Genomic DNA, 57,671 nt, shown 5'->3' on the forward strand with positions numbered 1-57,671 from the left:
CTTGAGGCGTACCCAGCCCATAGGTAACAATGGTATTTCGTCTGGTTTTGGATATGCCAGCACAAACACCGTAACACGCTTGAACATTAAAAGACGATCCTGTGATAATACCATCTAATTGTTTGGCTGAATAATTCCCATCAATCACTTTGCCGAAATTGATCGAAGTTTCTGCACCTGAAACGATGGATGTTGAGGCAGAAACTTCAAATTTATCAGTGGCAAAAACCTTACCATTTTTAGCATTGACAACAACTGTGTACCCATAAATTGAACCAGAAACATTAACAATAATCATATCGCCAAATTGAGCAACCACAGAACCTTCACCAAAGATTTCTTGCTTGGTATTTCTAAATTGCTGCGGATGCTTTCCTGTAGCATTCCATTTTGCTGCCTCAGAAGCCATATTTGCTGCGGTGTTGATGTCTTTATCAAAGATAAAGGCAGCAAAGCTTGCAGCTAGGCGAGATTCGTTGATGATTTGTTGTCTTTGTTTGTCGGTTAATGTGTTTGGATTATCTATTTTTCTATCCGCCCACATCTCACCTATCATAGCACCTAGGGCAGCTGATTCACAGTCATTTTTGGCAATTTCAGCAGAAATACAGCCTGTAAGAGCAGCAGCAAGTTTGTGTTTGGTGTTATTAATAAATCCTATGTCGTTTTCGTCTAAGGGTTTTACAAGTCTACCAAAGATCTCTTGGTTAAAAATACCTGCTAAGCCTGATCTTAGATTTTTTGTTAGGTTTTTATCAAGGTCAGTGTTATAAATGGCAGTTTCTAATAAACTATTACTTGTGCTTTGGGCAAGCATTTTTAGCATTTGGTCGCTAAATTTTAACTTGTCTTGACCTGCTTGTACAGCAAAGTTTTTTTCGATCTTTTGGGTGATGCCAGCACTGATGATACAGTTGTGGCATATATCAAAAAATCAAATAAATAGATAAAAATATCTTAATTTTGTATATTTTAATCCATTGTTATCATAAGGTCCAATACGAAAATCAATATATTCAAGATTTCCTTTATATTGGACAGGTAGGGTAAAATTTTCTATGACAATTTTTTGATTATTGTCATCATTTTTGATATATATGTATGTTTCGGGTGGGTATTCAGCATACGAATAAAAGACATTGGCGTTTTTACTGAAAACAATTCCTTGATAGACTCGCAAAAAAGTATTTGTACCTTTTGTATGTTGAATAATTGTAATGCAGCTATTGTTGCAGTAATAATACGCCTTTTCTTTTGATATAAAAAGATAAAAAATTAATAATACAGAAATGAGAAATAATATCAATTTAAGATAAAATTTTAAAATGTGAGATAAGATTTTCATGTATTATCTACTGTAATATTGCTTATTTATAAATGCAGTTAATATTATTATTGCCGCTGATGTTGCACTCAATTCTTTGTAAGCCGAGTTGGTATCCATACTTACTCCTTAGATATTGATAGTCAATTTCACCATATCTTGGATAAGTTCCATAGCTATATCCAGTTGTTCGATATTTTAATAAACCTTTGATGCCATCCGCATGCAAAGCTCCACTAGTCTTCTGAAATTCATCAAAAGATATCCCCAGGGTTGCAGCGTTCATTCCTGCTAAAATATTTCCCCCTTCTCTTAGGGTGATATATTTGCCTTTAAATAAAAAACCGTGGTAAGAATTTCCTTCATGACCCGGGAATGTTGATTTAATATCATATTTCTTGCCAGGAAGGCTATTATAAGCAAACCATTCTTTACTGAATGCTCCTTCATTCCATGCTTGATTATTCAGTTTATAAATGTAATTATCTATACTTTCTCCAATGTATACTTTACCCACAGCATTTCCAGTATCAGGACTTATAAATGCATCTTCAAACATTGTTTCCCCAATTTTTACAGGGTTATCAATGCATTTATTGTTTTGAAAGTTACATTTATAAACTCCTTTATCTCCATTTAAAATAACTTTCTTAACTTCATTGTTCTTATCAATATAAGTTGCATTCCACCTAACCGCCTCAGAAGCCATATTTGATGCGGTGTTGATGTCTTTATCAAAGATAAAGGCAAATAAGCTTGCAGCTAGGCGAGATTCATTGATGATTTGTTGTCTTTGTTTGTCGGTTAATATGTTTGGATTATCTATTTTTCTATCCGCCCACATCTCACCTATCATAGCACCTAGGGCAGCTGATTCACAAGATTTATCACGGACTTTACTAGATAGGCAGCCTGTAAGCCCTGCAGCAATCTTATGGGCAATATTAGCACTTGGTGTGTCGCTGTCAGTTTCATATTAAAATATTACCATATAATAATTCAATTTATAATATGGAGTACCACAACATTCATATCCAGATAAAACAAATTTTATATTATTCATATCCCCTATTGCAATTTTTGGCTTAAAATCACTGTGTACAACAAAACCACCATCATCATATTCTTCAAAATAAGGAATATATTCTGGATAAAACTCCATATAAGAGCTATTTTTCATCTGTAATCTACTATAAATTCTTTTATCATAAACCTTAACAACCAAATCCCTTCCTTTTATTGTTTCAACAAATGTCAAACAATTTTTATCATTGCAATAATAATAACTTTCATAAGAAAGTAGCATTATGATTATATAGGCAATAATAGCAAGGCTACATAATACAAATAACTTTATTATAAAGTATATATTTTTCATTATCTTATTTACTCAAGTTGTTAAAATTAATGCTATTTCTTATAAGTTGAGCTTCTTGATTCATTTTTATTGCATTAATTTTAAAATCATAACCATATTTACTTCTTAGATATTGATAATCTATTTCACCATATCTGGGATATGTGCCATAGGTATAACCAGTTGTATTGTGTTTTATAAGACCTGTTATACCACCAGCATGTAAAGCACCACTGGCTTTTTGAAATTCATCATAAGGTATACCCAATGTTGCCGCATTCATGCCAGCTAATATATTTCCACCTTCTCTTAGTGTGATATATTTACCATGAAATAGATATCCATGATATGTTTTAATCTCACCATTACCATACGATTTTTTGATATCGTAATTACCCATTCCGGGTATGTATTTCTGGTATGGAATGCTTTTCCAAGCCACTGTTATCTTTGTATCATTTTCCGCTTCTGCATTCAATTTGTAGATGTATGCGTCCACGCTTTCCCCGATAAATACCTTTCCAACAGCAAGACCTGTATCTGGACTAATAAAAGCATCTTCAAACATTGATTCTCCAATTTTTATTGGGTTGTCAATACATTTATTATTTTGAAAATTACACTTATATATTCCTTTATCACCATTTAAAATAACTTTTTTAACTTCATTGTTCTTATCAATATAAGTTGCATTCCACCTAACCGCCTCTTCAGCACTTGCTGATGCTGTATTTACATCAAACTCGTATAATAAGGCAGCTGATGCTGACAGGAGTTTGGCGGTGTTGATGATTTTTTGTTTGTCTTGATCTGATAAGATGTAGACAGTTTTACCATCAATCATGACTGCTGGATAACGATTTGTCATCCAATCACCAACCATCTCACCTATCATAGCACCCAAAGCACCTGCCTTACAAGCCTCGCCTTTGGCTTTGGCTGCCACACAGCCTGTTAAGCCAGCAGAGATTTTATGTATGCTGTTATTGATGATACCAGTATCATTGGCGTCTAGTGGCTTGATGATGTCGCTATAAATACCACTGGCAGCAGCATCAATAAGCTGATTGGTCAGTTGTCTTTTTAGATTGTCTTCTAAACTTGTACCGTATAATAAACTGTCTGCCAAAGCACCGCCTGTACCTTGGATAAACCCTCTGGCAAATCTGTCAGACCAATCAGCAGTATCGGTAATGTTAATACTTGTGTATTTGCCAATTAAGCCATCTAAGCCTTTGGTAATACCAGCGGTAACGGCTGCTCTTGCCATGTCTTTGACGGTGGCAGATTTACCCAAATCTTTAAAGGTTTTGTTAATATCGCCTTTGTTGTTGATTAGGCTGATATAAGCTTTAGATGCCAATGAGCTAAAGGCAGCATTCGCCATGGCTGAGCTGACCGCACCTGTGGTACCAAGAAGGGTTGCTCCTGCTCCATTGGTAGCAATGGTTACAGCAATCGCAATCACCCCAGCAGCTTCAGGCGTTAAGCCTTCTTGTTTGTAGTTCCATTGCTCTTGGGCTAGGCGTAGAGCGGTAAAGTCAATGTCATCACGAGTGATGATGTCATTTAGGTATTCAAATCCTGGTTTTTGGCTTAGGTTTTGTAAGGTGGCGACCAGATGCTCTTGGCTTGCTGGATCGTCTTTGTTGATTGGTACTTGGACTAGTAAGCCGCCTGTAGCATTCAGATTTGGCGATACGCCAGTAAATGAGGGCAGATCGGCAGTTTGGGTGATTGACCCTTTGTCCTCAATGGATTGCCAGACTTTATTATTATACTCTTTAACCTGTCTTTGGCTTATCGTGGTGCTTGCGGTATCTAAGATAATTTTGGCATCTTTATTGGCGTTTTCGCCCACCCCTGCATAAATATCAGCACCAGACAGATTGCCAAATACAGTGCCTTGCAGATAAGTGTCATCACCTGATTGGCTTTGGGTATAATCCGCCACCAAAAAAGTAGGCAACTCGGTTAGGATTTGTTGATAGCTCTGAAGGCGTGATTTTCGATATTTAACGCCTAAGAATTTAGAAGTCGTTTGCGAATCGATGTTTTTTTCATCAACCTGCTGTACAGCAAACAGCCTTAGAGCATCACCTGCACCAAGCTCAATATTGCCAGCTGGTGCATTGAACCGACTGGCATAAGCAAACAAACTGTCTGCGGTCTGTATCCGAATGTTATTTGCATTTAGTGCGACACTTTCGGCATCTGACATTTGCTCGGTTGTGGTGGTTACGGTGGTTTTTTTCTTGATTTTGCCGCGTTTGCTGACACTGGTGTGCCTGTCATAGACAAGGTCCTGACCTGCCTGCAGTATGGTGCTGCCTGTGCTGGTTATATTGATGTCTTTGGCTTGATAATTGCCCCCAATCAATAAGACGGCTGATTTGGTCTTGGTATCATCGCCATCAGACTGGCTGACGGCATTGATTGAGATTGTGTCTTTGGCTGTGATGCGGCTTGGTTGATAGTTTTTGCTGACGGCATAGCTGTCATCATCAAAGTTGCCCCTTTGATAAATATCATAAACACCCTCAATGCTGATTGCAATCGGCAGCTGGGTAATTGGTGCAGCTGCATTCAGCAACTGTTTGAAATCATTGATTTTTTTATCATTGCCATCTTTGGCATCAAGATAGGCTTGTTTTAGGGCATTTTTATGCTCATTGATTTTTTGAGCGTCTGCCAAATCATCAGCATCGAAGGTTAAGCCGTCAATCAGCTGATTGGCTCGGCTGACATTGTCATCAGCACCGATGGCATCTGGGCGTAACAAAGCAAGCAATTTGGCTTTGGTATTTTCATCAACAAACTGCCTTGCTTGGTTTTGGTTGCCGATGGCGGTTAAGTTTACACTGCCTGTTCGGCTTTGTAAATCTGCCATTTGTACACTGATACCGCCAGCACTGATAAGGTTGATATCACCAGCTGTGTCAATGCTTGTACCTGTGTTTTGGCTCCCCACGAACTCCATGTTGGCGATTTTTAATGACTGCTTAAGCGTACCGAGCTGTCTGGTCAGCTCATCTGCATCGTCATCAATGCCAAGCTCTTGCCGTCTGAAAATGGCTCGTTGTTGGCTGCTGGCTTGTTTTTGTTGTAGGGCTTGTTTTTGCTTATCATAATCACCAATGGGGCTTTGTGCATGTTCTTTTTGTAGCTTGATTAACTCATCATTGGCTTGTTTGTGGTCGCTTAGAGCCGTTTGGTACAGCGTGTCATTGTTTAGGGTGGTTATTTGTTGATTAATATCGGCAATCTGTGCATTTAGCTCGTCAATACGAACCGCATCTTTGATACCAGAAATGGGGCTACTGATGACAGATAGATTAAGATTGCCCTGTGTGGCGATGACAGTGGTGTTTTTTGCGGCAGTAACTTGTGTGCCTTGCAGCTCAACGCCAGAGCCTTGTAGGTACACATTGCCACCAGCGTTGATATTGACTTGTTGCTGACTGCCACGACCCTGTTCCCCTGCCTGCCCTTGTAGTGTAAGCATACCATTGCTGGCCAGCTCAAGATCGCCTGCTGTGGTGATATTTTTGCCAGCACGCACCGTCATATCATCATGACTTTTGATAATCATGGCACCATTAGCAGCTTGCAAAGCAGGATTGTTTGCCAAGATATCATGCTTTTTGGTGCTAAGGGTGGCATCTTGCCAATCTACCGCCGCCTTTTGACTGATAATCGACAGACTGCCTGCGTTAATTGTACTTTGGTTTAATAACACATTGCCATCAGCACGCACAGATATCAGACCATTGGCAGTGATGTTACCGTCATCAAGTGAAAGTTCTCCATCTTGGCTACCGATGGCAAGATGGTCGCTGGCATCAAGAGTGGTTTGGTTGATTTGAGCGTTGTTTTTGCTGTGCAGGCTTAAGTTTCTACCAGACAATGTGCTGTTTTTGATGGTGAGATTATCACCAGCTTGCACGGCGATGCTGTCTTTGGCATTGGCAGACAGCTGGTCAAATTGAACAGTGTCAGCAGTTGAGACAATCGCAAGTTTGTTGCTTGTAATGGCATCCTGATTCAGGTCTAATGCACTGTCTGCTATTAAGGCAGTATCACCTTTGGTATCTAGGCGGTTATTGCTGCTTTGTATACCATCACCGCCAATGAGCAGACTGTCTGCTTGGATTGTATTGTTACTTAGGCGGATATCTTTGCCAGTCAGATTGATATTGTCATCAGCATCGAGCCGACTGTTTGTTATGCTAAGGTTGCCTGCACTTAGATTGATGGCATGGGTTTGGCTTGTGATTTGTGCATTATCAGCCGTGAAATCACCCAAGGCAGCGATTGCCACTTTGCCTGTTGTATTGATATTGATGGGTTTTTGGCTTTTGACATCACCCCCTGCATTGATGGTCAGGTCGGCACTGCCTTGGTAATCAAGTGCGTCAAAGCGAACGCCAGCCTTGGCATCAAAGTCAATTTTTGCTTTGGCATCAACAGAGCCTGTGTTATCAATAGCGTCATTTTGGCTATGTAGATAAATAGCTGATTCGGCATCTGTCCCTGCTATCTGTCCTGCTTGGGTGATTTTGCCATCGGCAGATAGGCTGATGTGCCGATTTGCTTTTAGCGTACCTGCTTGATTTACCCCTGCCCCCTTGTCAGTGCTGACAAGATAAATGCCATGAGCATAAATTTGCCCCAATGCCCCAATGTCGATGGCGACAGGCTTGGCTTGGTCTATGGCAGATGGATTGTTATTCAGATTGCTAACTTGTCCAATCAAGCCCAAGGCGTTCAAATCCGCTTGATTATCCCCTGCAATCAGTTGCAGATATTGTGTACCGTTATTGCTGATACTGGCTTGTGCGGTGATGGTTTTGGCAAATAATTGAGCAAAATAAGGGTTGTTTTGGTTGCTATATTGATAAGCCAATCCTTGATTATTTATGTCAATTGTGCCAGAGCCTGCCTGTATGGATTTGGGCAAGCCTTGGTTATATTGGATACTGCCTGCTGCCAAGACGCTATGATTGGCATTGATAAGACTGCCGCCATTGATACTAAGACCATTGGGATTGGCGATGATGACATTGGCAGCCCTGCCAGCAACTTCAATTTTGCCGTTAAGCCTAGTTGGATTGTTGCTTAAAACTTCATTAACAATGGTGGTCGCCTCACCATTTAATAGCCAGAAATTGCCCTCAATATCTCCTGCCAATTGACTGCTGGTGCCAAAACGGGCATTGTTGAGTACCACGCCAGCCTCGCCAATGTCAAACTGCGTAAACTGATTGCGTGAAACGCCGTACTCATTAATACTGCGAATGTTTACAATAGGCGTGCCGTTATTGCCAAGCAGCACAGTTGGGCGGTAATTGGGATTTGTTGTAGGGACAATGCCAGTTGGGCTTTGAGCCAAAAGCAAAGTAGGTGCCAAGGCTGACCATATTGCAACAGCAAGCATGATAAATCGCACCGCCAACGAACGGTGCAAACCAGCCAAATTCAACACTTGTGATGAAACAGAAGACACGGCAGTAGAAGATGATGAACGAAAAACACGCATAAACGCCACCGCCGCCACAAATGCAGCACAAACTTTGACAGCGATAAGTTTATGGTATTGTTGATTCATGACCGCCTGCCTGACTAATAACCAAATGCAATCTGAAAGCCCACATTGGCATTTTTGGACAAACCATTGGCACGCATGGGCTTGCCAATAAATCCATCAAAACTTAACCGCTTGGTCATGAAGCGATAGCCCAATACCGCACCTGTTGCTTGCTTTGATGCACTGCCCAAGCCATCAGCACTCACCCAGCCTTGATCGATGGCGGTATAAAACTGATGGGGGTTTTTGACAGGTAGTTGATAGTAAATCTCTTGTCCGACAACCAAGCCATTATTGCCAGCAGCCAAGCGTTTGCCATCAAAGCCACGCACAGCATACTGATCGCCGATGATAAATTGCTCGGCAGTTGGCAGATTATCACGGCTATATTGCCCAAAAAATCGTGTGTTTAGACCAAAGCGATGATTTGCTGTGGCAAGGGGCAAGCGATAATTGCCAGTAAACTGCCAAATCAGCGGTCGGCTGTCCACATCACGGTAATATCGCTCAGGCGATGGCAGAGCGTCAAACGCACCAATGCCATGGCTAAAACCACCCTCCAAGGCGAGCTTGCTTTGGTTATAAAATGTCTTTTCAAAATCCAGTGCCAAGCGATAGTTTGAGCTTTTGCGGCGTTGTACCAAGATTGGCAAATCATCAATATAATATTTGCTGTCTTTGTGGCTAATTTCGCCAATGCCTGTCAGCTTGCTGTCGCCACTTTGATAAAGCAGATAACTTAGCTGTGCTTGTTTACGCACTGTTTTGCCTTTGTAGATGGGATTGTGGTTCAGCCCAGCCAAGGCTTGGGTGTAGCGGTTGTAATTGTAGCTTAATTTTAATTGCCAGTTTTTGAATGGATAGCGATAATTAAGATATAAATTTTGATTATTTGCCTGAAGTTTGGTGCTGTTTATGCCGTCTAATGTACTCAGATACTGTACATACAAATTATCATTACTCCACAAAGGTTCAGCAATATTTAGCCCAATGCCAGACTGATGAACGCCTGTGCTTTGGTTGCCAAAGTTATTGACAAAAAGTTGCGTGCCGATTTTATTTCCCTTATTTCTTTGGACAATCAAATCACTAAAACCAGCATTTTCATTGGTTTTGTCGCTTGGCTTGATATGAATCATCGCTTGGGTGTCATAAGGCAAGCGTAGGTTTTGTGAGCTTTGTTCAAGTTTACGCAGGTTTAGCACATCGTAAGTTTTGATGCTCATGGCGTTATGTAAGCTGATGTTGGTATCATCAAGCGTACGATAGATGTTTGCCACACGACCAGCGATAACGCTTAGCACCAACTGACCTGAAGCTAAGTCTTGCGGTTTTAGCAATACTTGGCTTGTGATATAGCCTTGATTTAAGATTTGATAATAAGCAAAATCAATAATTTTTTGTAATCCTTGCTCACCAACACAGCTGCCAATCAATCCTGTGGATTTTTTATTGAGTTTTTTAGCAAGAAATTGAAAATCAGCCTTGGCATCATCGGCAACATCCAACAAGACTTGCTGGATATTAAAACAAACAGACTCATTGGGTAAATCAAGTGATTGACTGGAGCTAACACCGACCGATGCAGGCAAGATGGCTCTGGTTTCAGCTGCCATTTGTGCTTGAGTAAACAAACGCTGTTCGGCAAGCGATTGGTTTTGGATTAAGTTTAGGTTGGTGCTTTGACTGGTGTTTGCAAATGCCGATGTGGATAGTGGCAACAACACAGCCAAAAGCATAGCCTTGTGCGTCCGTGCTGCTGCGTGTTTTGTTGCCACCATGTGATAATCCAAATCAACAATAAAATTACCCAAAATTCTAACACAAAAATTAATAAAGACAAACAAAATGATGGCACAGCCGACAATTTGGGCAAAATTTGACCATCTGCAAGTTTTGAAACTCGGGGAGTTTTCTTATCTTTAATATTTACAAAAGCACTTTAGGCTCATTTACAAACCGTATAAATACAAACTTTACACCCACAAAAGTACCGTGCAAGCATCAGCCACCATCAAGATTGGCAAAGATAATTATCTTTAATAATTAATAAAATAATCAAGTATTACTATATTATCTCCTGACGATAATACCACTCAATATTCGTCCCAAAACCGATATTTAATAAATTGGCAATCATTCGCCCCGTCAGCCCCCATACCGTCTCGCCATCAACATACCATGCAGGTGTGCTGATGGTCGCCACTTGGTGTGCGTGCGTATAATCAAACTGGTATATGCCTGTTGGCGTATCAGAAAAATATGCCAATTCTACCCAAAAAATTCTGGCAATTTCTGCCTCTTGCCCAACCAGCTCCATCGCCATCTCTGGCTCAATCAACGCCACCACAGGACGCACCCACAGCCCTGACTTGGATTGCTGCATCGGCAGATAGCCGATAACAGATACGCCATCTGCAATCAGCCCAACTTCCTCAAAACCCTCTCGCAGTGCCGTGTCTGCTGTGCTGGTGTCCATATCATCACGATGACCGCCAACAAAAGCAATCTCGCCTGCATGGCTTGTAAGGCGGCTACTGCGTTTGGTGAGGAGCAGTCGTGGCGTTGGCTCATTGGTAATCACGATGAGTACGGACGCGTGCGGCTTGGGCTGATGATACACGCGATCTGGCATACCACCCAGTCTGGGCAATTCGTCCACCCCTTGATAAGCTCGCAAATTCGCTGCCAAGCGTGCCAAAAGTGGCGTGCGATATGTGCGTGGCGGATTTAGGAATATTTTGTCTTGATAGCTCATGTTTTGGTTGCGATTGTATGGTATTTGGCTTATTATTTTATGCCAAAGCCAAGCACAATGCCAGCTTGTCTGGCGACAGATTTCAGGAGATGCCATGCCTTTTTGTTTGCAATGCGGTCATGCTGCAAATTTTGCCATACCTGTGGGCGACAGTCGTCCAAGGTTGGTTTGCCCAGCCTGCCAATTTATCCATTACGAAAACCCAAAAATCATCTGTGGCACGCTGTGTTATCATCAAGACAAAATCCTGCTGTGCAAACGAGCCATCGAACCTCGTTATGGCTATTGGACCTTGCCAGCAGGGTTTATGGAAAATGGCGAAACCATGCTGGCAGGAGCGGTGCGTGAGACTTTTGAAGAAGCCCAAGCAACCGCCTGCAATGCTCGCTTGTACTGCTTATTTGATATTGCACATCTCGGTCAGGTACACGCAATATATCTGGCAAAGCTAAGCGATGATGGTTATTTTGCTGCAGGTGCCGAGAGTCTAGAATGTGCGTTGGTTGATGATGACAATATCAACTGGGATACGCTTGCTTTTGAGACAATAAGACAAACCATCAAGCATTATTTGGCAGACAAACAAGCACTTATCCGCCAAGGCATTGATGCAAATGACCCAAGCAACTACCCCCTGCACCAAATCACCCTAGGGGACGACACCACGCCTAGTCAGATGGCCACTAAACTGTCAAAAGAAAGTTAATCGGCCCATCATTGTGTGCAACCACCTGCATATCCGCCCCAAACTGCCCTGTTGCAACAGGATTATGGCAAGATTTGGCATAAGCAACAAGCCGCTCAAACAGCACCGCCGCCTGTGCAGGTGGCATACATGGTGCAAAATCTGGACGGCGACCCTTGTCAGTATGTGCCATTAGGGTGAATTGCGACACCAGCAGCAGCCCACCACCAACCTCCACCAGACTTTTGTCCATTTTGCCAAGTTTGTCAGCGTCGGTGGTATTTTCAAAAATGCGATAAGTCAGTATCTTATCCATCAAGCGGTGCATCTGTGCCTCGCCATCATCTTTGCCAATGCCAATATATGCCAAAATCCCCTCATTGATACTGCCGATAATACGACCATCAACGGCAACATGGGCGGATTTGACGCGTTGTATCAGAGCTTTCATAAGCATATCCTTTATTCATTTGGTAAATTGTGCCGACATTTAATTACAGACAAAAACCCCACCCCATCGCTTGACAAACATCAATCCACGCAGCTCATGACAGGCAAGGAATTTCCCACCACTTAGCAGCAGGGTGATGGCGTGCCAGCTGTGCTTGTAACAACTGCTTGGTGTCCGCAGCAATCAACCCATCATCACCATCGTCCACCTGATTATAAGCGACAGCATACACACTAATGCCATAACAGCGTAATGCGTGCAGGCTAAGCAAGGTGTGGTTGATACTGCCAAGTCTGCCTGAAGTTACCAAAATAACAGGATACTGCTGTTTGGCGATATAATCAATAATCAGCACGCCATCATGCGAGCCATTGTCAATCAGTGGCACCATCAGACCGCCCGCCCCTTCGAGCAAAACCACCTCATAAGCCGCCAACAGTCTGTCGGTGCAATCAGTGATATACTGCATATCAACTGTGCGATTCTCAAGACGGCAAGCCAAATGTGGCGATGCTGGATAAGACAAAATCATCGGCATGCTAAGGCGTGCCTTATCCTCAGCAAATAATGGCACGCCCATGATTTTGCGGTGCGTCAAAATATCCTCGCTACAGTCTTGGTTGCCTGTTTGGATTAATTTTTGGGTGATGACACGCCGCCCTGCCAACATGAGCTGCTTGGCAATAAATCCTGTGGCGATGGTTTTGCCGATATTGGTATCGATGCCGCTGACAAAATAGCAGCCTTGCATGGTTGTTTCGATCATTTTTGTGCTTTTATAAATTTAACCTGCCAATCGAGTAATCCTATGGTGTCTTATTGGTTTTTTTGTGAGCGATAATGATAATCGGTCGATAAGTCAGTGGCACGCCTTTGGCATCTGCCAGTTGCCAATAACGCTGGCAAAATTCATCAAGTCGCTGCTTATTCCACCGAAATGAGCCACTGGTTGCCGTAACGCCTGTTGCTTGTAAATGTCGCAGCACCGCCATCGGTGAATCAAAATAAACCACCTCATCAGACACCTCAACCTTATCAATCACAAAGCCTGCCATCGTCAGTCGTGCCAGTAGTTGCTTAGGAGTATCATACGCCAGCCCCTGCCCTGTCAGCTGATAAATCTGCTCCAAATTGCCCTGCACAAAGCTACTCATCGCAAAATAACCGCCTGTCGCCATGGCGTGATACAGCTTGACCAATAGCCCATCAAGCGGATAAACCCACTGTAGCATGGCTGATGATACCACAAGATTCAGCCCTTGTGGCACATCAATATGACAAATATCGCCAAGCAAATACTGGCACTGGCGGGGCTGATTTGCCAGCGGATTTTCCATAATATGCTCATACAAATCATTCAAATACAACTGCTGTACCTGATATCGCTCAAGCAGTGCGTCCGTCAAAAGACCGCTGCCCACGCCGATTTCTAGCACCTGTGGCAACACACCAGCTGGCAGGTATGCCAACAAACCTGCCATCAGCCGCTGTACCATCAATCGCTGCACCACCGCATGACTGCGATAGCTGTGATGTGCTTTGGCAAATCGCTTGGCAATCTTGTTGTCAGTTGGCATTGTCATGGCATGATCTGCGTGCGTATCATGGGGCTGCATTTATCACTCCAGCAACCACTTGCAACACATCGTCCAGCTCTTGCTGCTCTAGGTCAGCAGATAGGCATAATCGCAGGCGAGACTGATTCTGTGGCACGGTTGGTGGTCTGACAGCCATCGCATAAAATCCCGCCTGCCGCAACATGGCAGCTGCATCAAGGGTGCGTTGATTATCACCCAAAATCACAGGGATAATTTGGCTTGCCGATGGGCATGGTAGCCCTGCACGGCGAATTGTTGCCGCCACCTGCTGGCTTAGCGTCATGAGTTTTTGGCGTTCATGATTCATGTGGATAAGTTTTGAGAATACAAACTGCGTCCAAGCAACGCACACAGGGGGCAACGCTGTGCTAAAAATCAACGGTCGCATGGTGTTGATTAAAAATTCTCGCATAATTTTATGACAAATAACATAACCGCCCATTGACGCTACCGCCTTGCCAAAAGCTCCGACAATAAAATCAATCTCATCAATGACGGCAAATTCTTCGGCACAGCCCAATCCACGCTCGCCACGCACGCCAACAGCATGAGCCTCATCAACATAGAGCATGACTTTGTCATGGCACCGCTTAAGCCGAACCAATGCCGCCAAATCCGTTACATCACCATCCATGCTAAATATACTCTCGGTGGCGACAATGATGCGATCAATGCCGTCATCCTGCTGATATTTATCAAGCAATTTTGCCAATTGTGGCAGGTTTTGGTGCTGATAACGCACGGTTTTTGTGCCATTTTGTGCCGCCAGACGCATACCGTCAATCATGCTGGCATGAACCAGCTTATCGGCGATAATCACCGTACGCCCATCGCACAACGCTGGCAAAATCCCCACATTGGCATGATAGCCACTATTAAATAATAAACACGCTCGCCCAAACAGTTGCTGCAACTGCCACTCAAACTCATCAAAAATCTCAAAATTACCCGTCAATAGCCGTGATGACGAGGAGGCAAATGGCAGTTTGTCATGCTCCACAGTCTGCATAAACTCATCGTGCAGTGATTCATCGCGTGCCATGCCCATGTAGTCATTGCTTGCCAAATTAAGCAGCCCCTCCCCACCATCGATGCTGATATACCGCTTGCGATGATTGATATTGGCAAAACTGCGATAATTGTGCTTGCTCTTTAAAGTGGCAAGTTTGTCATCATAATACGCCAACAATCGCTCGTTCATACAGACCTCTTGTGTGGCGGCATATCAGCCAAGCTCTCAATCAACGCCACCAGCTGTGTCAGCAATTTATCCAGCTCATCATCATTGATAACAAATGGTGGCATGATATACACCAGCCGCCCAAACGGACGAATCCAAATACCTCTGGCAAGACACTGCTTTTGTATGCTTGGCATATCCACCGCCTGATGCAGCTCCACCACCGCAATCGCCCCAAATACCCGCACATCAGCAACATGGTCAAAAGCGGCAAGATGGCTTAATTTTGCCAAGCACGCCTTGCTGATGCGTGCAACATTTGCCTGCCAATCGCTCTCAAGCAACAATTTGGTGCTGGCAAGTGCAGCAGCACACGCCAAAGGATTTGCCATAAAAGTCGGGCCGTGCATGAATACACCTGCCTGACCTGCACTGATGGTATGTGCCACTTTTGTTGTGGTGATGGTTGCCGACAGTGTCATATAGCCACCCGTCAATGCCTTGCCTAGGCACAAAATATCAGGCACAATCTGTGCATGCTCACAGGCGAATAATTTGCCCGTACGCCCAAACCCAGTGGCAATCTCATCGGCAATCAGCAGCACCCCATACTCATCGCACAGCTTGCGTATCTGCTTAAGGTAGTTTGGGTGATAAAACCGCATACCGCCCGCCCCTTGCACCACAGGCTCAATGATAAACGCCGCCAGCTGCTCATGGTGCTGCTCAAAGGCTTGACGCACAGGAATCATTTGCTCATCAGACCAAGCATCATCAATACCAATCGTCGGTGCTGGCACAAAAATACGGCTGGGCAATGCCTCACCAAAAATCTGATGCATGCCCGTTACAGGGTCGCATACGCTCATGGCATTCCAAGTATCGCCATGATAACCAGAATAAGTGGTGATGATGTTATTTTTTTGCATTTTGCCTTGTGCGTGCTGATATTGCACCGCCATCTTCAGAGCAACTTCGACCGCCACCGAACCCGAATCTGCATAAAAAATATGCTGCAACGGCTGATAATCGGCAGCAGTAGGCATGATTTGTAATAACAACTTACCAAGCGAAATCGCAGGCTCATGGGTCAGTCCGCCAAACATAATATGCGACATTTGCGTAAGCTGATTTGTGATTGCTTGATTTATCACAGGGTGATTATAGCCATGAATGGCACACCACCACGATGCCATGCCGTCTATCAGCACCGTGCCATCTGCCAGATGAATCTGACAGCTTGTCGCGTGCGATACCTTCAAGGCTGGCAAAGGATTAATCATCGAGGTATAAGGGTGCCACAAGTGCTTGCGGTCAAATTCATCAATCATAAGCTGCTTTTCACAAAAATAATCGCTTATCATAGCGAATTTGGACAAAAAATAAAACCCATCACAAACGATTGAAATCAGCAAAAATCACCATCATCAGCCGTGGCAACTTGGCAAAGCAAACTTAAGATGGCTTTATTTGACAATGTCATCAAAACACAAACCGACAAGCCAAGCTCCCATTTAGGCATCAGGCAAGCGAGCAAGCCACACACCCACCGCCAAAGACATCGCCGCCAGTGGCCACACCAACCACCGCCACGCATCTGGCAGCTGCACATACAGCACAATCACCGACAGCGTCATCATCAGCCATGCCAGATATTTGGCAAATCTTGGGACAGCACGGCGTGTTTGCCAATTGACAATCATCGGTCCAAACAATCGATGATTAAGCAGCCACGCATAAAATCTGCGTGAGCTTTTTGCCCAGCAATATCCTGCAAGCAGCACAAAGACAGTCGTTGGCAATCCCGGTACGACAATGCCAATGATACCAAGCGACAAAAATAACACACCCAAGCCAAAAAACACCGTACGCAGTACAATGTTTTGATAAGGCGAGTTAGAATCAGGGCTTTTTTGCATAATTGTTGGATTAAAATACGAGACCAAAACCATCGCTGGCAATTCTTACGACCAGCTACTGGCATTGTATCACAATTTACAACAATCGTTCATTAAAATATAAATCATTATCATTAGCAAAATCAACAAAGCTGTGTCAACACCCTACCAAGATTGCTTGTTGGTATGATTTGGGCAGATGACACAAACTGTCCGTCAGACACTTGCTCCGACCTGCCGTGCCAACGCAATGCCTTCTTCGACCGACAGATAGGTTTTTTTGCTCGGTGCATCACGAAAAGCAACCTCGCCATCTTGAAATACAACACATTCATCAACCGCCAGTTGCTGCCATTTTTCATTATCCGTCAAAGGAATAGTAACCAAAATGGTAACTTTGTCATGCTTGGTGGTAATATCGCTAAAATTCACCGTCATCTCGCCATCAGACAGCTTCGCCTCGCCAAACGGTGCTTTGCGAGTGAGATAAAACAACAAACTGCCTGCATACGCCAGCTGCCAGCTGCCATTAGAAATCAAGCAATTAAACAGCCCATTGGCGGATAAATAGCGGCACTGTGCGGTCAAAAAAGCAAACAACGCCTCATCTGTAGGGCGGGTTTTAAAGGTGCTTTTTAGGCGGTTTAAGAGATAACAAAAGGCAAGTTCACTGTCGGTCGTTCCCACAGGGGCATAATGCTCGGCATTGCCATTATCCATCAATCGCTGGGTGCGACGCATAAAACTGTCAGTCATCTGACCATTGTGTGCAAATGCCCACTGCTCGCCCCACACTTCACGCACAAAAGGGTGAATATTGGCAAGCCCATGTCCGCCTGTGGTTGCTTTTCTGATATGTGCAATGACATTCATCGCACGGATTGGGTAATTATTCACCAAGTCCGCCACAGGAGACAGATGGCTGGGCTTGTCATCATGAAATTGCCGCAGCCCAATATGACCCGATTCGGTTCGCTCAAAAAAAGCGATACCAAAACCGTCCTCATGATGGTCAGTCAAGCCCCCACGCTGACGAAAACCTGCAAAGCTAAAGCCAATATCAGTTGGCGTATTACAATTCATTCCAAGTAGTTGGCACATAATTTTACCCAGTTTTATGAATTAAAAATATCCAAAGGTTTGATTTTAAATTGCCAAAGAGACACCATGCAGCAACCCAAAAAAAATCCGAAGCACTGTATTGACACCCGCATCTCCACTTTTATCAACATAAATCAAAAACATCAGACAACACGCCCCCAATGAAACGCCGCCAAGCGTTTCATCAAATCAGGATTTTTTACCATAATGTCATCGCCTGTGCGTCCTTGTTCGCGGTTATAATGAATGACATTTAACCGCAGCAACCAAAAGATGGTCGCAGAATAGGCAAGCATCACAGGCAAGGATTGTTTTTCGTCTGCTGTCAAAACTCGCACGCTTTCATAGCCTGTGATAAAGGCATTCATCTTGGCGGTGTCAAAATTCACACTCTCGCCATCGGTAGCATCGCCCCAAGTGGTACAAAAATCATTGATGGTAATCGCAATATCCATCAAATAATGCTCCACCGACACTTCAGTAAAATCAAGCAAACCTGTCAAGCGTGGCGTCTTGCCGCTAAAATCCCACAGCGTGTTGTCCGTAAACATATCCAAGTGGCACAGCCCCTTTGGCAAATCTTTGGGCAATTTGGCATAAGCAGTCCAAATATCATTCATCAAACACGCCTCATCGGTGGGCATAAACGCCGTTTCACGCTCTTTGACCCTCGCCCAATCATACAGTGGCACGCCATAATCCTCAGCAGGTTGCAAAGTTGTCAGGGTGTCATGTAGCACCGCCAGCACCTGCCCCATCTGATGACACATCGACTCGCTGGTCTGGCTTGGGTGGCTGCCTGATAATTTTGGCACAACCAAAATTGCTTTGTTCTCATACCGCATGACACAATCTTCGCCGATATGCTTGCCTTTGGCGGTTTTTTTAATCAATGGGGCAGCGATGGGCAATTTATCCTTGAGCGTGTGCATCACCGTTGCCATCTTGATAATATCAGCAGGTACTCGCTCTTCGTACAGCGTGAACACATAGCTAAAATCATCATCTGTGTCATTATCCGTCTGAATGAACCAATTGGAATTTTTAATCCCTTGCACGATGGCGGTGGCTTGGCGAAATGGCACACCGTACAAACCACAGAACGCAAAAAACTCATCATCAGACAGGTGGGTATAAACAGACATAATGTTTCCATAAGAATAAATTTTGCTTATTTTAAATGATTTTTGTCAGCAATGTACAACTTTTATTCGCTCTGCATGATTTATTCGCTGATAATGCCCAAACTTATCGCCAAAATGGCAAATCTTGGGCTTTTGACAAAATACCTGAAAATTTGGGGCAATTTATGCTAAAATAAGGCATATTTTTCTAACCAATTTCACAATCATAAAGGATAGCCCATGACAACTTTTAGCCAAGAAAAAGCCGCCATCACGCACATTGAGGGGGCATTGCATGACAATCACTCTGTTCGTATCGGCATTGCTGTTGGCAGATTTAATGGTTTTTTGGTCGAAAGTTTGGTTGAAGGGGCGATTGATGCCTTAGTGCGTCATGGTGTGCTGGGCAAAAATATCCATGTGGTGCGTGTGCCAGGTGCTTTTGAGCTGCCTTTGACCGCCAAAAAAATGGCAGAATCAAACAACTATGATGCCATCGTGGTGCTGGGGGCGATTATTCGTGGTGCTACGCCGCACTTTGATATCGTTGCCAGCGAATCTGCAAAAGGCTTAAGCCAAGTGGCACTACAGCACGGCATCGCTGTCATCAACGGCATTCTCACCACCGAAAATATCGAACAAACCATTGAGCGTGCTGGTACCAAAGCAGGCAACAAAGGGTACGAAGCGGCAATGACTGCACTTGAGATGATTTCTGTATTTAACAAAATCTAATCTTAAATGCGGTGATGGCATTGCCAATTTGCAAGCCATCGCAGGCAACCGAACCTGTAGCAGTACGGCAAATTTTTTTGAATGAATCAATAAAATTTTGCCAAATTATCATCGCTCATTGATAAGTTTAGCAAAGAGATTGTCATGACCCAACAAACAGACACCCCAAACCTTGCCGAAACTGGCTACAAGACCAGCCATACCGCTGTACGCAAAGCTCGCCGTTTTGCCCTGCAAGGACTGTATGAATGGCTTAGCACCGATTACCGCCTAAATAAGCACGCCAGCCATTTGGCAGGTGGTAACGAACCTCATACCATCGCCGCTCGCACCCGTGCAACAAATGCCATGCACACAGTTCATTTGGGCTACTATCATGAACTCATGCGACAAATCCCTGCCAAGACAGGCGAGCTGATTGTGGATATCAGCAATCATTTGGATCGCAATTTTGAGGCTCTGGACACGGTAGAGCAGGCGATTTTGCTCATCGGTGCCTATGAACTCAAATACAGCTTGCACATTCCTTATAAAGTCGTACTTGACGAAGCCATGCAGCTGAACACTCATTTTGGGGCAACCGATGCACACAAGCTCATCAATGCCGTGCTGGACAAACTTGCCAAGCGGCTGCGTAGCCTTGAAAGTGCTGCCGATAAGCCATCTTGACAAACAATCAGCTGCCTTGCCAAACTCCTTGACAACACAGCATCCATCAGCAACCGCCCATTATCTGTGCCATGTCTGAATTCTCGCTCATTGCTCGCTATTTTCAAGGTGCAACCAGTACACACCACAGCACTCGTCTTGGTATTGGCGATGACTGTGCCATCAGCCAGCTTGCTGATGATTGTCAGCTGGTCAGTTGCACCGATACTCTGGTAAGCGGTAGGCATTTTCTTCCTGATACTTGTCCGCACGCCATCGCTTACAAATCTGTGGCGGTGAATTTGTCAGATTTGGCGGCGATGGGGGCGACACCTTTTGCCATTTTGCTTGCTCTTAGCCTACCAAAATCAGCTGCTTGTGATGAATTTTTGGGCAGATTTGCCAAAGGACTTGCTGATATTTGCCAGCAGTTTGGCGTTGAGCTTATCGGTGGCGATACCACAGGCAATGACACGCTGACGATTACCATCACAGCACTTGGCACCGTGCCTGCCAACTCGGCATTGTACCGCCATACCGCCAAAGTTCATGACATCATCTGCGTCAGTGGTGAGATTGGCTCGGCAAATTATGCCCTAAGCCAACGACTGGCTGGCAACTCACCCCCAGCACAGTTACAGCAAGCACTGGATTATCCAATGCCGCAAGTGGCACTGGGGCGACAACTGCTTGGGGTGGCAAACAGCATGATTGATATCTCTGATGGGCTTGGGCAGGATTTGGGTCATATTTTGGCTGCAAGCGGTGTTGGTGCAAGGCTTGATTTGCACAAAATCCCTACCAATGCTTTGCTTGGCAAATTAGACCATGAACAGCTTTGGCAACATCAGCTAAATGGCGGTGATGATTATCAGCTGCTTTTTACCCTAAGCCCTGAAAAATTTACTGAATTTAATCAGCACAGCCAGCCCATTTATGCCATCGGTGAGATTGTGCCAACGCAGGGCTTACAATTATTTTGGCACGACACTCCTGTTGATTTTCCTATCAAAGGCTGGCAGCATTTTTAACATTTAGCAATATGAGCAACTATCATGAGCAACCAAAAACCCGATATCTACCAAGCCAATCTCTGCCCACCCTGCCCACCTGATGCCAGCAGTTATGACAAAATCATCTACCAACTCGGCATCGGTCTTGGCTCTGGCAAACCAAAAAAAGCCGCTGGCACTTGGGGTACGGTTGGCGGATTACTGGTGGCGATTGCCTTGATTTGGCTGGGGTTTTGGGTATTTGTCATCGCAACCATACTTGGGCTGCTTGCTGGCAGCCATATCTGTGGTCGCACCAGCACCCTGATGGGCATCGCTGACGATCCGCACATTGTCTGGGACGAATGGATTGGTATGTGGCTGGCGTTATTGCCCACTGTGTTTGTGCTGAACCACTTTGGGCTATTAAATGACTTTGTGCCAAGCAAACTTATATTTTGGAGCAGCATTACGCTATCGTTTGGGCTATTTCGCCTGTTTGATGTCCTAAAACCTGCTCCCATCAGCTGGGCAGATCGCCATGTATCGGGAGGCTTTGGGATTATGCTTGATGATATCTTGGCAGGAATTATCGCAGGAATGCTCACAGTGATTGCGATATTTAGCTTTGCTTCGCTGGGTCTTGTACTCTAAGCTGCCTGCTGCCAAATCGGTATCATCAAGACAGCACAACCGCCAAGATTTTGCTTTGCTCTGATGGGTGTTTTTCAAGCTATTAATTGGGAAATTATCACAATGCCAAAACACCAAACCTACCTGCTGCTTTGGCACATAACGGTAAATTGTCAAAACTGCTCTGCACAAAATTAGCAGTGATTAAATTTGGACTGTCTGCCAAAGTTTTGGTAAAAAAATTAGCACATTTGCAAGTGAAGCAAAAAATTAAAAACCACCCATTATACAATCGGTGGTTTTGGTAAAAAACAACGCATCATTCATCGGCGAACAATCGCTCAACCGCAGCTTCATCAAAGCGATACTGCTGACCGCAAAAGCCACAATCAAGCACCAGCACGCCATCATGAGCTGCCACCACCTGCTTGGCTTCATCAAGCCCCAGCTGTATGATTGCCCCTTCGCTTTTTTGCACCGAGCAAGTACAAGCAAAATGCAGCGGTGTCGCCTCTGGCAGCACCACTTGCTCCTCATGATACAAACGATACAGGATTTCTGCCGCTGGCAAATCGGTAATTTCTTCAGGTTTTAAGGTGTCAGTCAGTGCCGTCAAGCGATTCCACAAATCAGGGTCGGCTTCTTTGTCGGCTTGCGTCTGTGGCAATAATTGCACCAAAACGCCAGCAGCCGTTGTGTCCGAGGTGGCAAGTTTAATCAAAGTTGGAATCTGTGCTGACTGCTTTTGATAATGTGCCAAGCACTCCGCCAAACTGTCGCTGATTCGCTCAACAATCCCTTGATAGGCCTCGCCCTTGTCAGGGTGAATGCTGATAAATAACACGCCTGCCCCCAGTTGAGCAAACGCCTCATCACTGCCATCAAGCGACTGCCACAAAGACGCATTATCGCCTGTGTCATCAAATCCTGCCAATGCACGCACCGCCCCCGTATGATCGCACTCTGCCATCGCCCAAGTGAGCCGTGCCTTTTCATCGGTGCTTTGTAATTGTACAGAAAGTTTGCCATCAATCTTTAAGGTGCTGATTAATAGACTTGCAGATACCAGCATCTCGCCTAGCAGTGCCTTGAGTGCTGCTGGGTAGTTTTTTTGGGCGATGACGGTTTGGTAAGCCTTGTCAAGCTGTACAATGTCGCCACGCACGGCTGAATTTTCAATAAAAAACCGCTGACGATAATCGCTGCTTGCTTGATAATCTTGGGTAGTGGTTGTCATGATTTTTCTCTATTACAAATTTCTTTGCTATATGGGGACAAAAAGAAATTTTACAAATACCGATTCGCCATCGTCTGTCCAGATTGCTTGTGGTATAATAAATTGCCCTTGCCCAACGATTCGGGGCAAAGTTGGCATTTAACAGCAGATTGCTGCTGGCAGATTGATAATTTTGATACTAAGGAACAAGACTATGTGCGGTATCGTTGGTGCTATTCGTAGCCATCATAATGTGGTGGATTTTTTGACAGATGGATTAAAACGCTTAGAATATCGTGGCTATGATTCGTCTGGCATCGCAGTACAGACCGAAACAGGCATTCGCCGTGTACGCCGTGTGGGACGCGTTGCACTGATGGAAGAAGCCGCCAAAAATAAAGAAATCTATGGGCTGACAGGCATCGGTCATACTCGCTGGGCAACTCACGGTGGCGTTACCGAACCCAATGCCCACCCACACATTTCTGCTGGGCTGATTTCGGTGGTGCATAACGGCATCATTGAAAATTTTGAAGCAGAAAAGGCTCGCCTAGAAGCACTGGGCTATGAATTTGAATCACAAACAGATACTGAGGTCATCGCCCACAGTGTGCATTATGAATACACGCACAACGGTGGCGACTTGTACCGTGCGGTGCAGACTGCTTGCTCTCGCTTTCAGGGTGCGTATGCCATCGCAGTCATTGCCAATGACAAGCCCAACCAAATGGTGGTTGCTCGCATGGGCTGCCCACTGCTGATTGCCTTTGGCGAAGATGAGGTATTCATCGCTTCTGATGTCTCTGCTGTGATTGCCTTTACTCGCCGTGTTACCTATTTAGAAGATGGCGACATTGCCTTACTGCACGCTGATGGTATCCAAAAATTACTCGACAAAGACGGCAATGATGCCAACCGCAGCATCAGAACCTCCGAGTTGTCATTGGCATCGCTGGAGCTTGGGCCCTACAGTCATTTTATGCAAAAAGAAATCAACGAGCAGCCCCGTGCTGTCTCTGACACTGCCGAGATTTTTTTGGACGGTGGTTTTATTGCCGAGAATTTTGGCGAGCAAGCAGCACAGATTTTTGCCGAAATCAACAGCATTAAAATTTTGGCCTGTGGCACTTCATACTATGCTGCCTTGACGGGCAAATATTGGCTAGAAAGCATTGCCAAAATCCGCTGCGATGTTGAGATTGCCAGCGAATATCGCTACCGTGAAGTCATCGCCGACCCAAAAGAGCTCATCATCACCATCAGCCAGTCAGGCGAGACACTTGATACGATGGAAGCCCTAAAATACGCCATGACACAGGGGCATCAATACAGCCTATCCATCTGCAATGTCATGGAATCCGCCCTGCCACGCAACAGCACGCTGGCGATTTTTACCCGTGCAGGTGCCGAGATTGGTGTCGCCTCAACCAAGGCATTCACCACGCAACTGGTGGTGCTGTTTGGGCTGGCGGTAACGCTTGGCATTGTGCGTGGTCAGGTTGATGATGAGCGTACCGATGGCTATGCCGAAGACTTGCGTCTGCTACCCGGCAGCATTCAGCACGCACTGAATCTTGAGCCGCAACTGGCAACTTGGGCACAAAGTTTTGCCAACAAGCCCAGTGCGTTATTTTTGGGTCGTGGCATTCACTACCCCATCGCCCTAGAAGGTGCGTTAAAACTCAAAGAGCTGACCTATATCCATGCCGAAGCCTACCCAGCAGGTGAACTAAAGCATGGGCCACTGGCTTTGGTTGATGAAAATATGCCCGTGGTTGTCATTTCACCAAATGACGGACTGCTAGACAAGGTCAAAGCAAATATGCAAGAGGTGAGTGCTCGTGGCGGTGAGCTGTTCGTCCTGTCTGATTTGGACAGTGATTTTACCGCAAGCGATGGCATTCATGTGATTCGCACCCCGCGGCATATTGGGATTTTATCGCCAATCGTGCATACCATCGCCGTGCAGCTATTGTCATACCATGTGGCACTGGTGCGTGGCACAGATGTTGATAAACCACGCAATCTGGCAAAAAGCGTAACCGTAGAATAACCACCCAAAAACAGCAAGTAGTCTTAGATTGCTTGCTGTTATATTAAATTACGCCATAGACTTCGCATAGCCATGATAATGCAATTTCGGCACAGTTTTGGTACATGGCACTGCCACAAAGGCTTAATTATCAGTCATTGCTCACCTGTTGCACCCTATGCCAAAATATGGCACAGTAAGCTGTTTTAGCAGGTGTTTATCAAAGATATTCTTGGCATCAAAGATTGGCACATGAAGTGCATTTAACCGATGCACATCAGGTGGTACAAGCAGCGACCAATTGACGATAAACAACGCATCAGCCTCCTTAAGCGGTGTATACGCATCATCAACCATCTCAAGTAGTGGCTCATCACCATACAACGACATCATCTCAAACGCCGTATGCTGGGTGAATAATCGTGTCTTAATGCCGTATGACCACAGCAGTTTTAATAAGGGGTGAATTGCCGAATTGGTGGCACGAGACGCACCACTGCGATAACCAGCCCCCCCAAATCACGACAGTTTTTTGTTCAATAAACCCATCAAAATACTGCCAAAATTTGCGAAAAATCAGCTCTTTTTGGTCTTCGTTAATCTCGCTGACAGCACTGATTAGGGCGGTTTTTACCTGATGGTGTGCAAAGTCGCCAGCCAAGAGCTGCAACTCTTTTGGCAAACTTTTACCACCAAAACCCCAGCCCGCCGACAAATATGCCGAGCCAATGCGACTGTCCTGCCCAATAATTGCCTGAACCGCCTTAATATCCACCGACTGCTTATCTGCCAGTCGTGCCATCTCATTCATGAACGAAACACGCACCGCCAGCATTGCCATCATGCTACTTCTGGCGAACTCCACCGTTTTAATGTCGGCAATCTTGCAGCACAATGCACCGCCTTTTAGACGCATCAGCACATCACAAGCCTGCACGCTGTGCGGGGTCTTTTCGCCAATCATCAACAAATCCGCTTGATAAAAAGCATTAAAATTCGCCCCATCTTTCATAAAGCTAATGGGCAGATAGTAGACCCATGCCGATTTGATTTGCCATGCCTTATCCGCCACCGTGCCAATCGGTGCAGCACCACTTAGGATAATCTGGCTATGCACGCTGGTATGCTGCTGCAAAAACTGCCAAATATCCTGCATCTGTGCTGCCATATCCTCAAAAAACACCCACAATAAGCCATCACAACTTGCCAACAAATACTGCTCAAGTGGCATGGTGGCAAGCTGGATTTTTTGTTCGCTGCAATACAGCGACCACAGCGTCAGCATTTGGGTATCAAACTGATAATGCTCCAGCGTATCGTTGATGGCGTCCTGCGTTGCCCACAGCTGCACCTGCTTGCCCAAACTTGCCAAATACAAGCAAGCATTAATCGCCTCATGCTGATGACCCATGACAAAAATGCGTTCGTGAATTTGCATATCTCTATCCTTGCTTAATCCGAGCCAGCAACGCATTGGTTGAACCATCAAAACTCTCAACCTTGCCTGCTTGTTGCAGAGCCTCATAGACACTGTTTGCCATCACCTTGCCGACTTCCACCCCCCACTGATCAAAGGGGTTAATCTGCCACATGACACTCATCACATACACCTTATGCTCATACAAAGCAATCAACGCCCCCAAAGTCTTGGGGCTTAAGTCTTCTAGCAACAAAGTGGTGGACGGCTGGTTGCCACGATACTGCTTAAACTTGGCAAAATTATCCTGTCCTTGCTGCATTGACTGTGGCAAGGCTTCGTTGCCAAACGCCAGAACCTGCGACTGGGCAAGGCAGTTGGCAAGTGATAATCTGTGTTGGTCTGCCAGCGAGGCATTGGACACCTGTGCATCATTATAACGGCGAATCGGTGCAATAAAATCACAAGACACACGCTGCGTGCCTTGGTGCAGCAGCTGATAAAAGGCGTGCTGGGCATTTGAGCCAATATCACCCCACAAAATTGGGCAGGTATTGTATGCCACTTGCTCGCCCGAACGCTTGACTGACTTGCCGTTTGATTCCATCTCAAGCTGGGTCAGATAATTGGGAAAAAACGACAATCGCCCATCATAAGGCAGCACCGAGTGGGCGTTAATCCCCAAAAAAGTCGCATTCCACACCCCAATCAGCCCAAGCAAGACAGGCAGATTTTTACGAAAATCCGCTGTGGCAAAATGCCTGTCCATCTGGTTTGCCCCAGCGAGCAATTCCCGAAAACCTGCCATGCCAATTTTAATGGCGATTGCCAAGCCAATTGCCGACCACATACTAAATCTGCCACCAACCCAATCCCACAACAGCAGTTGATTATCAGGGTGAATGCCCCACTGGCTCATCTTATCAAAACGGGTGGAAATGCCGATAAAATGACGGCGTAACACAGTGGCTGGATTGTCATGGGCAGTAAGTAACCACGACAATGCCGTTTTGGCATTTGACAAAGTATCAATCGTGCCAAAAGATTTTGAGGAAATAATAAACAAGGTACTTTGGGGGTTTAGGATTTTTAGCAAATTGTCCAGCTGCGTGCCGTCCATATTTGACACAAAATGCACGCGAATGTCAGTATCTGACCACTCTGCCAATGCTGTGGTCGCCATCAATGGTCCCAAATCAGAGCCACCCACGCCAATATTGACCACATCGGTGATTGCCTCGCCAGAAAACCCTCGCCAAATGCCACTGCGAATGCGTGCTGTCAGCTTGGCAACCTTATCTAGGCTTTCATGCACTTGTGCATTGACATCAATGCCATCAACCATCAAAACCTCGCCCTTGGGCAGACGCAGTGCCGTGTGCAAAGCAGGGCGATGCTCGGTGTCATTAACTTTTTGTCCTGTGATTAGGGCATGGATTTTATCTGCCAAACCAAACTCATCAGCAAGCAAAAACAGCTTATCCATCACCTCATCATCCACCGCTTGCTTGCTATAATCCATATAAATATCACAAGCACTGGCTGCCAATCGCACCCCACGATTGTCATCTTTGTCAAACCGTTGTTTTAGGCTCAAGGTTGCCTGTGTTTTTGCCAACCGTGTCAAATCCTGCCAAGCTGACTGCGTCATGATTGTTCCTTATATTGCTAGATGGTTGCACCAAGATGCTTGGCAAAATAAGCAAATGCCTGTACATAGGTTGTCATATCTCCAGCATCAAAGCTCTCGCCTTTTAGCGTAACCACCTCCATGCCCTGCGTGCCAATCAAAGCATCAATGGCATCGGTCAGCTGAATCTCACCGCCGACACTTGGGGCGGTTTTTGCCAAATAAGCAAACAATTCGGCATCAAAGACATAACGCCCCACCACCGCCAGATTTGATGGTGCCAGCTTAAGTGCTGGTTTTTCAACAAAACCTTTAACATCAAAGCACTGATTGATGTTGGTTTTTTTGATGGTTTGTTTGTCATCAAGCCGTGCAATGCCATATTTATGCACCTGACTGTCCGCCACTGCATCAACCAAAATCTGGCTGCGTCCTGTATCAGCGAACCGCTTGAGCATGAATGCCAAATTATCCACAGCAAAATCAGTGGTAAATGGATCAAGCACCACATCAGGCAGCAATACCGCAAAGGGATTATTGCCAACCACCGCCTGCCCTTGCAAAACTGCATGACCCAGCCCCAGTGGCTTGCCTTGTCGCACACTGATAATCTGTACATCATCAGGCAAGCAATTGATGCTGTCTGCAAGCTCGCCTTTGCCCTTGTCTCTTAGCTGCCTGTCCAGCTCGCTGTTAATGTCAAAATAATTTTCGATGGCACTTTTTTGGGCATGGTTTACCAAAACGATATTTTTGATACCCGCCCTGATTGCCTCAAGCACGACATAATGAATGGCAGGTTTGTCGCCAAGCGGCAGCATTTCTTTTGGCACCGCCTTTGATAATGGCAACATACGCGTGCCAAAACCTGCGGTAGGAATGATGGCATAAGTTGGTTGCAGTGGTTTTTGCATATCAATCACCCAATAGTTACTTTGCTCATTATGATAATTATTTCAAGGCAGAAATTATGACGCTCGCCCAAATTTGCGTTTTTTGTCCATGCTCTCCATCGCCAACACCATCTCGTTATGGTCAAGGCTTGCTGTATGGCTAAGCAGCTGCATCACATCAGGGTGCAGTACAAATTTGGCAAATTCGGCAACACGATCAATGCGATTGTCAAAATTTAGCAGTCCTGTTTTGTCATCAACACTGACATAACCCACTCGCACCAGCGTGTCTAGGAAACTTGTAAATAACGCCTTGTCAAACATATCTGGCAAATCATCGGCGTGCAGCACCGAGATACGCTGACCGACCACATAGCACAGATTGACCACCTGCTCACTGCTTAGGCGATTTGTGCCTTGTTTGGCAAGCAAAGTCAATGCCATAAAATACCTCTCAAGGCTTTGCTGAGCTGGGCTTGCCAATACCACCAGTCGCTGATACGCCTCCGAATTGCCCTCGGCACTACCAACCACGCCATCGCCCAAATCTACAACCACGCCCTGCTCAATCAGCAGATTTAGCACCTGTTGCACTTGGTGATTGATATTACGCAGGGCGGTTTTTAGGAACAATTCCGCCTGCAAAAATGGATACAGCAGTTCAGTAATGCCATCTAGTCTATCACGATGAATGCGTCCATTTCGCTGCACCAACGCCGCCAAAAAACTGGCAATGATAAACACATGCAAAATATTATTTCTAAAATAGCTCAATAGCGGTGCTTGTTTATCCGCCACACGAATCATATCGCCCAAAATATGTGCTCGGCGTTCGATGAGCTTTAATTTAATACCATAATCAACAATTTGCTGCGGTGTCATGTCGGTAACATAGGTGTCAGCATCATAAGGCAGTGCCTGTGCAATGCGTTGATACAGGCGAATCTGCTCAAGGCACAAGGTCTCATCAAGTGCAGCATTGGGTGCGGACAAAAGTGCCAACGCCAGCAGCGATACAGGGCTGACTACTGCTGCCTTGTTGATATTTTGCATGATTTTCACGCCCAAATTCTGTACCATGGCGTGCGTGTTTTTGGTATTTTGCTCATCAGTTGACTGGGCATTGACATCAAATTTTGCCATAAAATCGGTCAAATAAAGCGGCTCGCCAAATGCCAAATGCACCGTGCCAAAAATCCGCTCAATCTTGCGTGCTGTCTTTAACAGACCCAGCAGATTCTCGCTTTCTTTGGGCTTGCCTTTTAGCTCGCCAACATAAGTTGCCCCTTCCATGATGCGTTCATAACTGATATAAGTCGGGATAAATACCACAGGTTTGGCAGGCTTACGCAAATAGCTATTGACCGTCATCGCCAGCATACCCAACTTGGGCGGCAACAGTCTGCCCGAACGCGAACGACCACCCTCAATAAAATACTCAATCGGTGCTTGTCGCTGCATCAGGCTATGCACATATTCCTTAAAAACGGTACTGTATAACGCATTACCCTTAAAACTACGCCGCATAAAAAACGCACCGCCACTTCTTAGCAAATCGCCCAAAATTGGGATATTTAAATTCTCGCCTGCCGCCACATGAGGGATTCTTAATCCTCGTTTATAAATCACATAAGACAACAGCAGATAATCAATATGGCTGCGATGACAAGGCACATACACTATCTGATAATCTGGAGCCAGTGTGCGTACCCGCTCAAAATGTCGCACCTCAACACCATCGTACAGTCGTGTCCACAACCAAGTCAAAAAATGATCAAAAAACCGCACCACCGAATGCGAATAATTACTGGTAATCTCGCCCAAGTACCCTTGAGCCTCTGCCTTGGCTGCAGCGATGGATTTGCCAGTCTGTTTGGCGTGATTTTTGATGGCATCAACCACCACAGGCGATGAGAGTATCGCCCCTGCGACATTGCGTTTGTCGGACAAATCAGGGCCGACAATGCTGGTGCGTTGTTTGTCCAAATAGCCCATCAGACGCATGGCAATGGCGGCAGCCAAATTCTCGCCCACGCCAGCTTTGGCATCGTTAATAAGCGATTGTAAGTCCTTTGGCTCAGAAAACCGCACAAAAGTATCTCGACCCATCACACCGATATTAAACAGCTGCTTGATTTTTGATGGCGATTCCCATTCATCTGCCATCAGCAGCCGAAACAGCGACTCTTCTTTGTCAGGAGCCCTCCCCCACAGAATCGTTACAGGCACCAGTTGCACCTTCAGCTCTGGATTGTCAAGACACGCTGCAATCAGTCGCTCCAGTCGTGGTACGCTCTGTGTCGCCCCATCGGCTCTGCGGTCTTTTAAAAAAATCATCGCCGAAGTTTCGTGGATACCAGCAGCCTTAACTTGTGCCAATGCTGACGGCAGCCCCAACTCATCGGTTTGCATACCGACTAATAGACTGTTGGAACGAGAATACGCACGAATCACATAAAAGGTGGGTACAGCTGGGTCAAGCACGGGCACCTCACCAAGCAAAGTAGGCTTGACAGCAAGCGACAACCCCTTTGCCGAAGCACGGCGATATGGGCTGGGCGTGCGGCTGTGTTCTGTGCCAGCTGGGTGAGTGTCGCTCGGTTTGTCTTTTGTTAGCCAAGTTGGAAGTTTTAGCATAATCAATAAATGATAATAATTTGACTGATTATTCTACCATTCTTTGACTTTTTTTGACTGAAAATTTGACAAAAAATGTTATAATTTTCACCTTTTGGCATAAAAACACGCCACAATATCTGTTTTTGTACATTGGGGAATTTATGAAAACCTCTTTTGACCGCTACCAAACACCACCTGAGAGCATGACTGCCGATGTGGCACAGCTAATAGATACGCTGACGCTTGACAAGATTGCCACTGATACTTTTCAGGCACCAAGTTTTGATTATGTTGGGCCGCGTGTTTTTGGCGGTCAGGTGCTGGCACAGGCTTTGATGGCGGCAGCCCAAACGCTTGAAATTGACAAACCCTGCCACAGCCTGCATGGGTATTTTTTGCGTGGTGGCGATATTCAGCTGCCTGTGGTTTATCAAGTGCGTCGTCTGCGTGATGGTCGCAGCCTGTCAGCACGAGAGATTACCGCCGTGCAATATGTGCCAACTCATGCCGATGACAAGTCTGCCAAAACCAAGCCACAAGTGATATTCTCCATGATTGCTTCGTTTTCGCCGATGGAGGGCGGGCTGGATTATCAGCCTGCCATGCCCCAATACCCAGCCGCCGACAGCCTAAAGACCGAGCAGCAGCTCAAGGCTGATTATCTGCACAAAATTCCAGAATCGCTACAGGCTCGCTTTATGCGTCCTCGCCATGTTGAGATACGCCCCGTCCACCCCCAAGACCCCATCTCGCCAGCACCCACCACACCTCGTCAAGCCAACTGGCTACGAATCAGTGATATTGGCGAACAACCTGTTGCTATCCATCAGGCACTGCTTGCATTTGTTTCGGATTATTATTTGGTCGGCACAGCCCTGATGAGCCATGGGTTATCGCTGATGTCGCGTGGCTTGCAGTTGGCAAGCATTGACCATTCGATGCACTTTCATCGCCCCTTTGATATTCGTGAATTTTTGTTATACGAAATGTGGAGCGACACCACCAGCCACGCCAAGGGGCTAAATCATGGGCAGTTTTGGCAAGCGGGCAAACTTGTCGCCACCACACAGCAAGAGGGTCTGATGCGACTGCACGCCGATTGACAAGAGTTTGCCCATGGGCTGATTGCCACTTCGGCCATCTGGTATTTTTGACCTGACAGCAAAATACTTACCAAAAAATTGATACAATATTGCCCTTGGTAAGATTTTTGTACGCACCACTTGACCACGTCTATGCTGATGATTAGTATAATCAAGCAGTGGTTAAATGCCTTGTTTACACCCACACAATCCCACCAATGGCTATTGGCTTTATCAATAACACGGATACACACATGAGACATGGGTTATATTTTGGTTTTTTGGCACTGGCGGTGCTGGCACTGACAGGCTGTGATGTGGTCAAACAAACCATCACAGGCGACGAAAAAGCTCTAAGCGATGCACAAATCGCCAAGCTCATACCTGCACGCGTAAAAAATGCCAAAAGCTGGGCTGCTGACATGGCTGATATTTTTGATACTTTATCCATCAAAAAAGATGCCCAAAACATCTGCACTGCCATCGCTGTCATCGACCAAGAATCCAATTTTGCTGCCGACCCTGCCGTGCCCAACTTGGGCAATGCCGCCCTAAAAGCCATTGATGAGAAACTTGAGGACAAACTTGGCAAAAATTTGGCTGGGGTATTTCGCACCATGCTGGAGACTCGCCCAAGCCCTGCAAATAGCTTTATCAAACAAATCCAAGCAGTCAAAACCGAAAAACAGCTTGATGAGCTTTATCGTCAGATTTTTGATTATTTTACCCAGACCTATAAGGTCGCCCCTTTGACGAATATCACTCGCCTGTCAGGTCAAGGGCTGGACGAACGCATCAACCCAGTTACCACGCTAGGTTCGATGCAGGTGCATATTGACTATGCACGCAGCCATCGCCGTGCCAGCATGAGCGATCGTGATTTGCGTGCCGACCTTTATAGCCAATATGGCGGTCTGTATTATGGCATTCATCGGTTGCTGACTTACCCTGCCAATTACGACAAGCCCCTGTATCGCTTTGCTGATTATAATTCTGGTATGTATTCTAGTCGCAATGCCGCTTTTCAGCAGCGTGTGGCAACCTTGACAGGTCAGACGCTAGCCATCGATGGTGATTTGTTGCTGTATAACGATGGCACGCCACTGAACAAAAAATCCGCCACCGAGATAGCGACCATCAAACTGCTTGCAACAGCCACCAAGCCCGTCAGCGAACGCCAAATCCGCAGCGACTTTAAAAAAGAAAAAACACAAGGCTTTGAAAATACCGTTACCTACCGCACGGTCAGTGAGCTATTTGACAAACAAACAGGACGCAAAAGCACCTACGCCATCATGCCCCAAGTTGTCATCAGCGGCCCAAAATTAAGCCGAGATTTTGACACCAACTGGTTTGCTACCCGTGTTGATAAACGCTACCAAAACTGCATCGCGACCGCCAAGCGACTCAAACTTAGTTAGCCGCCAAGCATAAGTGCCATTTGGCTTTTGTTAGCTTTATTAAATATTAATTGGATAATATATTTGACAATGGCGGCCAGCCACGCCAGCAAACCACCATCTGGACTAAAAATCATACGACTGGCGTTTGATTATCGCTGTCTTGTAAATGTTGCGTTGTTTGTCAAATTAACTTATGCCAACACATTATTTGGTCTAAGAAACCACAGGATTTTTGATAATAAAGGAGCGTTAATAAAACCGTTTTGGCAATTATTGCTAAATCAAGCATGGCGGCGGCTGATGATGGCGGATTTGGATTGGTTTATTGCATTTGAGTTGTTCGTATCAACCAAGCAATGTGATTATTTAAGCAATAATCCCAGCTGTATAAAAATAAGCGAATTATAGGATTTGGCTCATCTGGCAAGTCAGAGTTTAATGCTTTTTGTTTAATAAATACACGCCGACCGCCGCCGACAATAAAATTGGCAATAACGCCATCAGTAACGGCGACAACCCTGCTGCCAAAGCCACAAAGCCTGCCAAATCCGTCAAATAACTAAACAGCAAACCTGTCAGTAATGCCAGCACAATACGCAAGCCCAAGCCCTGTGAGCGTAACGAACCAAATACAAATGATGATGCCACCAACACCAAAGACAGCACCGCAAATGGCGAAAATAGCTTTTGCCAAAATGCCAGCTCATGACGCACAGAGCGAGTGCCTTGATATTTCATCAGTTGCCGATGGGCATACAAATCGCTTAGCGACAAATCCTCAGGTTCTTTGGTCAATAAATGCACATCAGTCGGTGCAATTGGCAAAGTTAGCGTCTGCGTATCGGCGTGCGTTTTTTCAACACGGTTGTTGTTGATTGCCACCTCATCAACGCCAGACAATTGCCAAACATAACGCGTCGCTACGCCATCGGCTTGGTCTTTGGCTGATGAATTTTGTTGATAGATACCCTCATTGGCACGCAATGCCCCGACCAGATTGCCATCATCGAGCTGATACCGCTTGACCTCACCAAGCTTACCCTCGCTGTCAGCATAGCTGATATAGACGACATCTTGGCGATTGCCTTCATTAACCACCGACCAATAGCCATTGATGGAGATAATTTTGCTATAAATTGCGTCATTTTTGATGGCGGCGGCTTGTTGATTGGTGATGGGCAGCACAAACTGATTGACCACAAGTGCCAACAAAACAAAAATAAAGGCAGGCAACATCACCCAGCCGATGATGCGATACATACTAATGCCAGCCGCCCGCATGATGACAAGCTCGCTATTATTGGCAAGCAGCCCCAAGCCAACAACCGCACCGAGCAGCACTCCTGTTGGGATAAATTGCACCAAAAAATCTGGCGAACGATACAAAATAAACCGCAAAGCGTCCATCAGTGTATAGGTATCGCTAAGATTCTCAAGCTCGCCAAGATACGAAAAAATCACCTGCAACAACCACAACCCCAGCACTGCCGCTGTCATAGCAAGCAAAGCAGACACGATAACATACTTTGGCAAAATCAGCGACTTCATGCTAGTTTCCATCTGGTTTTTTGCGATTGAGGCGAATGCGTGCCACCCATCGCTCATGATAATTCAGATACAAAGCGAACGCGGTTAATAATACCATCGCCACAGCATAGCTACCCACGGGCAGTTTGCCTTTGGTGATACTGTCTTTTAGCGAAATCACCACCAAGACACTCGCCACATAAATAAAAATCGCTGGAATCAACTTCAGCCACCTGCCCTGCCGTGGGCGTGTGTAGGACAGTGGCAATGCCATCATCAGTGCCAACACCATCAACCATGGCATACTGGCACGATAACCCAGCTCTGCCATGGCTTCGTTGCGATTTCTATCAAGCGTCCCACGAATCACCTCAATTAATGCAGGGGTGCTGACCGCCTCGATACGCAGCTGCTTACTCTCATCAGCCTTAGGGGCGGTCAATGTCATGCGATAACTATCAAACCCCACCTGACTGTACTGACGACTGGCAGGGTCAATCTCATAACGGCGACCTTGGTACAGATTTAGCTGAATCTGCCCATTGTCAAGCAGTGTCTGGGTGGCAGATTTGGCAAAAATCAGCGTGTCTTTTTTGGCAGATTTGTCCGTCAAACTGCGATTGTCCGCCTGATTTTTTGCCATTTGTACGATAATCACATCGCCAAGCGACTCACGGCGTTGCCCAATCTCGCCCACATACAGATGATAATTGCCACTGCTGATGAATTGTTTTGGGCGAATCAAATCAAACACTTGAGCCATTGACTGCTCTTGCCAGATATTGCTCGCTCTGTACATACCCCACGGCTTTGCCACAAAAGACACCCAGCCTTCGGCAATCGCCAGCAGCAAACCAAGCGGTATCAACAACCGTCCCAGCTGACTGCGACTGATGCCACTGGCATTGATAACCGCCATCTCATGATCAGAATACAAACGACCAAATACCAACATTAAGCTGATAAAAAATGACAATGGCAAAATCAGCTCAAGAAAATACGGCAGATTATAACCAATCAAGCTAAACAATACGCCAACATTTAGCCCACCTTCGGCTGCGATGCCAAAATAGCGAATCAATCGCCCACCAAGCAACATCACCACCAAAAACCCCAAAACTAGGGCGGTGGTTGTAGCAACTTGACTGGTAAGATAGCGGCGTAAAATCACGGCAATTCAGCTTTATTATTTGTACAAATAAGTTATCATATCAAAAAATCAGACAAGTTTTAAGTAATTTGCCAAGTTTATTTTGTTGCCAGTTGTTGCCATGCTCTCTCTGATTGTCAAACCCAAATAATACTCAACTATTTTTTATAATATTTTTAATAAAAATAAATAATAGCCAGACCAATGCTCTTTTGCCATAGATTTGGCAAATTTAGCAAAATTTGGGTTTAGCTTGCCCAATATTTATGCTACACTAAAACCCAGTAAGATTGTTCAATTGATCAATCCTATATTTCATTAACCCCAAGAAGGAATTTATCATGCCCTTACCAAAATTGTCTCTTAGTGTGCAAAGTGAGCTGAGCCTAAAAAAAGCCACCAAAACCAACCCGCTACCGACCATCGTTGTTTATGCTACTGACGATGGTAAAATTTTGGGCAATTTACCAGATAGCGAACACCTAACCACCGCCAAAGCTCTGCTTAAACGCAGTAATTTTCAGGCTGGGCTGGGTGAGAGCGTCATCGACTATGCCATCAATGACAAAGACGCAGCAGCCATTGTTATCGTTGGTGTCGGCAAACTTGACAAGCTGGCGAATAATATCGCCAAAGTTGCCAATGCCACCTACAACGCCATCAAAACCAGCCAAAAAGCTGCCGTGCTGTGGGGTGATACCATTTGTCAGATTCACTTTACACAGTTTGTAACTCATCTTATTGGTAGCAGCTATCGTTTTGACCATCACAAATCCAAGCCGAAGCCTGCAGATGCCCTTAGTGAAATTGTATTAATCAACACCAAAGACAGCCTTGATGATTACAAAACCGCTCTGCAATTTGCCCAAGCCACCGCCACAGGCATGGGTGCTGCTCGTGATGTTGCCAACGAAGCTCCCAATGTCCTCACCCCAAGCGAACTTGCCAAAAAAGCCAAGCAACTTGCCAAAGACTATGCTGACACCATCACCGTCAGCGTGCTGGGCGAAAAAGACATGGAAAAACTTGGCATGGGTTGCTTTTTGGCAGTCTCACAAGGGTCAGACCAAGAAGGCAAACTTGCCATCATTGAATATTATGGCAAATCTGGCAAATCTGGCAAAAAAGCCAAATTAAACAAGCCCATCGCACTGGTTGGCAAGGGTCTGACCTTTGATTCAGGCGGTATTTCATTGAAGCCATCAGCTGGCATGGAGGAGATGAAATTTGACATGGGTGGTGCTGCGTCAATTTTGGGTACCATGCACGCCATCGCCGAAGCCAACCTGCCCATTGATGTCGTGGCGGTGCTTGCCTGTGCCGAAAATATGCCATCAGCTCGTGCCTCTCGCCCCAGCGATGTGGTTACAGCAATGAATGGTACAACGGTTGAGATTCTAAACACCGATGCTGAGGGTCGCCTTGTGCTGTGCGACACACTGTGCTATGTGCAAGAAAACTATGAGCCGAAGGTCATCATTGACACCGCCACCTTGACAGGGGCTTGTGTTATCGCCTTGGGCAGTGTGCGTTCGGCATTGTACAGCAATGATGAGGACACTATCTTTGCTCTGCAAGCTGCCAGCGAATACACCAATGATTTGGTTTGGCATATGCCACTTGATGATGCCTATGATGAGCAAATCAATTCAAAAGTTGCCGATATCCAGAACATTGGTGGCCGCGAAGCAGGCTCGGTAACGGCTGCCTGCTTCCTAAAACGCTTCATCAAAGAAGGTCAAGCGTGGGCACATCTTGATATTGCTGGCACAGCATGGAATGGTGGCGGCACTTGTGCAGCAACAGGTCGTCCTGTGGCATTGCTTGCTCAATACCTACGCAGCCAAAGCCAAGCATAACACCACACCAAGCCTTAAAGCAGGGTTCGCCCTGCTTTTTTGCCTTGTTAATCAAGCCAATCATAAAATCATTACGCACTCAAGCTTGGCAAGATTGGTATATTAACACGGCTATTGGTAATTTGACCGTCATTATCATGCGTTTCACATGAAACCATTACGCATACCTTGTGGCAAAATTCTCAAATCCTGCCAGCAACAGCCCAAAACCACATCAGCCTTGCTGTTTGTTGGCAAACACGCTTGCCACCTCCCTTGTGATAAGCAAAAAAAATCCGCATCAAACAATGCGGATTTTGTGAGATTTTGGTTTATTTTAGCACTTCGGCGATGGCATTTGCCACATATTCAACATTGGCATTATTTAGCCCTGCCACGCACATACGCCCATTATCAACCATATACACCGCAAATTCCTCACGCAAGCGTGCCACTTGTGCTGCGGTTAAGCCTGTAAAGCTAAACATACCTCGCTGCTTGGTAAAGTAGCCAAAATCACGCTCTGGCAGTCGCTGCTGTAGTGCTGCTTGCAACTTGGCACGCATATCACGAATGCGATCACGCATTTGATAAACCTCATCAACCCACTGCTCAAACAATGCCTCATCGTTCATCACAATGTCCACGACAGCATTGCCATGTGATGGCGGGCTTGAATAAATGCGGCGAACGGTGAATTTTAGCTGACCCAATACCGTATCCGCCTCTGCCTTCGTTGGTGCAACCACTGACAGTCCGCCAACACGCTCACCATACAATGATAAATTCTTTGAAAATGAGTTTGATACGAATACCGTCAGACCCTTTTCGACAGCCAGACGAATGGCGAACGCATCGGCGTCCATATCATCGCCAAAGCCCTGATAGGCAATGTCCATGAACGGTATGAGTTTTTTGCGTTTGACGATATCCAGCACCACTTCCCACTGTTCACGGCTCAGATCCACACCAGTTGGGTTGTGGCAGCATGGGTGCAATAGCACGACATCATTTTCGTTTAGTGTCTCAAAAAAAGCACACATCTCATCGAACTTTACGCCAATGGTCGCTGGGTCATAGTATGGATATTTGCCAACTTGCAGCCCCGCTCCCTCAAAAATGCTGATATGATTGCCCCAAGTTGGGTCAGACACATAGCATTTGGCAGTTGGGAACCATTCATGGATAAAATCCGCTCCCACTTTTAACGCACCAGAACCACCAAGCGTTGCAATCGTTGCCACACGCCCCTCTTTGATAACCGCAGCGTCTTTACCAAACAGCAATTCTTGACACGCTTTTTTATAGCCTGCCAAACCGTCCATCGGCAAATAACCGCGTGGGCGTGGTGGATTGGCGATTTTTGCTTCGGCAGTCTTGACGCATTCTAGCACGGGCAACTTGCCATCTTCGGTATAGTACACACCAACGCCAAGATTGACCTTAATGTCAGTGCGATCATCATTTGCAAATTTATCCATCAGACCCAGAATCGGATCGCCAGCATAGGGGGTAACATGAGTAAACATGGCATTGTCCTTTTTTTGGTGAATTGATTAGTGAGATTTTGTTGAAACACGGGCTAAAAACAGCGACAAAATACAGCCCTAAGTATAGCCGAAAAGCACTGCATTGTCTGCGGTATTTTTGGCGTTTTTTCGCAAAAATGCTACAATTTGTAAGTTTGACCGCCCATTAGGCATGGTAAAGTTCAAATAGCCTATGGTCAATCAGATTTTGCATGGGCATTTTGCCGATTTCATGGTGAATTGACAAGCAGTGATGGCGACAAAGCCGCCGCCAACTTGTGCCAATTCATCACACAGCTAACCTGCCTTGGCATGAGCGGTCAAAAACTCATGGGTATTTTGCTCCAAAAACCCCTTAAACGCCAATGCCGCTGGCGACAATGAGCGATTTTTGTGCGTGTACAATAAAAACTTACGCTCCACCACAGGGTCGGCAATCGGTCGCATGACCAGTCCATTTTGCTCAACCCACTCAGCGGCATACAATAAACACAGCGTAACACCCAAGCCCATACGCGTCATGCCCAGTGCTGTGGATAAGAAATTAACCTCAAAATCAGGGTTGAAAATACGGCTAGATATCTGTGCTGGCAGCTCGTTTTGGAGGCTTTTGATAAATGGGCCATTTAGCGTAATAAGTCGCTCGTTCAATAAATCCGTCCAACGCACGACATCTTTTTTGGCAAAAGGGTGCGTGGCTGGCAACACCAAATAAAACGGCGACGAAAACAAAGCGATTGCCTCAAGGTCATCAGAATACATTCGCTCTGGTGCTATGCCCAAATCCGCCTCAAGATTTTCGATATGCTCCACCACATCATCGACCGAGCAGTCGGTTAGGGTTACTTGGATATTTGGGTGCAACTCACAAAATTTTGCCACAAACTTTGGCATGGCACTGGCGGACAGTTGCTGCGACACCGCCAAACGCACATGACCTTGGTGCAGTGATTTTAGGTTGCTGACTTTTTCATTTAGCACCGACATCTCATTAAGTACACGCCGTGCTTGTGGCAACAGCCTCGTGCCTGCATCGGATAAGTATAATTTTCGCGTGGTGCGGTCAAACAATTTCACACCGAGATTTTGCTCAAGCTCTTTAATCAGCCCAGATAATGCCGATTGCGTCAGGCACAGCGTCTCAGCAGCTTTGGTAAAACTGTTTTGTTCAGCGACCAGCACAAAGGCTCGCAGTTGGCGAAGTGTGGTACTCACAGCCACCTCTTATTAATGCTTGCACATCTATAATATGGCAAATTATGATAAATATATTAGTAGATATTATAAATGATAATTATCAGAATGCAACCTGATTTTTGGCGAAAATATCAGCAAATACAGCCATCTTGTACAGTCTTTGCCATTAGCGGTATTTGCTTGATTGTTGGCGGAGTGGCAGTCCTTTGCCATTGCCGATTATAACTAAGGAGCAATGATGGTAAACACATAAGCTGCCAAATTCACCAACAGCACGATGCCATATAGGATATTTGTTCGCCCTTGATTAAGCGATAACATGACAATAAAAGTTGATAACCCAAGCAGCACCATAGATTTGCCATCCAGCCCCAATACCAGCGGAATGCCGTACAATAAGCAAACGATGGTAACAGCAGGAATGGTCAGTCCGATGCTTGCCAATGCCGAACCCAGTGCCAAGTTAAGACTGGTCTGAAAACGGTTGCGGCGTGCTGCATTCAGTGCCGCCAAGCCCTCAGGCAACAACACCACAGCAGCGATAATCACACCAACCAAAGCCGCAGGAGCCCCCATTGCCGCCACCGCCGCCTCAATGCTTGGGCTTAGGCTCTTGGCAAGCATGACAACGATGCCCAAGCACACCAACAAAAACGCAAAACTTGCCGCCGTAACCTTGCCACTTGGCGGTTCGGCATGATGGTCAAGATCGTCATCAGCAGCCAAAAAATAATCACGATGCCTTACCGTCTGCACCATAATAAACGAGCCGTACAGCACCAAAGATGCCATCGCCACAAAAACCAGCTGGGCTGATGAATAAGTCCCTTCGGCGGTCGAGGTGGTGAAATTTGGCAAAATCAGCGTCATAACCAAAATTGACACCAGCGTAATCAGTGCGGTGCTGGCAGATTTTTGCCCAAAAAATTGCTCACGGTGCTTTAACCCACCTATCATCAATGACAAACCCAAGATACCATTTAAAATCAGCATAATCGCTGCAAATACCGTATCTCGTGCCAAAAATGCCGCATTGTCGCCACCTGCCACCATCAACGAGATGATGAGTGCCACCTCAATGATGGTAATCGCCAATGCAAGGATAATCGTACCAAACGGCTCGCCAACTTTGTGTGCTACCACTTCGGCATGATATACCGCAGACAGCACGCTGCCTATCAAAAATACGCCACCCAATATCTGTAGCAAAATACTGCCTTTAATGCCAAAAAAGAACAATCCCCAAGCCACCAATGGCACTATCATCGACCACACAGGCAACCCAAAGCGTGAATTTGTCGCCATACCCGCTCCTTAATTTATGTATTCAAGTTCAACCATCAGCCATTGCTTGGACATTGGTTTATTATTTGTTTTAATTTTTGATGACAAGCCAATCAACAAACGCCTATTGCTCTGTCGGCACAGGTTTTTCTAGTCGCGTAACCAGCAGCTGGTCTATCTTATAATGATCGATATCCACCACCTCAAACTTGTAGCCTTCATGCTCCACCCAATCAGCAGGACGAGGGATTTTTCGCAAGCGATACATAATAAATCCAGCCAGCGTCTCATAATGCTCCCAGTCAGCAAATTCCTCAATGCCTAGGGCGTGCTTAACATCATCTATCGGCGTGATACCATCAATCAACCACGAATGCTCATCACGGCGGATAATCTGCTGATCCTCAGGCTCTGCCGCCGCCCAATCCCCCATCACCGTCATCATAATATCTGACAGAGTAATCACTCCCACAACCAGTGCATATTCATTAATCACCACCGCCATTTTTTCATTGCTGGCACGAAATTTATCCAACAGCTCTGACAAAGTCAGCGTATCAGGGATAATCAGCACATTGCGAATGGTTGATTCATTAAGCTGAAAAAACGACTGCTGATTCAAAATCCGCACCAAAATATCTTTGGTGTCCACATAGCCTATCACCTGATCGATATGCTCGTTACACACCAAAAATTTTGAATACGGATAATCGGCAATCTTGTGGCGAATACTCTCCTCACTCTCACCGAGCGTAAAAAACACCACATCTTCTCGTGCGGTCATTGACGATGGCACCGTTCGCTCTTCTAGCTCAAAAACATTCTCAATAAAATGCTGCTCTTGTTCTTGCAGCACGCCTGCCTCAGCCCCAGCATCAACAATGGCAGAAATATCATCAAAAGTGATATTGTCATCACGAGCGGTATTGACCTTAAACAGCCTAAAGGTCAGATTGGCAATGGCATTGATTGTCCATGCCAGAGGCTTAACCAAACGAATCAGCCAAGTAACAGGATTAATCACCGCCAGTGCGACTTTTTCAGGGTTAATCATTGCAATGCGTTTGGGAATCAAATCAGCATACAAAATAAACAACAGCGTTACCACTGCAAAAGACGCAAAAAATGCAATGCTGTCTAGCCACACCCCTTGATAAACCATGCCCAGCCAGTTGGCAAAATAAGGACGCAATGCACTCTCACCAACCGAACCGCCCAAAATAGCGACCGCATTTAGCCCAATTTGTGAAGTGGCAAAAAAATCCGCCGAATTTTCTTGAAGTTTCAACACTTTATCGGCACGCTCATCGCCAGACTCGGCAAGCAGTTTGAGCTTGATTTTTCTGGCACCTGCCAAGGCAATTTCTGAAATCGAAAAAAAGCTCGAAGTCAAAATCAGCACCAGAATAATCACAAGATTTTGAAATAAACTCACGATAATTTTCCGCTGTTGGATAAAGTTAAGGTTATTTTGGCTGACAGTCAATCAGCTGACCCTTGACCCCACTGGCAGCATCGCTCATCAGATATACATACGCAGGCATGATTTCTTCGGGTGTTTTTAGGGTATAAGGATTCTCACCCGGAAATGCGTGTGCACGCATATTGGTGCGAGTCGCCCCAGGGTTAATACAATTAAACCGCAAGGCAGTCGATGCTTGTGTCTCTTGGGTGAATATCACTGTCATGCCCTCCACTGATTGCTTGGATAAGGCATAAGCCCCCCAAAACGCTCGTGGGTTTGATCCCACGCTGCTGCTGGTGAATATCACCGAACCGCTGCTTGCTGCACGCAAAAGGGGTATAAGGCTCTGGGTCAGCATGAACACAGCGGTAGAATTAACTCGCATAACCTGCTCAAAGGTAATCGGATCGTACATCTCAAGCGGTGTCAATGCCCCCAAAATTGCGGCATTGTGTAGCACGCCATCAAGATGCCCAAATTCTTTTTCGATTAATCGTGCCAGCTCTTGCATTTGGGCAAAACTTGCCGTCTGCAAATCCATCGGCAAAATCGCCGCCTGTGGCAAGCCTAGCCGCTCAATCTCATCATAGACCGCCTCAAGTTTGCTCTGGGTTTTGCCAAGCAACAGCACGGTTGCCCCACAGCCAGCATAGGTCAATGCTGCCGCCTTACCAATGCCATCACCTGCCCCTGTAACCAAAATAATTTTGTCTTTTAGGCTGTCTTTTGTATATTCAAATGCCCGCATGGCATCGTGTGAAATCATCTGTTGCATTATCCTGTCTCAATACCAAACCGCTACGCCATCACTTGTGCCAATACCCAATCACTTAGTTCAATTGGTGTTTCCACGATGGCATCAGCTCCCCAGTTGTCAATATTTGTCAAATCATCAGCGGATAGATAGCCAAACTTTGCCACCACCGTTGTCATGCCTGCAGCCTTGCCTGCCTCAATATCACGGTGATGATCGCCAACATAAATACAAGCCTTCGCCGATACGCCAAGTTTTTGGCACGCCAGATACATCGGCTCAGGATCAGGCTTGGTGTGCGTAACATCATCAGGACAGACCAACACGCCACAGCGTTCGCTCAATTGCAGTTTTTGCAACAAGTTCACCGCCAAATGGCGTGGCTTATTGGTAACAATTCCCCACGGCACGCCTTGACGCTCAAGGGATTGCAACAAATCATCTAGCCCTGAGAACACACGGCTGTCCACACAAATATCCGCCTCATACGCCGCCAAAAAATCCTCACGATACGCCAAAAGTTCAGGGTCATCATCGCTGACATTGTCAAATTTACCATCAAATATCAGTCGCACCATCGCCCTTGCTCCTGCCGAAACCTGCTCACGAATCGCGGCATCGCTTGGCACGCTATGGCCATCTTTGACACACAAGTCTTTGATAATACGAATAAAATCAGGAGCGGTATCAATCAGCGTACCGTCCAAATCAAACAACACTGCTTGTATCTTAGCCATGATCACCTCTGTTGGCATCTGACATATCTGCCAAAGATTCTGCCTGTGGCTTGACAAATGCCATCATATAATTCACATCAACATTGCTATTGGACAGCCAATAATGCTTGGTGATTGGATTATAATGCAGGCCTGTCATATCAAAACGACAAAAACCTGCCTGCATTGCCATTTGATCAAGTTCAGCTGGCGTGATAAATTTCTGATAATCATGCGTGCCTTTATCCACCAAATTTAGCACATATTCTGCACCGATGATGGCAAATAGATACGACTTTGGGTTGCGATTGATGGTACTCATCACGCACACGCCACCTGGTTTTAGCAAATCATAGCACGCCTGCACGATGGCAGCAGGGTCTGGCACATGCTCTAGCATCTCCATGCAGCTGACGACATCATACTGCTCAGGCTCTTCTTGTGCCAGCGTTTCGGCTGGCACACAGCGAAACTGTAGCTTTTGCATGCCTGTTTTGGCAGCGTGAATGCTTGCAGCTTTTAGGTTTGCCTCGCCCAAATCAATGCCCAGCACATCGGCACCACGCACCGCCATAGAATGTGCCAAAATCCCCCCACCGCAGCCAATATCCACCACGGTCTTATCCACCAATGATGAGCCATAATACTCACTGACTCTATCCTCAATCCAATTGAGCCGCAATGGGTTGATATCGTGCAAAGACTTAAAAGCCCCCATACGATCCCACCACTCATCGGCAAGTTTGGTGAATTTACCAATTTCATCAAAATCGGCATTGTCGGTGTGGTTGGCTGATTGCATGACACTTATCCTATTTATCAATCAAAATACTGCTATCTTATCATTTTTGACAGCTTTTGACTACTTTTGACAAACAGCCACCTGTTGTACTATCATCTCATTTATTGGCTGGCAATTGCAAAGCTGCTGCGTTGAGATTTGGTAAATCTTGCCGTGATTTTGCTCATTTTTGCCAATTCTTGCAAATTTTTGGCAATAAATATAAAAATTTATACAATCTGCAACGAATAATTAAGGAAACTAATGCCACATTTGCCAAGAAATACGCTAAACTATATGGCAATTTAATAACCGACACAAAACCGCAAATGGCGTCTTTCGCCAGCTGTTTTTTATAAGGAAAAATAACCATGAAATTCGCCCTAAAAACAACGCTACTTGCCTCTATGGTTGGTTTGGCGACATTAAGCCAAGCAAACTTTGTTGAAGGTCGTGATTATAAAGTTTTGGCCAACCCAGACCCAATCACCAGCGATGTCATCATCGTTCGTGAGTTTTTTTGGTACGGTTGCCCACACTGCAACAGCCTAGAGCCTTATATGCAAAAATGGGCAAAAACTCGTGCCAGCGATGTGGCATTTTTTCAGACGCCAGCAGCCTTAAACCCAATGTGGGAAGTGGCGGCACGCGGTTATTATGCCGCTCAGCAAATGGGCGTGCAAGAAAATACGCACCAAGCACTGTTTAACGCCATTCACAAAGACGGCAAACGCAACATCATCAGCAACCAAGAAGAGCTAAGCAACTGGTACGCTTCTCAAGGGGTTGATAAAGCAAAATTTAACAGTCTTTATAATTCTTTTGCAGTCAGCACCAAAGTTGAACGCTCCAGATCAAACGCCATGCGTTACCAAATCACAGGCGTGCCTGCTGTGGTCGTACAGGGTAAATATCTGGTAACAGGTGCCGATGCCAAAGTACCACAAGTGGTTGATTTCTTGGTCAATAAAGTGCGTGAAGAGAAAAAGAAATAACGCCCTTTTGAGCAATCATCTTAAAAAACAGCATTACGGTGCTGTTTTTTTTGTGCCAAAACTTGACACAAATTAGCAAATATCAATAACAGACCAAGAAATAATTATAATTTAATTTATTTTTTTTAAATCAACCTTCAATGCAGGATAAGTTGCCATCTCTTACTGGCAAAGATAATGCCATCTTTATGGTCGCAAATTTGCCTTGCCAAATGCTATTTTTAAATTTTCCAGCGAGATTGTTTTTTTAGAAATCTGATATTCTAATGATTAGATATCCAGCAACCAAGGAGGTACTTATGAACATCGTCATCATCTCAGGAAGTTCACGCCAGCAGTCGCAATCAAGACGCATCAGCGATATCGTCAAAACCGCTTGGATTGACAAATATGCAGAAGACATGGTTGATATTATTGATCTGTCAGAGCATCAAATTCCCCTTTGGGACGAGGCAATCTGGGAGGGTAATTGGTCATATCAGCCACAATGGCTAGCGATCAGCAATCGGCTCAAAGCTGCCGATGCCTGCATTTTTGTCGTGCCTGAATGGGCGGGCATGGCTCCAGCTCAAGTTAAGAACTTTTTATTGCTTGCCGATTTGGACTTGGCTCATAAGCCATCGCTGATTATCTCAATCTCATCTGGCATGGGTGGCAGCTATCCTGTGGCAGAACTGCGAATGTCGGGGTACAAAAATACGCACCTGCTGTGGATTCCAGACCATGTCATCATCAGAAAATGCCAAGATTTTTACCCAAATGCCAGTGGTTATGGATTTGAGACCAACAGATTGGATTATTGTCTGACGCTATTACAAGCCTATGCTACTAGGCTGCAAGGGCTGTCGCATGACCTACAGACCCAAGGACTGCTAGAACACAGATACGGAATGTAGTGTTTATGCAAGCAATCAAGGAATTTCTCAATCCCTATATGCTCAAGTTCATCATCAGCTTTATCAGTGCTGATATTGCCATCATGCTCTCACAAGCCATCATTGCTTGGATTTTGTATGAAAATCTTGGGATACAGTATGTAACCGCCATCGCTCTGATTGCCCTATTGGTGAATACCATCGCCAATAAAAAGCTGGGATTTTTGCTTGATAGCTATCCCAGAGTAAAACTGGTAATAACAGCAAACATCATCATGATAACCTTGACTGTGGTGGCACTGGTGAGCCAATCTATTTGGGTATTTGCCATGCTGTCTGTACTAACAGGGCTGTATTTTTCTTGTTTTTATGCCGCCAGAGGAGCAATTGCCCAGCTGATTTGTATCAATAACCCCAATCAGGATTTTACAAAATTAAACTCCATGCTTGTGGTTACCGACAAACTGGGTGCTATCTTGGTCGGGGTGATTGTAGCGTCGCTGTTTTCTTGGCTGGGTGCTGACGCCTTGATTGTACTGGCGTTGGTCATTTTGCTTATCTCAACCGCCCTGCTTGCCAAATTTAACAGTCCTACGACCAAGCCCACTGCACAAAACACCAAAGCCAAGCCAGCTGGCAGTTTTGCGTGGTTTTTTCAGCACAAAATCGCTCGTCTGATTGCTTGTGCCTTGGTTGTTACCATCGTAATCATGGCAGGAGGCACCATCAATCGGGTTGTCTTGTACGATGTGCTCAAACTCACCCCTGATTTCATCGCCTACACAAGCATCGCCTATAACAGTACAGCAATCATCGGAGACGTGATGGTTAATTGGATAAAGCATGAGACCGCCGCTATTTATGCTTGTATCGGTTTGGCGTTTTTGATGTCGTGCTTGCTGGTTATTAGCCCCAGTTTGTCGATGTTTATTGTTGCCTCAGCACTGTTTGGGCTGCTCAATAGCATCAACCGCGTGCTATACGACAGTGTGATTATGCGTCATGTAGCCAATGAGCAAATTGGCACTTTTTATAGCCTGCTCAACAGCCTCAATCAAGGGTCGCAATTTTTGATTTTAATTGCCACCAATGCCTTTTTGGGGATTGCAAGCACCGCCAATGAACTGCTGACTCGCTGGGTGATTGTTTTTTATCCTACCATTTTCTTATTAATTCCTGCATTTTTGTGGTTAAGTGGCAAATACCAAAAAGCAAAAACCTGACTACACCACCCAATCCAAATCAGCAGTCGCGGGCTAATTTGTAGCACTCTTTTGACACAGAGCTATTTTACTGACTTAATAAAAGTACAGTTGTACGCTTTTTCTTACAATTATTGTCAGGATTTGCTACTGTATTTTTTGAGTAAAATTTGCGATACTGCAATTGTGGCAAGGATTGGGCAAGGTCGCCAACAAGGACGAATGCTGCATTAGGGAAAGAACGCAAGGAATGAAGGCAGATGCCTTTTGCTAAGGATTGCAATAAAGCCGCACAAATCTACCTTGTACGGCTTTATTGCTCTTTCAACCTAAGTTGGGAGTTTTGCAAACAAGTGGTTATTATAGCCGATTTTTATTGGAAATGAAAATCAATTTTAATAAACGCTATCTTTGATAAAATCAATCAGCCCACTTGCCATCACCACCATACGGCTAAGTGGACAAAATCGCCACTTCTTTCACATAGCTCTCAAAGTCTGCCACACTCTCCGCCAACAGCTCATCATCGCCCAAATGCTTGGCATACTCAATCCACAACAAAAGCTGATACACACTATTAAACTCGCTGGCATTGAACTGCTTGACAAACTGCTTGATGCTGCTCTCGTCATCAAGTTTTAGGCGAGTATGCCAAGTTGTGATTTTGGCGATTTGTTCTGGAGTGAACTTCATGGCAAATAACGCCTGCGTCAAGCTGTGTCTGTCTTCTTCGACAATGAGCTTGCCGATGCGTTTGATTTGGCGATTTTTTGCACCACCTGACGCAATGGTGGACAGCTGTGCCAATTCGTCCAAAAAATATTCACTGACTGGCAGCTGACTTTGTTGTTTTTTGGACAAATTTGCCAAAGGGGTCGCCAAAGCCTGCAAGCGTTCGTGGGCTTTTTTGATTTCGGTGCGAGATACTCGCATATCCATTTTAGAAAAATCAATCATATCGCTACTCTTGTGCCTTGCACTTTCAATCTCAATCATCTATGCTATAAAGCATGGCTAACTGTGCCACAGTCGCCGCTCTCGGTGCTTGCTAATGATGTGTGCGGTATCTGCCAGATGATTTGCCAGCTGCCGCTTGACCTTGTTTAGCACATACACCGAGCGGTGCTTGCCACCTGTGCAGCCGATAGCGATGGTAACACTGTGGCGATTGCTGCCAGCAAAATTGGGCAACCATCGTATCAAAAAATCAGCAATATCCCCCGCCATCTTGTCCACCTCGGCAAACTGTGCAAAAAATTCACACACCGCCACATCCTCACCTGTTTTGGCACGCAATGCAGGTTGCCAATGCGGATTTGGCAAGACTCGCACATCAAAAACAAAGTCTGCATCAATCGGCGTACCGTATTTAAAGCCAAAAGACAGTAAATTTATTGTCAAAGTCGCATCCAAGCCCAAATAATCACGAACTTTCACCTTTAGTTCATGGGTATTGATTAGGCTTGTATCAATGCTCACATCTGCCAATCGTGCAATTGGCTCAAGCAGTGCCGTTTCTTGATGAATCGCCTCTGGCAGACTGTCAGCAACCTGCGTCATAATCAATGGGTGAATACGCCGCGTCGCCCCAAACCGTGCCACCAGCACAGACTCACTGGCGGTTACATACAGCACCTTGACACAATGCTCGCCATAATCTTGCACCAATGCCTCATGCACCTGCTCAAAATCGGACAAATCCGCTTCGGCAACACGAGCATCAACCCCCAAGGCAATCTTGGCAACATGGCTATCAGCAGTCAATTGCCCAACCGCACCCACCAACAAGGACAAAGGCAGATTGTCAATCACATAATAGCCACAATCTTCCAAGATATGCAGCACCGAGGTTTTGCCAGAACCCGAACGCCCAGAGACAATGATAATTGATGGTTTGCTATTGGTTGCTGCCTGCATATTGTGTTCCGTATTGCTGTGATTATTGTCGCAAAACTTCCAGATTGTCAAGCAAGCGTGCCTTGCCAAGCCATGCCGCCGCCAAAATCACCAGCTGCTCATCGGTATGCGTTGGTTGCTGCAGGTGATGATTATAAATCTCCACATAATCAACCACAAAACCTGCCTGCGTCAATCTTGCTTTTGTTTCATCAATCAGGCTTGGATATGCCGCCAAATCTGCGTCAATTATTCGCTCTGCCAACGCCTGCAAGCTCTGCGACAACACAGGGGCAATGGCACGCTCGCTGGCACTTAGATACTGATTGCGACTTGATAATGCCAAACCATCATCGGCTCGCACAATCTCACCGCCGATAATTTTGATGCCAAAATTCAGCTCATCATTGAGCTTATGAATGATGGCAAGCTGCTGATAGTCTTTTTTACCAAATACCGCCACATCAGGACGCACGATATTAAACAGCTTACTGACCACCAGACCTACGCCATCAAAATGCGTCGGGCGGGATTTGCCGCACAAAATCTGTGTAATCTCACCTGATAGCACCTGCACATTTGGCGGATAGACAGGGTACATTTCATCAACACTGGGTGCAAAAACCATATCGGCATTGACCGTGCTTAACTGCTGACAATCCGCCTGTAGTGTGCGTGGATAGCTATCAAAATCCTCCCCTGCGGCAAACTGAGTTGGATTGACAAAAATACTCACCACCACAACATCAGCGTGCTGTTTGGCGATTTTGACAAGCTGTAAATGACCCTCGTGCAGATTGCCCATGGTTGGCACAAGGGCAACTTTTTGGTGTCTATGCTGATTAAGTGCCGCCTGCAACTGGGCAATGGTATGAAAAATTTGCATAATTATCAGTTGTTTTATTTAATCAAAAGCTGTGAGCATCGGTTGGGAAATTTTTGTTTTTTACCGATTGATGATATAGCTCAAACGCCCCTTGTATACTGCGACTATGGTTATTGCCATCTGTTAAGAAATCCTTAACAAACTTGGCTGGTTTGCGTGTATAAACACCCAGCATATCGTGCATGACCAGCACCTGACCGTCCGTATCAACGCCAGCACCAATCCCAATCACTGGCACCGCAAATCGTTCGGTGATGGTACGGGCAAGATCAGCTGGCACACATTCCAATAGAAGCACTGCTGCACCTGCATCAACCACCGCTTGGCAGTCGTCAAGGAGCTTCTGGGCAGCTTCATCGGTTCTGCCTTGCACCTTATAACCACCCAGTACATTGACCGACTGCGGTGTCAGCCCCAAATGCACACAGGTCGGCACGCCATGATCAGCAAGCGTCTTAATAATCGGTACAAGGTTGCGACCGCCTTCAATTTTTACCATTTGAGCACCTGCCTGCATGACAGCACGACTGCTGGCAATGGCATCGTCCAAAGTGGCATAGCTCATAAAAGGCAAATCCGTCATAATCAGTGCATGAGTATTGGCACGAGCGACATTGGCAGTGTGGTATGCCATATCCACCACCGTTACAGGCAATGTCGATGACTGCCCTTGCACCACCATGCCCAAGCTATCACCAACCAAGATGGTATCAATATCAGCTGCCTGCATCATCGCTGCAAAGCTGGCATCATAGCAAGTCAAACAAGAAAACTTCTCGCCTGCTGCTTTGTACTTGTTTAGCGTGGCTAAAGTAATGGGTGCTGTTGGCTTATCGGCTAAATAGGTCATAGATTCACTTAATATTAAAAATAGGCTTGCTGCTTGGTGGTATAAATCAGTCAAAATCAATCAGCCAAGCAACGGTTTTATTATGCGGACTGACAAAGCGGTTTTCAATCATGGTTTGCCCAATTGGCAAAATCTGCCTCCAATCGCACAAGCCCCGTCATATCACGACTAAGCGGATTGTCAGCTATCGGCACGCCAGCTATGGTTATCGCCGCATCCAGCTCGTACAGCGGCACAAGAACAAAATTACGCAAAGCCAACTCGCGATGAGGTATGGTCAATCGCTCACTGTCAATCTGCATATCTTCATACAGCAGCACATCAACATCCAAGCTGCGTTCGCCCCAGTGCCGAAGTCGCACACGAGCCGCCGCCTGCTCCATGCTTTGACAAAAATCCAACAGCTCAAACGCATCTAGGCTTGTCTTGGCGGTCAATACTGCATTATAAAAATCAGGCTGGTCGGTTACGCCATACGCCACAGAGCGATACAATGACGATACCCGCACTTCGTCAAATGCTGGCGACTGACAAACCGTCTGCACCGCACGACACAGATGATCAATTGGCGTACCCAGCTCATTGCCAAGATTGGCACCCAGTCCCAAATAACAACGCTTCATCATATATCTGCCTTAGGCTTGGCATTGGATTTGCGACCGCGAGTACGCTGCTTGTTTTTATTTGCTCCATCGGTTTTTTTGCTGCGACTTGACCTTTGCTTCTGCTGGTGGTGATGCTGTCCTGTGCCACCATCATCGGCATATTGCTGGGCTTTTTGTGCTGCCAAATCCGCCTCACTGATGCCCAGATTACGCTCTTTGATGGATAAAGTAGATGATGGCTTGCGTTTGCGATGGCGTGCCGCAGGAATGTACGGTTCATCATTGGCAAGCAATTTCTCAAAATCCGCCTCACTAAAGCAAACTTTGGCAAAAACAGGCACAGGCATCTCGGGGATGATTGGTCGTTTTGGCTTGGGCGGTGCCTGCTCATGGTTCTGTAGTAACTTATCCGCCCCTGCCACCACAAATAATGGCTCTGGGCGTGTCTTGACTACCTCACTACGCAAAGACAGCTCACGCAACTGGGCAAGCTCGGCATTCGTGCTGTCCTTGCCTCGTTCACGGCGGCGGCGTTTTGGTGCCAATGCCTTTTGATCAAATGCCTCAATCATCGCCTGCTTATCGGTACTGCTGGTATCTTGATATGCTTGCCACCATGATGCCATGCCCAAAGTCGGCTCGGACAATGGGTGATTGTCATGGCTTTCACGCATAACCAAAAAATCAAACGCCGCACGAAATCTTGGCAGCCTCTCAATATTGGCAATCTCACGCACACGCGGATTGACCAATTTTGGTTGCAAAAACCAAATCTCCGCAATAAACTGCTCGGCAAACTTTGGAATGGCGGTCTTGCTCCGCTGGGCATCAAACACCTGTTCGGCAGCCTTTTTTTGAGCATCAAAAAACTGCAAACCACGCTTTTTAAACTTCGCCAGCTGATACAGGTAATTTTCCCACAATAATGCCGCATAAAAAAATGCAGGATTGACACTTTTGCCCGCCGCCACTCGCTGATCGGTATTTTTGGCAATTGCCATCATCAGCGGTGTCGGTGCATCAGGGGCAAATCTCATCAAACTGGTCATCGCACCATGCTCAAACAACAGCGGCAACAGCGGTGCCAAATAGCCTCCGCCAAACATTTTTTGTGTTTCGTCATATAAGCGATGGGCAGAAACTTGCTCAAGCCGCCCCCAGTTATCAGCATGAAACTGACTTGCCAGAGATTTATCAAAATCAAAGCCAAGTTTTGCCTTGAACCGCAATGCACGCAATAGCCTTACAGGGTCTTCTTCGATACGCACCGCTGCATCGCCAAGTAGCCTTAGTCTACGATTGGCAATATCATCAAGTGCTGCACAAAAATCCAGCACCTCACCCTTGATTGGCTGATAATACAAGGCATTGATACTAAAATCACGGCGAGCAAAATCCTGCTCAATGCTGCCCCAGACATTATCACGCATCAGCATACCCTCTTCGGTAGTGTGCGTATCGTCTTTGGGCGGTGCTCGAAAAGTCGCCACCTCAATCATTTCACGCCCAGAATAAACATGGGCAAGCTGAAACCGTCGCCCAATAATGCGACAGCGACCGCCAAAAATTGCCTTAATCTCATGTGGGCGTGCATCAGTTACAGCATCAAAGTCTTTTGGTGCCAATCCAAGCAAACTATCACGCACGCCACCACCAACGATATACGCCTCAAAACCTGCTTTATGAAGTGTACTGACAACCTCAACAATGCTGTGTGGCAGACTGTCTTTTTGCAGCTGTAGCGACTGTGCCGAATGTATGGTGCGATTTATTTTTTGTTTTGGCTGCTTAGGCGAGTTGCCCATGCCTACTCCTTGATGAACTGGGATTTTCCCATACTTGTTTTACCAAACTTTCTATTTTACCGCTTATCCAATAAAAAAGCGAACAAAAAAGCGGACTTTTGCCAAAATTTGTTCAAAATTTATGCAATTTTGTCAATTTTAATACCGCAACAAGCCCAAGCCACCACCCAAACTTAGCCCAATACTGCCAACATCGGTCAATTATCAATCAAGCACCGTCAGCCGATGGCGATTTTTGTTGATAGTCGCCTGCCCAATGCCTTTGACCTTTATCAGCTCATCAACGCTGGCAAAATTACCATATTCAGCACGATAATCCACAATCGCCTGTGCCGTGCTTTGTCCAACCCCAGTTAAGCTGATAAGCTGTGCCACCGTTGCCGTATTGATATTGATTTTGGTAGATTTGGCAGCTTGGTTGCCAAGTGCCTGATAGGCAGCGTGGACATCGCTATAGCACTGATTGCCCAAAGCCGTGGTTATCGTGCCACACGCCAGCACACCCATCAGCAATATCTGCCAGACTCTCTGTAGCAGCACATTAGGCGGCAGAGTATGGCAGGCGGTGTTTTTGTTATAGTCCTGATTTTTTGGCAGCATTCCAATAATCATCTTTGGTTTGTAAATCGCAGGTGGTCATCTCAAGCCCAGTCGCCGCCACCTGATCTTCAACAAAAGCAAAGCGGCGGCGGAATTTGCCTGCAGCGGACTGCAATGCCATCTCGGCATCTACACCCATATGCCGTGCCAAATTGCTAAGCACAAACAAACAATCGCCCAGCTCATCGCTGATGCGTTGGCGTTGCTCATCGCTTAGTTTGTCTGCTTGGTAGTTAAATTCTCCACAAGGCAGCACTTGTTGCAATTCGGTGATTTCCTCGCCAAGTTTGTCCAAAACGCCTTGTAAATTTGTCCAATCAAAGCCCACACTTGCCGCTTGGCTTTGTAGAGCCTGTGCCTGCATCAATGCCGTGCCAGCTTTCACATTGGATAGACGGCGGATAGGCTTGCCCAAAGCCTGCCAATGTGCATTCTCTTGGCGTTTTATCTCGTCCCAGCGACGTTTCACCGCTTCATCATCTGCCAGATTTTCTTTGTCAAACACATGGGGGTGGCGGCGAATCAACTTATCCTGCAACGCATAAATCACCTGTGCCATGTCAAATCGTGCCGCCTCGTCATACAATTTGGCATGAAAAATCACCTGAAGCAGCACATCGCCCAACTCGCCTTTGAGGTTTTCGGTGGCAAAAGCTGAGCCATCGTCCGTCTGAATCGCCTCAATTAGCTCAAAAACCTCCTCGATGGCGTACTTTTGTAGGCTGTCATTGGTCTGCTTAGCGTCCCAAGGGCATTCGGCACGCAGACGCTCCATCAAAGCAAGCAAATCATTAAAATCACTGGTTGGTGTCATCGTATTATCCAAAAACACAAGATTATCAATAAGCCAGCTGTCATGTGCCAGCGATTGATGGTTGGGATTTTAACCCATCATCAAGCGTTTGCCAACTTCTTGCCAGTTTATATTGTCAATAATTATACGCCGCCTGATCCATCAGCGTATCAAGGCAAAATTTTACCTTGCAAATCACAAAGCCCAGCCGAAACTGGGCTTGTTAATTATACTAATTAATGTGCCAAATCTGCAAACAATGCCGTGGACAGATAACGCTCGCCTGATGATGGGATTACCACCACAATCAGCTTGCCTGCATTTTCTGGGCGTGCTGCCAGTGTCAATGCTGCCGATACTGCCGCCCCTGACGAAATGCCCACCAGCAGACCTTCTTTGGCGGCCATATCTCGTGCAACACGAAACGCATCTTCATTGGCAACGGTCAGCACTTCGTCATAAATATCGGTATTTAGCACCGCTGGCACAAAGCCTGCACCAATGCCCTGAATTGGATGCGGCCCTTTTTCGCCACCAGACAATACAGGCGAGGCAGCTGG

The 57,671-nt window shown here is 45.8% G+C and carries 51 protein-coding genes (2 of these 51 cut by a window edge); 13 read left to right on the forward strand and 38 right to left on the reverse strand.

All coding sequences use genetic code 11. The features are described from left to right. The 6 genes from EL162_RS01685 to EL162_RS01710 all read right to left on the reverse strand — a co-directional run. Positions 1 to 925, reverse strand: the 5' portion of a protein-coding gene (locus EL162_RS01685; RefSeq protein ID WP_311195371.1) for a DUF637 domain-containing protein. The gene continues 86 nt to the left of window position 1, outside the view; only the first 925 of its 1,011 coding nucleotides appear in the window; its start codon is at positions 923 to 925; its stop codon lies off the left edge, out of view. 442 nt (positions 926 to 1,367) lie between these two features. Continuing rightward, a complete protein-coding gene (locus EL162_RS01690) occupies positions 1,368 to 2,180 on the reverse strand; it encodes a VENN motif pre-toxin domain-containing protein (RefSeq protein ID WP_126329648.1) in 813 nt (270 codons plus the stop codon). 120 nt (positions 2,181 to 2,300) lie between these two features. Further along, positions 2,301 to 2,702 (reverse strand): hypothetical protein, encoded by a 402-nt coding sequence (locus EL162_RS01695; protein ID WP_126329650.1) that lies wholly within the window; start codon positions 2,700 to 2,702, stop codon positions 2,301 to 2,303. A gap of 4 nt (positions 2,703 to 2,706) precedes the next feature. Next, positions 2,707 to 8,289, reverse strand: a complete 5,583-nt coding sequence (locus EL162_RS10080) for a two-partner secretion domain-containing protein (protein ID WP_126329652.1) — start codon at positions 8,287 to 8,289, stop codon at positions 2,707 to 2,709. Positions 8,290 to 8,303: 14 nt separating this feature from the next. Beyond that, positions 8,304 to 10,049 carry a ShlB/FhaC/HecB family hemolysin secretion/activation protein gene (locus EL162_RS01705; protein WP_126329654.1) on the reverse strand — a complete coding sequence of 582 codons (1,746 nt, stop codon included), beginning with the start codon at positions 10,047 to 10,049 and terminating at the stop codon, positions 8,304 to 8,306. 287 nt (positions 10,050 to 10,336) lie between these two features. Beyond that, positions 10,337 to 11,026, reverse strand: coding sequence for an NUDIX hydrolase (locus EL162_RS01710; protein ID WP_170161392.1), 690 nt, complete (start codon positions 11,024 to 11,026; stop codon positions 10,337 to 10,339). Positions 11,027 to 11,120: 94 nt separating this feature from the next. Between EL162_RS01710 and EL162_RS01715 the strand changes: the two genes are divergently transcribed. Further along, positions 11,121 to 11,732: an NUDIX hydrolase gene (locus EL162_RS01715; RefSeq protein ID WP_126329658.1), complete on the forward strand. Its 612-nt coding sequence runs from the start codon at positions 11,121 to 11,123 to the stop codon at positions 11,730 to 11,732. On the opposite strand, the gene dtd is transcribed toward EL162_RS01715, so the two are convergent. The 8 genes from dtd to EL162_RS01755 all read right to left on the reverse strand — a co-directional run bounded on the left by dtd (position 11,710) and on the right by EL162_RS01755 (position 19,084). Next, positions 11,710 to 12,162, reverse strand: coding sequence for a D-aminoacyl-tRNA deacylase (gene dtd / locus EL162_RS01720; RefSeq protein WP_126329660.1), 453 nt, complete (start codon positions 12,160 to 12,162; stop codon positions 11,710 to 11,712). The two genes, EL162_RS01715 and dtd, sit on opposite strands and share 23 nt — an antisense overlap. Before the next feature lie 94 nt (positions 12,163 to 12,256). After that, the gene (bioD, locus tag EL162_RS01725) at positions 12,257 to 12,928 is read right to left on the reverse strand and encodes a dethiobiotin synthase (RefSeq protein ID WP_375537702.1); all 672 of its coding nucleotides are present in this window, start codon (positions 12,926 to 12,928) and stop codon (positions 12,257 to 12,259) included. A gap of 40 nt (positions 12,929 to 12,968) precedes the next feature. After that, entirely contained in the window at positions 12,969 to 13,778 is an 810-nt protein-coding gene (locus EL162_RS01730; protein ID WP_227543420.1) for a methyltransferase domain-containing protein, read from the reverse strand. Continuing rightward, positions 13,765 to 14,961, reverse strand: coding sequence for an aminotransferase class I/II-fold pyridoxal phosphate-dependent enzyme (locus EL162_RS01735; protein ID WP_126329662.1), 1,197 nt, complete (start codon positions 14,959 to 14,961; stop codon positions 13,765 to 13,767). The genes EL162_RS01730 and EL162_RS01735 overlap by 14 nt, the downstream gene beginning before the upstream one ends. Further along, a complete protein-coding gene (bioA, locus tag EL162_RS01740; RefSeq protein WP_126329664.1) occupies positions 14,958 to 16,271 on the reverse strand; it encodes an adenosylmethionine--8-amino-7-oxononanoate transaminase in 1,314 nt (437 codons plus the stop codon). Before bioA ends, EL162_RS01735 begins: the two co-directional genes overlap by 4 nt. A gap of 183 nt (positions 16,272 to 16,454) precedes the next feature. Beyond that, entirely contained in the window at positions 16,455 to 16,859 is a 405-nt protein-coding gene (locus EL162_RS01745; protein WP_227516573.1) for a YbaN family protein, read from the reverse strand. 195 nt (positions 16,860 to 17,054) lie between these two features. Then, on the reverse strand, positions 17,055 to 17,939 hold the full coding sequence (locus tag EL162_RS01750) for a class II glutamine amidotransferase (protein ID WP_126329667.1): 885 nt from the start codon (positions 17,937 to 17,939) through the stop codon (positions 17,055 to 17,057). A 143-nt stretch (positions 17,940 to 18,082) separates the two neighbouring features. Beyond that, positions 18,083 to 19,084 (reverse strand): homoserine kinase, encoded by a 1,002-nt coding sequence (locus EL162_RS01755; RefSeq protein ID WP_126329669.1) that lies wholly within the window; start codon positions 19,082 to 19,084, stop codon positions 18,083 to 18,085. Positions 19,085 to 19,303: 219 nt separating this feature from the next. Between EL162_RS01755 and ribH the strand changes: the two genes are divergently transcribed. The 4 genes from ribH (at position 19,304) to EL162_RS01775 (ending at position 22,092) form a co-directional block, all read left to right on the forward strand. Next, positions 19,304 to 19,798, forward strand: coding sequence for a 6,7-dimethyl-8-ribityllumazine synthase (ribH, locus tag EL162_RS01760; protein WP_076555581.1), 495 nt, complete (start codon positions 19,304 to 19,306; stop codon positions 19,796 to 19,798). Between the two features lie 144 nt (positions 19,799 to 19,942). After that, positions 19,943 to 20,467 carry a transcription antitermination factor NusB gene (gene nusB / locus EL162_RS01765; protein ID WP_076555580.1) on the forward strand — a complete coding sequence of 175 codons (525 nt, stop codon included), beginning with the start codon at positions 19,943 to 19,945 and terminating at the stop codon, positions 20,465 to 20,467. A 71-nt stretch (positions 20,468 to 20,538) separates the two neighbouring features. Then, positions 20,539 to 21,477, forward strand: coding sequence for a thiamine-phosphate kinase (gene thiL / locus EL162_RS01770; protein WP_126329671.1), 939 nt, complete (start codon positions 20,539 to 20,541; stop codon positions 21,475 to 21,477). Positions 21,478 to 21,501: 24 nt separating this feature from the next. Further along, positions 21,502 to 22,092 (forward strand): phosphatidylglycerophosphatase A family protein, encoded by a 591-nt coding sequence (locus EL162_RS01775; protein WP_076555578.1) that lies wholly within the window; start codon positions 21,502 to 21,504, stop codon positions 22,090 to 22,092. A 298-nt stretch (positions 22,093 to 22,390) separates the two neighbouring features. Here the strand turns inward: EL162_RS01775 and hslO are convergent, their stop codons facing one another. Next, positions 22,391 to 23,308 carry an Hsp33 family molecular chaperone HslO gene (gene hslO, locus EL162_RS01780; protein ID WP_126329673.1) on the reverse strand — a complete coding sequence of 306 codons (918 nt, stop codon included), beginning with the start codon at positions 23,306 to 23,308 and terminating at the stop codon, positions 22,391 to 22,393. 193 nt (positions 23,309 to 23,501) lie between these two features. On the opposite strand from hslO, the gene glmS reads away from it, so the two are divergent. Further along, positions 23,502 to 25,340 carry a glutamine--fructose-6-phosphate transaminase (isomerizing) gene (glmS, locus tag EL162_RS01785; RefSeq protein ID WP_126329675.1) on the forward strand — a complete coding sequence of 613 codons (1,839 nt, stop codon included), beginning with the start codon at positions 23,502 to 23,504 and terminating at the stop codon, positions 25,338 to 25,340. A gap of 141 nt (positions 25,341 to 25,481) precedes the next feature. Here glmS and EL162_RS10145 read toward each other — a convergent pair whose 3' ends face one another. Genes EL162_RS10145 through plsB form a run of 5 tightly spaced genes read right to left on the reverse strand, consistent with a single transcriptional unit; the run spans position 25,482 to position 31,896 of the window. Beyond that, positions 25,482 to 25,712 carry a hypothetical protein gene (locus tag EL162_RS10145; protein WP_227543421.1) on the reverse strand — a complete coding sequence of 77 codons (231 nt, stop codon included), beginning with the start codon at positions 25,710 to 25,712 and terminating at the stop codon, positions 25,482 to 25,484. A gap of 34 nt (positions 25,713 to 25,746) precedes the next feature. Beyond that, a complete protein-coding gene (locus EL162_RS01790; RefSeq protein ID WP_227543422.1) occupies positions 25,747 to 26,757 on the reverse strand; it encodes a UDP-glucose 6-dehydrogenase in 1,011 nt (336 codons plus the stop codon). A 4-nt stretch (positions 26,758 to 26,761) separates the two neighbouring features. Further along, positions 26,762 to 28,387: a glucose-6-phosphate isomerase gene (gene pgi / locus EL162_RS01795; protein WP_076555574.1), complete on the reverse strand. Its 1,626-nt coding sequence runs from the start codon at positions 28,385 to 28,387 to the stop codon at positions 26,762 to 26,764. Positions 28,388 to 28,404: 17 nt separating this feature from the next. Next, entirely contained in the window at positions 28,405 to 29,280 is an 876-nt protein-coding gene (locus EL162_RS01800; RefSeq protein ID WP_126329677.1) for a UTP--glucose-1-phosphate uridylyltransferase, read from the reverse strand. A 54-nt stretch (positions 29,281 to 29,334) separates the two neighbouring features. Beyond that, positions 29,335 to 31,896 carry a glycerol-3-phosphate 1-O-acyltransferase PlsB gene (plsB, locus tag EL162_RS01805; RefSeq protein ID WP_126329679.1) on the reverse strand — a complete coding sequence of 854 codons (2,562 nt, stop codon included), beginning with the start codon at positions 31,894 to 31,896 and terminating at the stop codon, positions 29,335 to 29,337. Positions 31,897 to 32,039: 143 nt separating this feature from the next. On the opposite strand from plsB, the gene EL162_RS01810 reads away from it, so the two are divergent. From EL162_RS01810 to EL162_RS01820, 3 genes are all read left to right on the forward strand, one after another. Next, positions 32,040 to 32,981, forward strand: a complete 942-nt coding sequence (locus EL162_RS01810; RefSeq protein ID WP_126329681.1) for an acyl-CoA thioesterase — start codon at positions 32,040 to 32,042, stop codon at positions 32,979 to 32,981. 233 nt (positions 32,982 to 33,214) lie between these two features. Continuing rightward, a complete protein-coding gene (locus tag EL162_RS01815) occupies positions 33,215 to 34,381 on the forward strand; it encodes a DUF1615 domain-containing protein (RefSeq protein WP_076555597.1) in 1,167 nt (388 codons plus the stop codon). A gap of 63 nt (positions 34,382 to 34,444) precedes the next feature. After that, positions 34,445 to 34,771: a hypothetical protein gene (locus EL162_RS01820; protein WP_126329683.1), complete on the forward strand. Its 327-nt coding sequence runs from the start codon at positions 34,445 to 34,447 to the stop codon at positions 34,769 to 34,771. 27 nt (positions 34,772 to 34,798) lie between these two features. Here the strand turns inward: EL162_RS01820 and lptG are convergent, their stop codons facing one another. Next, positions 34,799 to 35,911 (reverse strand): LPS export ABC transporter permease LptG, encoded by a 1,113-nt coding sequence (gene lptG / locus EL162_RS01825; protein WP_126329685.1) that lies wholly within the window; start codon positions 35,909 to 35,911, stop codon positions 34,799 to 34,801. A gap of 1 nt (position 35,912) precedes the next feature. Continuing rightward, positions 35,913 to 37,061, reverse strand: a complete 1,149-nt coding sequence (lptF, locus tag EL162_RS01830; protein WP_076555569.1) for an LPS export ABC transporter permease LptF — start codon at positions 37,059 to 37,061, stop codon at positions 35,913 to 35,915. 320 nt (positions 37,062 to 37,381) lie between these two features. Between lptF and EL162_RS01835 the strand changes: the two genes are divergently transcribed. Then, positions 37,382 to 38,899 carry a leucyl aminopeptidase gene (locus tag EL162_RS01835; protein WP_126329687.1) on the forward strand — a complete coding sequence of 506 codons (1,518 nt, stop codon included), beginning with the start codon at positions 37,382 to 37,384 and terminating at the stop codon, positions 38,897 to 38,899. A 311-nt stretch (positions 38,900 to 39,210) separates the two neighbouring features. Here EL162_RS01835 and EL162_RS01840 read toward each other — a convergent pair whose 3' ends face one another. The 7 genes from EL162_RS01840 to ubiG form a co-directional block, all read right to left on the reverse strand. Beyond that, the gene (locus EL162_RS01840; protein WP_126329689.1) at positions 39,211 to 40,407 is read right to left on the reverse strand and encodes an amino acid aminotransferase; all 1,197 of its coding nucleotides are present in this window, start codon (positions 40,405 to 40,407) and stop codon (positions 39,211 to 39,213) included. Positions 40,408 to 40,704: 297 nt separating this feature from the next. Further along, complete coding sequence (locus tag EL162_RS01845; RefSeq protein ID WP_126329691.1) at positions 40,705 to 41,622, reverse strand: LysR family transcriptional regulator; 918 nt, start codon at positions 41,620 to 41,622, stop codon at positions 40,705 to 40,707. A gap of 207 nt (positions 41,623 to 41,829) precedes the next feature. Beyond that, the gene (locus tag EL162_RS01850; protein WP_076555566.1) at positions 41,830 to 42,909 is read right to left on the reverse strand and encodes a calcium:cation antiporter; all 1,080 of its coding nucleotides are present in this window, start codon (positions 42,907 to 42,909) and stop codon (positions 41,830 to 41,832) included. Between the two features lie 103 nt (positions 42,910 to 43,012). Continuing rightward, positions 43,013 to 44,323, reverse strand: a complete 1,311-nt coding sequence (paeA, locus tag EL162_RS01855; protein ID WP_076555565.1) for a polyamine export protein PaeA — start codon at positions 44,321 to 44,323, stop codon at positions 43,013 to 43,015. 31 nt (positions 44,324 to 44,354) lie between these two features. Next, positions 44,355 to 45,128: a YciK family oxidoreductase gene (locus EL162_RS01860; RefSeq protein ID WP_126329694.1), complete on the reverse strand. Its 774-nt coding sequence runs from the start codon at positions 45,126 to 45,128 to the stop codon at positions 44,355 to 44,357. 23 nt (positions 45,129 to 45,151) lie between these two features. Next, positions 45,152 to 45,847, reverse strand: a complete 696-nt coding sequence (locus tag EL162_RS01865; RefSeq protein WP_126331636.1) for an HAD family hydrolase — start codon at positions 45,845 to 45,847, stop codon at positions 45,152 to 45,154. Next, positions 45,837 to 46,625 (reverse strand): bifunctional 2-polyprenyl-6-hydroxyphenol methylase/3-demethylubiquinol 3-O-methyltransferase UbiG, encoded by a 789-nt coding sequence (ubiG, locus tag EL162_RS01870; RefSeq protein ID WP_126329696.1) that lies wholly within the window; start codon positions 46,623 to 46,625, stop codon positions 45,837 to 45,839. Before ubiG ends, EL162_RS01865 begins: the two co-directional genes overlap by 11 nt. A gap of 350 nt (positions 46,626 to 46,975) precedes the next feature. Between ubiG and EL162_RS01875 the strand changes: the two genes are divergently transcribed. The 3 genes from EL162_RS01875 to EL162_RS01885 all read left to right on the forward strand — a co-directional run bounded on the left by EL162_RS01875 (position 46,976) and on the right by EL162_RS01885 (position 49,697). Then, positions 46,976 to 47,599 carry a thiol:disulfide interchange protein DsbA/DsbL gene (locus EL162_RS01875; RefSeq protein ID WP_076555561.1) on the forward strand — a complete coding sequence of 208 codons (624 nt, stop codon included), beginning with the start codon at positions 46,976 to 46,978 and terminating at the stop codon, positions 47,597 to 47,599. 299 nt (positions 47,600 to 47,898) lie between these two features. Beyond that, complete coding sequence (locus EL162_RS01880; protein WP_170161394.1) at positions 47,899 to 48,495, forward strand: NAD(P)H-dependent oxidoreductase; 597 nt, start codon at positions 47,899 to 47,901, stop codon at positions 48,493 to 48,495. Between the two features lie 5 nt (positions 48,496 to 48,500). Continuing rightward, the gene (locus tag EL162_RS01885) at positions 48,501 to 49,697 is read left to right on the forward strand and encodes an MFS transporter (protein ID WP_126329700.1); all 1,197 of its coding nucleotides are present in this window, start codon (positions 48,501 to 48,503) and stop codon (positions 49,695 to 49,697) included. 432 nt (positions 49,698 to 50,129) lie between these two features. On the opposite strand, the gene yjgA is transcribed toward EL162_RS01885, so the two are convergent. From yjgA to cysK, 9 genes are all read right to left on the reverse strand, one after another. After that, a complete protein-coding gene (yjgA, locus tag EL162_RS01890) occupies positions 50,130 to 50,633 on the reverse strand; it encodes a ribosome biogenesis factor YjgA (RefSeq protein WP_076555594.1) in 504 nt (167 codons plus the stop codon). A 57-nt stretch (positions 50,634 to 50,690) separates the two neighbouring features. After that, positions 50,691 to 51,593, reverse strand: coding sequence for an RNase adapter RapZ (gene rapZ / locus EL162_RS01895; protein ID WP_126329702.1), 903 nt, complete (start codon positions 51,591 to 51,593; stop codon positions 50,691 to 50,693). A 22-nt stretch (positions 51,594 to 51,615) separates the two neighbouring features. After that, on the reverse strand, positions 51,616 to 52,458 hold the full coding sequence (gene panC, locus EL162_RS01900) for a pantoate--beta-alanine ligase (protein WP_126329704.1): 843 nt from the start codon (positions 52,456 to 52,458) through the stop codon (positions 51,616 to 51,618). A gap of 22 nt (positions 52,459 to 52,480) precedes the next feature. Then, positions 52,481 to 53,308, reverse strand: a complete 828-nt coding sequence (gene panB, locus EL162_RS01905) for a 3-methyl-2-oxobutanoate hydroxymethyltransferase (RefSeq protein ID WP_126329706.1) — start codon at positions 53,306 to 53,308, stop codon at positions 52,481 to 52,483. 104 nt (positions 53,309 to 53,412) lie between these two features. After that, positions 53,413 to 53,934: a 2-amino-4-hydroxy-6-hydroxymethyldihydropteridine diphosphokinase gene (gene folK / locus EL162_RS01910; protein WP_259772334.1), complete on the reverse strand. Its 522-nt coding sequence runs from the start codon at positions 53,932 to 53,934 to the stop codon at positions 53,413 to 53,415. Further along, positions 53,931 to 55,718 carry a polynucleotide adenylyltransferase PcnB gene (gene pcnB / locus EL162_RS01915; protein ID WP_126329708.1) on the reverse strand — a complete coding sequence of 596 codons (1,788 nt, stop codon included), beginning with the start codon at positions 55,716 to 55,718 and terminating at the stop codon, positions 53,931 to 53,933. The genes folK and pcnB overlap by 4 nt, the downstream gene beginning before the upstream one ends. A 204-nt stretch (positions 55,719 to 55,922) precedes the next feature. Further along, positions 55,923 to 56,330, reverse strand: a complete 408-nt coding sequence (locus tag EL162_RS01920; RefSeq protein WP_227543423.1) for a ComEA family DNA-binding protein — start codon at positions 56,328 to 56,330, stop codon at positions 55,923 to 55,925. Further along, positions 56,293 to 57,132 (reverse strand): nucleoside triphosphate pyrophosphohydrolase, encoded by an 840-nt coding sequence (mazG, locus tag EL162_RS01925; protein ID WP_126329710.1) that lies wholly within the window; start codon positions 57,130 to 57,132, stop codon positions 56,293 to 56,295. The genes EL162_RS01920 and mazG overlap by 38 nt, the downstream gene beginning before the upstream one ends. Positions 57,133 to 57,347: 215 nt before the next feature. Further along, on the reverse strand, positions 57,348 to 57,671 hold the end of the coding sequence (gene cysK, locus EL162_RS01930) for a cysteine synthase A (protein WP_076555552.1). The gene runs 606 nt beyond the window's last position; the window shows 324 of its 930 coding nt (coding positions 607-930); its start codon lies beyond the right edge, outside the window — the gene reads right to left on this strand; its stop codon occupies positions 57,348 to 57,350.

Origin of the sequence: Moraxella cuniculi (genome assembly GCF_900637105.1) — a bacterium.
In the GTDB taxonomy this organism is placed as follows: domain Bacteria; phylum Pseudomonadota; class Gammaproteobacteria; order Pseudomonadales; family Moraxellaceae; genus Moraxella; species Moraxella cuniculi.

What these genes read in the sequence shown, in the direction of transcription:
- EL162_RS01690 (WP_126329648.1), bottom strand. Translation starts at nt 2,180, where the DNA reads ATGATAGGTGAGATGTGGGCGGATAGAAAAATAGATAATCCAAACATA.
- EL162_RS01695 (WP_126329650.1), bottom strand. Translation starts at nt 2,702, where the DNA reads ATGAAAAATATATACTTTATAATAAAGTTATTTGTATTATGTAGCCTT.
- EL162_RS10080 (WP_126329652.1), bottom strand. Translation starts at nt 8,289, where the DNA reads ATGAATCAACAATACCATAAACTTATCGCTGTCAAAGTTTGTGCTGCA.
- EL162_RS01705 (WP_126329654.1), bottom strand. Translation starts at nt 10,049, where the DNA reads ATGGTGGCAACAAAACACGCAGCAGCACGGACGCACAAGGCTATGCTT.
- EL162_RS01710 (WP_170161392.1), bottom strand. Translation starts at nt 11,026, where the DNA reads ATGAGCTATCAAGACAAAATATTCCTAAATCCGCCACGCACATATCGC.
- EL162_RS01715 (WP_126329658.1), top strand. Translation starts at nt 11,121, where the DNA reads ATGCCTTTTTGTTTGCAATGCGGTCATGCTGCAAATTTTGCCATACCT.
- dtd (WP_126329660.1), bottom strand. Translation starts at nt 12,162, where the DNA reads ATGAAAGCTCTGATACAACGCGTCAAATCCGCCCATGTTGCCGTTGAT.
- bioD (WP_375537702.1), bottom strand. Translation starts at nt 12,928, where the DNA reads ATGATCGAAACAACCATGCAAGGCTGCTATTTTGTCAGCGGCATCGAT.
- EL162_RS01730 (WP_227543420.1), bottom strand. Translation starts at nt 13,778, where the DNA reads ATGCAGCCCCATGATACGCACGCAGATCATGCCATGACAATGCCAACT.
- EL162_RS01735 (WP_126329662.1), bottom strand. Translation starts at nt 14,961, where the DNA reads ATGAACGAGCGATTGTTGGCGTATTATGATGACAAACTTGCCACTTTA.
- bioA (WP_126329664.1), bottom strand. Translation starts at nt 16,271, where the DNA reads ATGATTGATGAATTTGACCGCAAGCACTTGTGGCACCCTTATACCTCG.
- EL162_RS01745 (WP_227516573.1), bottom strand. Translation starts at nt 16,859, where the DNA reads ATGCAAAAAAGCCCTGATTCTAACTCGCCTTATCAAAACATTGTACTG.
- EL162_RS01750 (WP_126329667.1), bottom strand. Translation starts at nt 17,939, where the DNA reads ATGTGCCAACTACTTGGAATGAATTGTAATACGCCAACTGATATTGGC.
- EL162_RS01755 (WP_126329669.1), bottom strand. Translation starts at nt 19,084, where the DNA reads ATGTCTGTTTATACCCACCTGTCTGATGATGAGTTTTTTGCGTTCTGT.
- ribH (WP_076555581.1), top strand. Translation starts at nt 19,304, where the DNA reads ATGACAACTTTTAGCCAAGAAAAAGCCGCCATCACGCACATTGAGGGG.
- nusB (WP_076555580.1), top strand. Translation starts at nt 19,943, where the DNA reads ATGACCCAACAAACAGACACCCCAAACCTTGCCGAAACTGGCTACAAG.
- thiL (WP_126329671.1), top strand. Translation starts at nt 20,539, where the DNA reads ATGTCTGAATTCTCGCTCATTGCTCGCTATTTTCAAGGTGCAACCAGT.
- EL162_RS01775 (WP_076555578.1), top strand. Translation starts at nt 21,502, where the DNA reads ATGAGCAACCAAAAACCCGATATCTACCAAGCCAATCTCTGCCCACCC.
- hslO (WP_126329673.1), bottom strand. Translation starts at nt 23,308, where the DNA reads ATGACAACCACTACCCAAGATTATCAAGCAAGCAGCGATTATCGTCAG.
- glmS (WP_126329675.1), top strand. Translation starts at nt 23,502, where the DNA reads ATGTGCGGTATCGTTGGTGCTATTCGTAGCCATCATAATGTGGTGGAT.
- EL162_RS10145 (WP_227543421.1), bottom strand. Translation starts at nt 25,712, where the DNA reads ATGATGTCGTTGTATGGTGATGAGCCACTACTTGAGATGGTTGATGAT.
- EL162_RS01790 (WP_227543422.1), bottom strand. Translation starts at nt 26,757, where the DNA reads ATGCAAATTCACGAACGCATTTTTGTCATGGGTCATCAGCATGAGGCG.
- pgi (WP_076555574.1), bottom strand. Translation starts at nt 28,387, where the DNA reads ATGACGCAGTCAGCTTGGCAGGATTTGACACGGTTGGCAAAAACACAG.
- EL162_RS01800 (WP_126329677.1), bottom strand. Translation starts at nt 29,280, where the DNA reads ATGCAAAAACCACTGCAACCAACTTATGCCATCATTCCTACCGCAGGT.
- plsB (WP_126329679.1), bottom strand. Translation starts at nt 31,896, where the DNA reads ATGCTAAAACTTCCAACTTGGCTAACAAAAGACAAACCGAGCGACACT.
- EL162_RS01810 (WP_126329681.1), top strand. Translation starts at nt 32,040, where the DNA reads ATGAAAACCTCTTTTGACCGCTACCAAACACCACCTGAGAGCATGACT.
- EL162_RS01815 (WP_076555597.1), top strand. Translation starts at nt 33,215, where the DNA reads ATGAGACATGGGTTATATTTTGGTTTTTTGGCACTGGCGGTGCTGGCA.
- lptG (WP_126329685.1), bottom strand. Translation starts at nt 35,911, where the DNA reads ATGAAGTCGCTGATTTTGCCAAAGTATGTTATCGTGTCTGCTTTGCTT.
- EL162_RS01835 (WP_126329687.1), top strand. Translation starts at nt 37,382, where the DNA reads ATGCCCTTACCAAAATTGTCTCTTAGTGTGCAAAGTGAGCTGAGCCTA.
- EL162_RS01840 (WP_126329689.1), bottom strand. Translation starts at nt 40,407, where the DNA reads ATGTTTACTCATGTTACCCCCTATGCTGGCGATCCGATTCTGGGTCTG.
- EL162_RS01850 (WP_076555566.1), bottom strand. Translation starts at nt 42,909, where the DNA reads ATGGCGACAAATTCACGCTTTGGGTTGCCTGTGTGGTCGATGATAGTG.
- EL162_RS01860 (WP_126329694.1), bottom strand. Translation starts at nt 45,128, where the DNA reads ATGCAACAGATGATTTCACACGATGCCATGCGGGCATTTGAATATACA.
- ubiG (WP_126329696.1), bottom strand. Translation starts at nt 46,625, where the DNA reads ATGCAATCAGCCAACCACACCGACAATGCCGATTTTGATGAAATTGGT.
- EL162_RS01875 (WP_076555561.1), top strand. Translation starts at nt 46,976, where the DNA reads ATGAAATTCGCCCTAAAAACAACGCTACTTGCCTCTATGGTTGGTTTG.
- EL162_RS01880 (WP_170161394.1), top strand. Translation starts at nt 47,899, where the DNA reads ATGAACATCGTCATCATCTCAGGAAGTTCACGCCAGCAGTCGCAATCA.
- EL162_RS01885 (WP_126329700.1), top strand. Translation starts at nt 48,501, where the DNA reads ATGCAAGCAATCAAGGAATTTCTCAATCCCTATATGCTCAAGTTCATC.
- yjgA (WP_076555594.1), bottom strand. Translation starts at nt 50,633, where the DNA reads ATGATTGATTTTTCTAAAATGGATATGCGAGTATCTCGCACCGAAATC.
- rapZ (WP_126329702.1), bottom strand. Translation starts at nt 51,593, where the DNA reads ATGCAGGCAGCAACCAATAGCAAACCATCAATTATCATTGTCTCTGGG.
- panC (WP_126329704.1), bottom strand. Translation starts at nt 52,458, where the DNA reads ATGCAAATTTTTCATACCATTGCCCAGTTGCAGGCGGCACTTAATCAG.
- panB (WP_126329706.1), bottom strand. Translation starts at nt 53,308, where the DNA reads ATGACCTATTTAGCCGATAAGCCAACAGCACCCATTACTTTAGCCACG.
- folK (WP_259772334.1), bottom strand. Translation starts at nt 53,934, where the DNA reads ATGATGAAGCGTTGTTATTTGGGACTGGGTGCCAATCTTGGCAATGAG.
- pcnB (WP_126329708.1), bottom strand. Translation starts at nt 55,718, where the DNA reads ATGGGCAACTCGCCTAAGCAGCCAAAACAAAAAATAAATCGCACCATA.
- EL162_RS01920 (WP_227543423.1), bottom strand. Translation starts at nt 56,330, where the DNA reads ATGATTATTGGAATGCTGCCAAAAAATCAGGACTATAACAAAAACACC.
- mazG (WP_126329710.1), bottom strand. Translation starts at nt 57,132, where the DNA reads ATGACACCAACCAGTGATTTTAATGATTTGCTTGCTTTGATGGAGCGT.